The organism is Ramlibacter humi, from assembly GCF_004681975.1.
Classification (GTDB): Bacteria; Pseudomonadota; Gammaproteobacteria; order Burkholderiales; family Burkholderiaceae_C; genus Ramlibacter; species Ramlibacter humi.
This window is the reverse complement of the sequence record NZ_SMLK01000001.1, coordinates 1346052-1399860: the sequence shown is the minus strand read 5'-3', so window position 1 is coordinate 1399860 and position 53809 is coordinate 1346052. Positions and strand designations below refer to the sequence as shown.

Here is a 53809-nt window from a genome sequence, read left to right as displayed (position 1 = left end):
CTGCGCCGCGGCGATGTCCATCACGGCCAGGGGCGCGCCGGGCGCGCCGACGTTGCCCGCGGCGTGGACCGGTGCCAGCTTCAGGCCCACTTGCAGTCGAAGGCCGGTCTGACCGAGTTGCTCGCGCGCGGCGGCGTTGAGGAACACCGTGGCGGGCGAGAACAGGGCGAAGCGGTCCGCATCTCGCGCGGGCTGTGGCACGAGCGAGGGCGTGACCGCGGCAGCGGCGAGAGCATCGAGGCCGACCACGCGCAGCGCCACGCGGCGGCCGTCGGCCGTCAAGGCGTTCGTGCCCAGTTCCAGGACCGGGACGGCGAGGGCGACGCCGGGATCGTTCGCCACCCTGCCGAACAGCGCTTCGTCGAAGCCGCCTCGGGTGGCGCGCAGTTCGACGTCCGGCTGGCCGCTGGCAGCGCGCACCGCGAGCGAGAACTCGCTGAGGGCCGAAGCGTTGATCAGGTGCACGGCCAGCGCGAGCGCGACACCGAGCATGACGGCCAGCACCGCCACCGCGTTGCGCCACGGGTGGTGGCGCAGCTCCGGCCAGGAATACGCGCGCAGCAGCGGCAACAGCATGCCGCGATTGTGCGGGCGCGCGCAAGCCGTGCGCTAGGATGAGCCATGACCGTGGACGTGCGCTCACTGGAACTCTCCACTCTCGCGGCGGTGCCGCCGGAAGAACTGCTGGAGCGCGACGGCTGGCTGCTGGCCATCGACGGCGGGACGGTGGGCCGGGCGCACAGCGCGGTGCCGACGAGGCATGACGGCGCGGGCATCGGCGCGGCGGAGATCGAGCGCGAATACGCGTCGCGCGGCCGCCGCGCGGTGTTCCGTGTGCCGATGCTGCCGGCGTTCGACGCTTTGCGAAGCGATCTGGCTTCGCTCGGCTACCGGGCCGAGCAGCCGACGCTCACCATGGCCGGCACACCAGCCGGGTTGCAGTCGCTGCCGTCGCCAGCCGAAGTGGAACTGGGCTCATCGCCCGGCGAAGACTGGGCGCAGGTGTTCCTGGGCGAAGGCTTCGACCCGGTGGACGGCGCCAGCCGGCTGGGCATCCTGAAGCGGGGCAGGCAAAGCGTGTTCGCGGCCGTGCGCGACCAAGGCCGCGTGGTGGCGGTCGGCTCGGCGGGGCTGGCTCACGGCTGGTGCGGCATCCACGGGATGCGCACCTTGCCCGCGTGGCGCGGGCGTGGGTTCGCGGCAGCGATCCTCTCGCGATTGGGCGATGAAGCGCAGGCGCGCGGAATCGACCGCGCTTTCCTGCAGGTCGAAATGAGGAACACGGCACAGCGCCTGTACGGCCGCGCGGGCTTCCAGCCCGTGTGGGTTTACGAGTATTGGCGCCGGGCCTGAGCGCGCGGGCCTCAGGCCATCGCGCCGTGTTCGGCTATCAGCTCCTCCTTGCGCGCTTCCAGCTCGTCGCGCATGGCGACGAGATCCAGCTTGCGGTTGCTGCGGGCCTTGGTGAACATCTCCGAACGCTCTTCCTTGACGTGGTGGTCGATGTATTCGCCCAGCACCTTGACCTTGGCGTCGAACTTCTCGTCCGGCTCGGACTCCGCCTCGATCTGGGCGACGAGGTCCTTGGCGCTCTGGTGCTCGACCTCGGCCTCGTCCAGCATGTCGGTGTCCTTCAGCACCTGGCGCAGCGCGGGGTAGAAGATTTCTTCCTCGATCTGCGCATGCACGGTGAGTTCCAGGCAGATCTGGCGCGCGAGGTCGATCTTCTTTTGCGCGGCGCCGCGGGCGCGCGATTGCGCCAGTTCCTCGTATTCCTTGAACATCTTCTTGACGGCGCGGTGGTCTGCGTCGAGCAGATCGCAGGCGTCCTTCTCGCGATTCGTGGTCATGGGGGCGGCTCCTGTGTGTTGACGCCCCATCTTGAAATCCGCCGGCACGGCAGCCTGTAGGAGAAATGCGCTTGGCTTGCGCCGACCGCGCAGCACGCGCGGCGTCGCCGGATTCGTTGCCGGGGGTGTGCCAGGACTACAGACGGTTCAGCGGCGCACACACGCCGGATGGGGATTCGAACCTGCCTCGTCGGGCGATGCGCGCCTTCGCTCCAGGACGCGTCAAAGGTGCATAGTATTATCATGTTATTCACCTGTTGGAACGAATGGAAGACAAGTCCTCCCGCTTCACGATCCTGATCGACGCCGACAAGAAGAAGGCGTTCGACGAACTGTGCGCTACGCAGGATGTGACGGCTTCCCAGATGATCCGGCAACTGATCCGCGAATACCTGGACCGCCATGGCGTCGACTACGCGCCGGGTCCCCTGCGCACGAAAAAACAACGGAAGAACGCGCGCTGACGGACGGCGCCGCGCGGCTCATCCGTGCGGCTGCCGCGTCCGCATTCGCAAGGCGCGCGTAGCAGGCTTTTCAGATTGAATCCGCACGCCTTCGTGGCAATGCGCGCGCGGCCGGGGTCAATTACAATCTGGTTAACATCCCAGCCGTTGTCCCCATGGAGAACAAGACCGCCCGGCTCACGGTTCTCATCGACCCGGCCAAGAAAGCCGCGTTCGAGAAATTGTGCTATTCGCAGGACATGACGCCCTCGCAGGTGATGCGTCGGCTGATCCGCGATTTCATGGAGCAGCACGCTCCTTCGCCGCAGCCTGCCGCGCGCAAGACACCGGCCCGCAAGCGCAGCTAGCCCAAGCCGGAATTCAAGCGGGCGCGATGCCGTCCGCCGACAGGCGCAGCACGCGGTCCGCGCGCGCGGCCGCCGCGTCGGAGTGCGTCACCAGCACCAGTGCCGCCTGCTGCGAGCGCGTGCGTTCCAGCAGCACATCCATCACCTGACGCGCCGTCGAAGGATCGAGATTGCCCGTGGGCTCGTCCGCCAGCAGCAGTGGAGGCGAGTGCACCAGGGCGCGCGCGATCGCCACGCGCTGCAGCTGCCCGCCGCTCAGTTGCGCGGGCAGGCGATGCCCGAGTCCTTGCAGCCCCACCGCCTGCAACATGGCCTGCACGCGCGCTTCATCCGGCTTGCCCAGAAGCAGCAGCGGGATGGCCACGTTCTGCGCAACGTCCAAATGGGGCAGCACGTGGAAGGCCTGGAACACGAAACCCACGTGCGTGCGGCGCAGCAGCGCGCGGCCGGGTTCGTCCAGCGCCGCGAGGTCATGCCCATCCAGCACGACGCGGCCTTCGTCCCACTCGTCCAGTCCCGCCAGGCAATTGAGCAGCGTGGACTTTCCCACGCCCGATTCGCCGACGATGGCGACGAACTCGCCGCGTTGGACCTGCAGCGACACGTTGCGGAACACGGCCGCGTCGCCGTAGCGCTTGCCCAGGCCCTGGATGTCGAGCAGTGCGCTCATGCGAGCGCCGCCTTCGCGGCTTGCAGCACGCGATCCACGGCGCCGGGTCGATCGCACGCGATCACCGTGCGCTGCATGCCCCGCAGCCACGTGATTTGCCGCTTGGCCAGCTGCCGCGTCGCGAAGATGCCGCGGTCGCGCAATTCGCGCGCGCCCCAGCCTTCGTCCATGGCCTGCCAAGCCTGCCGGTAGCCCACGCTGCGCAAGCTGGGCAGGCCCGGATCGAGATCCCCACGCGCGCGCAACGCCCGCACTTCGTCGAGGAAGCCTTCCGCCAGCATCGCGTCGAACCGCTGCGCGATGCGCTCGTGCAGCCACGCGCGGCCGTCCGGTTCCAGCGACAGCAGCGCCAGCGGCTTCAGGCCTTCCGTGCGGGACGCGCCATGGAATTCGCTCAGCGGCTTGCCCGTCGAGCGGAACACCTCCAGCGCCCGCTGGATGCGCTGCGAATCGTTGGGCGCCAGGCGCGCGGCAGTCACGGGGTCGGCTTTCGCCAGCTCCGCATGCATCGCCGGCCAGCCTTGGGTGCGCGCTTCATCCTCGATGGCCGCGCGCACCGCCGCATCCGCCGCGGGCATCTCGTCCAGTCCCTCGAACAGCGCCTTGAAGTACAGCATCGTGCCGCCCACCAGCAGAGCGACGCGGCCGCGCGCATTGATCTCCGTGACCAGCCGCGCCGCGTCGCGCGCGAACTCCGCCGCGCTGTACGGCTGCGACGGATCGCGGATGTCGATCAGATGGTGGGGCACCGCCGCGCGCTGCGCCGCCGTGGGTTTCGCCGTGCCGATGTCCATGCCGCGGTACACCAGCGCCGAATCCACGCTGACGATCTCGCTGGGGAATGCCCCGGCCAGCGCCATGGCGGCGTCGGTCTTGCCCGAGGCGGTGGGGCCGGCCAGGGCGAGCAGGCGGGGGGCGTTCGGCATCGGCGCCGAGGCTAGCAGAAGGAGAACGTGCTCAGCGCAAGCTGAACAGCTGCCGCACCGCTTCGCGGTAGCGCGCCTGGCCGACGTACATGGTGCTGTGATGCGAGCCGCCATCCACCAGCAGGAACTGCTTCTTGCCGGTAGCGGCATCGAAGAGCCGCTGCGCCAGCTCGCTCTTGATCAGCGTGTCGTTGGCGCCGTGCACCACCAGCAGCGGCGAGCCGATCTTCGCCACCTTGTCGACGGAATCGAAGCGCTGCGTGATCAGCGGGCCGATCGGCAGCCAGCCCCATTTGAACGTGGCCGCCACGTCGGCGATGGAAGTGAAAGTGCCTTCGACGATGGTGCCCTGCTCGTCGTCGACGCTGGCCGCCAGGTCGATGGCGATGGCGCCGCCCACCGAGTGGCCGAACACGTAGCGCGGGTTCTTCGGGTAGTGCTGCGCCAGCCAGGCCCACGCCTGCCGTGCGTCTTCGTAAGCGGTGGCTTCCGAAGGCAGGCCGGGGCTGCTTTTGCCGAAGCCGCGGTAGTCGATGGCCAGCACCGAGAAGCCCATGTCCTGCAGCCGCCGCATGCGGCCGGCCGAGCCCGCCACGTTCCAGCGCGCGCCGTGCAGGTACAGCAGCACCGGCGTGTCGGGCCGCGGCTCGTCGGCGGGCAGCCACAGCGCGTTCAGGCGCGCGTGTTCGCCGGTGACCTTGGAGTCGAAGTCGATCCAGACTTCGTCCATGCCTTCGGCCAGGTCGGCGCTGCTGCCCCAGGCCTGGTCGCTGGGCTGGAAGATCCAGGTGCGCTGCTTCTCGTCGAGCGTGGCGCAGCCCAGGGTGAGGGCGAGGGAGAGGAGGGCGGCGAAGGCGAAAGCGAGACGGCGGGCCATGGGCAGGACTGTGAGTTGCGGCGCGGCGGCCGAGTTCCCCGGCTCAGCGCCCGCGCAGGAACAGCGCGTCCAGCTCGCGCACCGACAGCTGGCGCCACGTGGGCCGGCCATGGTTGCACTGGTCGGAGCGCTCGGTCTCTTCCATCTGCCGCAGCAGCGCGTCCATCTCGGGCAGCGTCAGCTTGCGATTGGCACGCACCGCGCCGTGGCAGGCCATGGTGGCCAGCAGCTCGTTGCGGGCGCGCTGCACCACAGTGCTGGCATCGTGGTGCGACAGCTCATGCAGCACGCTGCGCGCCAGTTCCACCGCATCGCCTTGCGCCAGCGTGGTGGGCACCGCGCGCACGGCCAGCGTCTTGGCCGAGAACGGCTCGATCTCCAGGCCCAGCAGACGCAGCGTGTCGGCGCAGGCTTCGGCGGTGGCCACTTCCTGCGGCGTGGCGGCGAAGGTGGCGGGGATCAGCAGCGGCTGGCTGGCCAGGGCCTGGCCTTCGCCGGTGTCCAGTTGCGACTTCAGGCGCTCGTAGACGATGCGCTCGTGCGCCGCGTGCATGTCGACGATGACCAGGCCGTGCCTGTTCTCGGCGAGGATGAAGATGCCGTGGATCTGGGCGACGGCGCGGCCGAGCGGCCAGTCGTCGTCGGATGCCCCCCCATCCGTTCGGCCTGAGCTTGTCGAAGGTGCTACCCCCGCTTCGACAGGCTCAGCCCGAACGGTTTGGAGCGTACGGAGAGGTGCGGCTGTGTCGAAGCTTGAGGCGGCACCCCACGCTCGCGGCGCATCCTGCGTGCCGACCGCGGGCGAGGGCGCCGCCGACGGCTGCCAAAGTGCCGCCAGATCCGACACCCGATTCCCCGCCGGCTGCGAGAAATCCATCCGCGGCTGCTGCCACGTCGGCATGCGCGGCGCGGCGGGCGCTTCGGCTTCGGGCGCCCCCGCCTCCGCCGCTTGCCCCGCGCGCGGCGCCGCCAGCGCCGCTTCCAGCGCGCGCCGCACCGCCTGGTGCACTTCGCGGCTGTCGCGGAAGCGCACCTCGATCTTGGTCGGGTGCACGTTGACGTCCACGCGCGTGGGGTCGATGTCCACGTACAGCGCGTACACCGGCTGGCGCTGGCCGTGCAGCACGTCTTCGTAGGCGCTGCGCGCGGCGTGCGTCAGCACCTTGTCGCGCACGTAGCGGCCATTGACGTAGGCGAACTGCTGGTCGGCGCGCGAGCGGGCCACGTCGGGCACGCCGGCGCGGCCGCGCACCTGCAGCGGGCCGTGGACATGTTCCACGGCCACGCTCTGTTCGAGGAAGTCGTCACCCAGCACATCGGCCAGGCGCTGGTCCGGCGTGGCCGCGCGCCACTGCTCCGCCAGCTTGCCTTCGTGCCAGATGGCGAAGCCCACGTCGGGCCGCGCCAGCGCGTGGCGGCGCACCGCCTCGATGCAGTGGGCCAGCTCGGTGGCGTCGGTCTTCAGGAATTTGCGGCGGGCGGGCGTGCTGAAGAAGAGTTCTTTCACTTCCACCGTCGTGCCGGTGGCGCGCGCGGCGGGGCGCAGCTCGCCGCTGCGGGCATCGAGCAGGAAAGCGCTGGACTGGCCTTCGGTGCGCGACGCGATGCTGAGTTCGGAGACGGAAGCGATGGCGGCCAGCGCCTCGCCGCGGAAACCCATCGTGGCCACCGATTCCAGGTCGGACAGGCTGCCGATCTTGCTGGTGGCGTGGCGGCGCAGGGCGATGGGCAGTTCCTCGCGCGGGATGCCTTGCCCGTCGTCTTCCACCGACACCAGGCGCACGCCGCCGGCCAGCAACCGCACGGTGACCTGGCGCGCGCCGGCGTCCAGCGCGTTGTCCACCAGCTCGCGCACCACGGAAGCGGGGCGCTCCACCACCTCGCCGGCCGCGATCTGGCTGACCAGCTCGTCGGGCAGTTCCCGGATGGGCCGGCGGTGGTCCGGATGGAGCACTGCGTTCACCCCATCGATTCTAGGGGGCCGGAGATAATCGGCCGCCATATGGAATACCTCGCCTTCCTGGTCGATTTCATCCTGCACGTCGACAAGCACCTCGAAGCTTTCGTCGCCGCCTACGGCACCTGGGTGTACGCACTGCTGTTCCTGATCATCTTCATCGAGACCGGCGTGGTGGTCATGCCGTTCCTGCCCGGCGACTCGCTGCTGTTCGTGGTGGGCGCGATGTGCGGCGTGGGACTGATGGACTACCCGACGTCGGTGGCGCTGCTGTGGGGCGCGGCGGTGCTGGGCAACCAGAGCAACTACACCATCGGCCACTACATCGGGCCGCGCGTGTTCCAGTGGGAGCAGTCGCGCTTCTTCAACCGGCGCGCCTTCGACCAGGCGCACGCGTTCTACGAGAAGTACGGCGGCTTCACCATCGTGGCGGCGCGCTTCATGCCGTTCCTGCGCACCTTCGCGCCCTTCGTGGCCGGCGTGGCGCGCATGACCCGCGCCAAGTTCACCTTCTTCGACGTGGCGGGCGGCGGCCTTTGGGTGGGCGGCATCGTCACGGCCGGCTATTTCTTCGGCGGCATCCCGTGGGTGAAACAGCACCTGGACAAGATCATCTGGGCGATGATCCTGGTCCCCGGCCTCATCGTCATCGCGGGGGCGCTGAAGGCCCGCTTCAAGGGGCAGGCCACGGTCGCCTGACTGGATCCCCGCCTTCGCGGGGATTGACCGCCCCGTGCCGGCTGCGCCCTCACTGGCCGGCGGTCAACTTGTGCACCAGGTCGGCCGTCGTGTTGGCCTTGTACTTGCGCATCAGACGCGCCCGGTAGATCTCCACCGTGCGGTGGCTGATCTGCAGCGCCTTGCCGATCTCCTTGGACGTCATGCCATCCAGCAGGCGCGCGGCCACTTCACGCTCGCGCGCGGTGAGTTCGGCCTTCACGGGCCGCTGCGCGCTCAGGTCCTCGAACGACCAGATGCCGGACTCGTGCGGCGCCTCACGGTTGAGCGCGCGGCCCGTCACGTGGCACCAGAACACCTCGCCGTTGGCGCGCTTCATGATGCGGTCGTCGGCGTAGTGGCCCTTGGCGTTCAGGATGGGCACCATGCGCGCGCCCAGTCTTTCGTATTCCTCCGCGCTGGGATACAGGGTCAGGAACGATTGGCCGATGAGCACTTCGCGCGAGAAGCCGAACATCTCGCACAACTGCCGGTTGCAGTCCACGATGGAACGATTGCGCGAAAGGCACAGCCCGATGGGCGCCAGGTCGAAAGCCAGGCGGTAATCAACGTCCACCGGGCTAACCTTTACGAGAAACTACGTAGCACATTAAGTAGTATCGTAACCGTGTTCCCGGCGGTTCCCGCCGGCGCGTCCTTGCTCGAGGAGACTTCTGGTGAACAAGCTTTATCCCAACGCCGCCGCCGCCCTCGATGGCGTTGTGCGCAACGGCCAGCTGATGGCCGTCGGCGGCTTCGGCCTTTGCGGCATCCCCGAGGCGCTGATCGACGCGCTGCGCGACAGCGGCACGAAGGACCTCACGGTCATTTCGAACAACGCGGGTGTCGACGACTTCGGCCTGGGCAAGCTGCTGGCCACGCGGCAGATCAGGAAGATGATCTCGTCGTACGTCGGCGAGAACAAGGAGTTCGAGCGCCAGTACCTGGCGGGCGAACTGGAGCTTGAATTCACGCCCCAGGGCACGCTGGCCGAGAAGCTGCGCGCCGGCGGCGCGGGCATCCCGGCCTTCTTCACCAAGACCGGCGTCGGCACCGTCGTGGCCGAAGGCAAGGAACTGCGCGAGTTCGACGGCGAAACCTACGTGATGGAACGCTCGCTGGTGCCCGACGTGGCGCTGGTCAAGGCCGCGGTGGCCGACAAGAGCGGCAACCTGCGCTTCAACCTCACCGCGCGCAACTTCAACCCCGCGTGCGCGATGGCCGGCAAGGTCTGCATCGTGGAAGTGGAGAAGATCGTCGAAGTGGGCGAGCTGGCCCCGGACGACATCCACCTGCCCGGCATCTACGTGCACCGCATCGTGCACAACGCCAGGCCCGAAAAGCGCATCGAGAAGCGCACCACCCGCACCGCGTAAGTCCTGCGACAAGCTCAGGACGATCGGAATACAGGAGAAAACCATGCCCTGGACCCAAGACCAGATGGCCGCGCGCGCGGCGCAGGAACTCGAGGACGGCTTCTACGTGAACCTCGGCATCGGCATCCCGACGCTGGTGGCCAACCACACCGGCAGCAAGGAAGTGTGGCTGCAGTCCGAGAACGGCATGCTGGGCATCGGCCCGTTCCCGACGGAAGCCGAAGTCGACGCCGACCTCATCAACGCCGGCAAGCAGACCGTCACCACCATCAAGGGCTCGTCCATCTTCGGCAGCCACGACAGTTTCGCGATGATCCGCGGCGGCAAGATCAACCTCTCCATCCTGGGCGCCATGCAGGTCAGCGAGAAGGGCGACCTGGCCAACTGGATGATCCCCGGCAAGATGGTCAAGGGCATGGGCGGCGCCATGGACCTGGTCGCGGGCGTCAAGCGCGTGATCGTGCTGATGGAACACGTCGCCAAGAAGAAGGACGGCACCGAGGACATGAAGATCCTGCCCTCGTGCACGCTGCCCCTCACCGGCGTGGGCGTGGTCGACCGCATCATCACCGACCTGGGCGTGATGGACGTCACCCCGCAGGGCCTGAAGGTCGTCGAGCTCGCGCCCGGCGTCACCTTCGAGCAGATCCAGTCGAAGTCCGCCGCCAAGCTGCTGCAGTGATGCGCGCGCGAGTGTCCGGGCGCATGCCGCCCCGACACTCGCCGCCACACCGGTAACGTCCCGTCACCCGCCACCGAAAGTGGCTGACACGCGCTGGCTGCTTCGGCCTGCGCTGAGCCAGTCGCTGGCTCTTCACCATCGTCTGCATCGAGGCCGAAATTGCCGCCGGCCGTGGAGTGATGCGATGAAGATCCAACTGGCCATCGTGGCCGCCGCCTGCTGCTGGGCCACCCAGGCCCTGGCTTGCTACACCGTCTACGACCGCAACGATCAGGTCGTCTACAACGCCCAGCTGCCGCCGGTGGACATGAGCCGCCCGCTGCACGAGACGCTGCCGCAGTCTTATCCCGGCGGGCACATGGTGTTCGGCTCCGGCGACGATTGCCCCGTGGTCAATGCGGAACGGCGGCTGCGCACCGCTTCGAAGACGGGCCGCTCGCCGCTGCTGACCGACGCCGCCACCGCCGAGCGCATGGGCCTGCCGCACACGATGATGGCCAACGGCGTGGCCGTGGTGCCGGACCGTCCCGACGACATGCGGCCCGGCGTGGTGCTGGCCGAATCGGGCCTGCCGCCCGCGCAAGCGCCCAATACCACCATGATGGGCGCGGGCCCGGCACGCAACCCGGCGCAGGCGATGGGCGCGGGTCCCGCGCGGCCCGGGCAGGTGATCACCGAGATGCACAACCCGCCGATGACGGCGGTGCAGCCGGCGCAGCGCCAGCAGCAGCCGGTCAACCGCTCGCGCTGAGCGCCGCCGGCCTCGCCGGCCGGAACACCAGCACCAGGCCGCCCGCGATGGCGGCCATGCCTGCCATCGCCAGCGGCGCCAGCCGGTGGCCGAACACCAGCCAGTCCAGCACCGCGGTGCCCGCGGGCACCAGGTAGAACAGGCTGGTGACGTTCACCAGGTCGCCCGACCGGATCAGGCGATAGAGCAGCAGCGTCGCCCCCACCGAGATCACCAGGCCCAGCCACAGCACGCACACCACCAGATTCGTGTCCCAGGCGACATGCACCGGCTGCCACGGCAGGAACGCGGCGCACATCGACAGGCTCACGGCGTACTGCACCGGCAGCACGTCCAGCGGTGCTTGCTGCAGCCGCTTCTGCAGGATGGAACCCGCAGTCACGCACGCCAGCGCGGCGAGCGCGAACGCGATGCCCGCGGCCGGCATGCGCGACAGCACCAGGCTGTCGTACACCACCAGCACCAGGCCGCCGAGCGAAAGCGCCAGCCCCGCGAGCCTGCGCAGCGGAAAGCCGCGCTCCACCCACAGCAGCGTCAGCACCGGCTGCACGCCCAGCGTGGTGGCCAGCACGCCGGGCGTGAGGCCCGCGTCCAGCGCCAGCAGGTAGGCGATGGAGTAGCCACCGATCATCAGTGCGCCGGCGCCGGCCGCGAGCGGTGCCGTGCCCGGGGCGGGTCGCAAGCGGCCGCGCGCCAGGCCCAGCGCGACGAGCACGGCGAAAGCGAGGGCGAAACGAAGCGAGAGAAAGGCGAAGGGGCTGGCGGAAGCCAGCCCAGCCTTGGCGAAGAGAGCGCCGCTGCTCCACAGCAGGACGAACCACGCCGTGGGACCGAAAGCGGTCCGGGCCATCGAGGCCAGTTTCATGGAGACACCTGTCGAAATCGGGAATGAACGCGGTGCTCCCGCGCGTGCACGCCGCCGGCGTGGCCGGGTCAGGCGGGAGCTACGGGTTGCCGACGAGAGTCAGCGCAGCGCGGCCGCCGGGGGAGGCGGGGCGCCGGCACCGCGCGAAGGAGGCGCGATGGACAGGTGACGGGCGTTCATGCGTCAAATGATACGCGGCTAGAACTTGCGGCTCACGAACTTCGACCCTGCTTCCCCGAACCGCCACGGCACGTCGATCGCCTTCGTGATGCCGATGCGCGGTCCCTCCACCACGTGCACCGCATGCGCCGCGGCCAGCACCTTGAACGGCTTGCGGTCCAGCCGGTGGCCGTTCAGGTCGTGCGTGATGCCCAGCGCCTGGCCCACGCGCCCCGGCCCCGAGCACAGCAGCCGCGCGTCGTGCACGCCGCGCCTCTCGCGCATGGTGTCCAGCCCGTGCGTGGGTTCGATGGCGCGGATCAGCACCCCGGCACCGTGGCCTTCCTCGCGGCAGACGAAATTCAGGCACCAGTGGATGCCGTACGAGCGGTACACGTACGCGCGTCCCGGCGGGCCGAACATCGACGCGTTGCGCGGCGTCAGCCCCGAGAAGGTGTGCGAAGCAGGGTCGTAGCGGTCGTACGCCTCCGTCTCCACGATGCGGCCGCCCACGCCATCCACCAGCAGCGTGCAGCCGATGAGCGCGTGCGCGACCACGTGCGAATCGCCTTCGAAGTCGGCGGGAACCAGCGGCCGGGTCATCCGAACGTTTTCTCCAGCCGGCGGATGCGTTGCCACAGCTGCGCGGGGGTGACCGTGGCGATCTGCATGGCGCGCATGCATTCGTCCAGGCGGTGCGTCCGATCGCGCAGCATCGCGATGGCTTTGGTGACCGAGGCGGCGGCATCGGTGTAGCCATACGCCCGCTCGGCCTTCGCGCGCGCCTGGCGCAGCAGCGCCGCAGGGGCCTGCATCATCGCGAGGTCGATCAGGTCGCGGCTGAACACCGCGTCGTCGCGCCAGCGGTCGGCGTTGGCCAGCAGCTTCTCGGCGGCCAGGTCCAGCGGCGTGAGGGTGGCGATGCCGCAGACCGCGTCGGCAGTTCCCGGTGCGTCGAGTTCGATGCGGCCTTCGTGGACGATCTCGAACTTGATCGTGCTGGCGCCGCCGCGCACCAGCGTGCGGATGCCGTAGCGATCGGCCACGACGTCGCGCGCGAGTTCCAGCGACAAGCCTTCGCGCACCAGCGGCGCCAGGCCCGCGGGGCTGTCCAGCAACTTGCGCAGCTGCCCGTAAGAAGGCCCGTCCGCCACCAGGAAGTCGATGTCCACCGACTCGCGGTACTCGCCGTAGCGCAGCGCCATCGCCGTGCCGCCGCCGAACCAGCAGCGGTGCTGCGCCAGCACCTGCGGCGACAGCGCCTGCAGCACGAGCGCCACGTCGCGGTGGTGCGCGCGCTCAAACAAGCGGGCGTCCCCCGCCGATGGTGGTGGCCAGCGCGTTGACCAGCGCGATCTCTTTCATCGTGAGCGACTGGCCATCCACGTGGCGCCAGTTGCGCTCGTACAGCGACAGCGCTTCCTGCGGCGTGAGTTCCTCCACGCCGGGCAACTGCCACGCCAGCTGCTTCAGCTGCGGGTAGTCGGCCAGCCTGATCCTGTCGGGCAGCGGCTGCGCGGCGGGCTGCGCCGGGTCGGCCAGCGAAAGCTCCAGGCCCAGTGCCTGCGCGGCGGCGAGCCAGGCGCCGACCGTGACGCTGGTCTCGCCTTTTTCGATGCGGTGCAGGGTGACGCGCGACATGCCCGCCGCTTCTGCCGCCGCGGCGGCGGTCACCTGCTGCCGCTTGCGGGCCTGGCGCAGCTGTTCACCCAGCTGCGCCAGGTGCTGGGCAGCCGGTTCAGGCAGAGGTGGGGCGGCGGCTGGCATTGCTTCTCATTTTGTTCATTTTCATTGAAATGTCAATAATGAGAAACTCTTTTGTGCCAACCCAGGACGGGCATGCGCAAGGCCAAAAAAGAATGCCACACGCACCGGCTGCGTGCCGGGGCGCGTGGCGAAGTGGAAATGGCAAAGCCCGGACGCGGTTTTTTGCCTCGTGCGGAGAAAGCAGTTTACTGTATAAATGATCAGTATTTCGCCGCTTCCCCCAATCCTCCTTCCTCCACCTCCATGCAGCCCGCTGCAGAGCTTTGCGTCCCCCACGTCTGGCGCGTCACCGACCTCGCCGGCGAGGAAGCGGCGCGGCCCAGCGGCCATGCGGCGCTGGACGAGCAGTTGCCCGGCGGCGGCTGGCCGCACGGCAGCCTGATCGAGCTGCTGCAGGTGCGGCCCGAAGCGCATGTGTGGCAGCTGGTGTTGCCCGCGCTGTCCTCCGCTTGCGCGGACAAGCCCGGCCCCATCGCGCTGGTGGGTGCGCCGCATCCGCCGTTCGGTCCCGCGCTGGCCGCGCAAGGCCTGGCCGCCGACCGCCTGCTGTGGATCCGCACCGACGTTGCCGCCGCGCGCCTGTGGGCGGCCGAGCAGGCGCTGCGCTGTGCCGACGTGGTGGGCGTGCTGGCCTGGCTGCCGCAGGTGCGCTCGCAGGAACTGCGCCGCCTGCACCTGGCGGCACGCAAGCACGGCAAGCTGCTGTTCGTGGTGCGCGGCACTGCGGCCGCGCGACAGGCCAGCCCCGCGCCGCTGCGCCTGCTGGTGGAAGGCGTCGAGGAGATGCAGGTGCGCATCGTCAAGCGCAAGGGGCCGCCGGTGGACCACGCCATCGTGCTGCCCGCCGCGCCCGAGCGCCTTCGCGCGCTGCTGGAAGCGCGCCGCCGTTCGCCGCAGGCGCAGCCCGCGGCCGTTCCCGCCACCCCCGAAAGGAGATCGCATGTACTGGATCGCCTTGTCACCGAAACTTGAAACCGATTCCCTCGCCTGGACCTGGTGGGCCCTGCGCTTCACGCCCCGCGTGGCGTGGGTGGAAGGCGCGCTGCTGCTGGAGGTGTCCGCCAGCCTGCGCCTCTTCGGCGGCAAGCGCGGCCTGCTGCAGCTGCTGCTGAAGTCCCGCGAAGACCTGCCCTTCGCCGCTTGGGCCGTGGGGCCCACTTCGCTCGTCGCCTTGGCGCTTCTTCGCTGCAAGCAGCAGTCGCTGCCCGTGCCGAAAGACTTGCCCGACGCGCTGCCGCTGGAACTGCTCACCGCCGCGCAGCCGCACGTGCCCTTGCTGGAGCGCACCGGCATCCGCACCTGGGGCCAGCTGCGCGCGCTGCCGCGGGGCGGTGTCGCGCGCCGATTCGGCGCGCCGTTGGTGGCAGCGCTCGATGCGGCCTGGGGCCAGCGCCCCGAGCAGTACCGCTGGGAAACGTTGCCCGACGGATTCGACTTGAACGTCGAACTGGTGTCGCTGGCCACGGCCGCGCCCGAGCTGATGCTGGCCGCCGGCCACCTGCTGCGCCTGCTGCAGCACTGGCTGCAGGCGCGCAACCGCGGCGTGCTGGCGCTGGAACTGGAATGGACGCTGGACCTGCGCCGGCTGAACGGCGTGATGCTTCCATCGAAAGAGCAATTGCCGGTGCGCACCGCGCAGCCCACGCAGGACATGGCGCACCTGCGGCGCTTGGTCAGCGAGCACCTGGACCGCGCCACGCTGGCCGCGCCCGCCAACCACCTGCGCCTGCGCTCGCTGGACACCGTGCCCTGGGGCGGCGCCACCACCAGCCTGCTGCCGCAGGACCGAGTGGAAGGCGAGAGGCTGCATGAATTCGTGGAGCGCCTGTCGGTGCGGCTGGGCGAAGACAGCATCGTGGTGCCGTGCGCGCACGAGGACCACCGCCCCGAATGCCGGCAGCACTGGGCGCCCGCGCGCGGCCATGAAGCCACGCCCGCCGCCGGCAGCGACGCGCTCTATCCCACCTGGCTGCTGCCCGCACCGCTGAAGCTGCGCATGCAGGGCGAGACGCCGTGCTTCGGCGGCCCGCTGCGCCGCCTGGCGCGCATGTACCGCGTGGAAACCTCATGGTGGGAAGAGGCCGGCCCCAGCCTGCGCGACTACTTCATCGCGCGCAGCCCGCAGGCGGGGCTGGTGTGGATCTACCGCGAGCGGCCGCCCTCCATGGCGCAGGAGCTGGAGAAGAACCAGTTCGACTGGTACCTGCAGGGCCTGTATGCCTGAGCAATCCCTCAAGTCCAAGCCGTTCCTGGACGAAGAGCAGCTGCCGCCCATCCTCGGGAAAGGCCCCGACCTGCTGCCCCGGTATGCGGAACTGCATTGCCTGTCGAACTTCAGCTTCCAGCGCGGCGCTTCCCACCCGCAGGAACTGGTGCGGCGGGCCTACGACCTGGGCTACGAAGTGCTGGCGATCACCGACGAATGCTCGGTGGCCGGCGTGGTGCGGGCCTGGTCGGGGTGGAACGACTACCGCGCTTTCATCGACAAGCTGGAAGAGTACTTCCCCGGCCAGCCGCGCAAGCGCGACTTCAGGCTGCTGTACGGCGCCGAGTTCGATTTCGGCGACGCGCGGCTGGTGGCGCTGGCGCGCGACCTGGAAGGGTGGGGCGGCCTGTGCGAATTCATCAGCGCCGCCCGCATGACCACGGTGAAGGGCAGCTACGACGTCGGCTGGGACCGCAGCGACCTGCGCCTGCTGCAAGGCTGCGAGGTGCTGTACGTCCCGCCGCGCGAAGAGGGCCGGCGCATCGGCCTCGAAGCCACCGTGCAGCGGCTGGCGCAACTGCGCCGCCTGTACCGGGAAGGCTTGTGGATCGCCGTCCACCTGCCGCACCTGATGGACGACGACCTGTGGCTGGCCGACCTTCGCGAAGCCGGCCGGCGCGCCGATGTGCCGCTGGTGGCCGCCGGCAACGTGCACATGCACGCGCGCTCGCGCAAGCGGTTGCAGGACGTGGTCACCGCGGTGAGCCTGGGCAAGCGAGTGGACGACTGCGGCCTGGCCTTGCAGGCCAATTCGGAGAAGCACCTGCGCCACCGCAAGCGCCTGGCCGAGATCCACCCGCGCGAGCTGCTGGACAACACCCTGGAAGTGGCGCGGCGCTGCACGTTCAGGCTGGAGGAAGTGCGCTACCACTACCCGCTGGACGTCCTGGAACGCGGCATGACGCCCACCCAGCAGCTGCGCCAGCTCACCTACGAAGGCGCGGCCCGACGCTGGCCGAAGGGCATCCCGGAGAAGGTGCACGAGCTGCTGGAAAAGGAGCTGCCCCTCATCGAGGAGTGCGAATACGAGATGTTCTTCCTCACCGTGTACGACATCGTGAAGTTCGCGCGATCGAAGGACATCCTCTGCCAGGGTCGCGGCTCGGCGGCCAACTCGGTCGTGTGCTATTGCCTGGGCATCACCGCGATGGACCCGACGATCTGCGAGCCGCTGCTGGAGCGCTTCATCAGCAAGGACCGCCGCAACGAGCCGCCCGACATCGACGTGGATTTCGAGCACGAGCGGCGCGAGGCCGTGATCCAGTACGTCTACGGCAAGTACGGCCGGCACCGCGCCGCCATCGCGGCCGTGGTCATCACCTACCGCACGCGCAGCGCCATCCGCGACGTGGGCAAGGCATTGGGCATCGACGAAAAACTGGTGGACGCCTTCGCCAAGGACCACTACTGGTTCGACGACGAGCTGGCCGCGGACAAGCTCGGCGAGATGGCCGCGCAACTGGGGGTGCCGCTGGCCGCGCACCGCGCGCGCCTGTGGCTGGAACTGACGCAGCAGCTTCGCGGCTTCCCGCGCCACCTGTCGCAGCACGTGGGCGGCTTCGTCCTCACCCAGACGCGGCTGACCCGGCTGGTGCCGGTGGAAAACGCGAGCATGAAGGACCGCTCGGTCATCCAGTGGGACAAGGACGACCTGGAAGACCTGGGCCTGATGAAGGTGGACGTGCTGGCGCTGGGCATGCTCACCGTCATCCGGCGGTGCATCGACCTGGTGTCGCTGCGGCGGGGGACGCCGTTCACTCGCTACGACGTTTCCAAGGAAGACCCGGCCACCTACGACATGGTCTGCCGGGCCGACACCGTGGGCGTGTTCCAGATCGAGAGCCGGGCGCAGATGTCGATGCTGCCGCGGCTGCGGCCGCGCAAGTTCTACGACCTGGTCGTGGAAGTCGCCATCGTGCGGCCCGGGCCCATCACCGGCGGCATGGTGCATCCCTACCTCAAGGCGCGGGAGCGCGAGAGAAAGGAACTGGAGATCGTCTACGAGCGCTCGAAATACGAGAAGACCGGTACGCCGCGGCTGCAGAAGGCGCTGGAGCGCACCTTGGGCATCCCGATCTTCCAGGAGCAGGTGATGGCGATCTCCATGCTGTGCGCGGGGTTCTCGGGAGAAGAGGCCGATGGCTTGCGCCGCGCGATGGCGGCCTGGAAACGCAAAGGCGATGTGGGCCGTTACGAAGATCGCCTGAAAGGCGGCATGCGCGTCAATGGCTACAGCGACGAATTCGCCAACCGCATCTTCGAGCAGATCAAGGGTTTCGGCGACTACGGCTTCCCCGAAAGCCACGCCTACAGCTTCGCGCTGCTGGCGTACGAAAGCAGCTGGCTCAAGTGCCACGAGCCCGCGTGTTTCCTGGCCGCGATGCTGAACTCTCAGCCCATGGGCTTCTACGGACCTTCGCAGCTGATCCAGGACGCCAAGCGGCACGGCGTGCGCGTGCTGCCGCCCGACGTGTCGTTCAGCGACTGGGACAGCACGCTGGAAGGCGACATGGCCGAACCGGCGGTGCGGCTGGGCTTGCGGCTGGTGGGCGGATTGAAAGAGGTGGCCGCGCGCCGCATCTCCGAAGCCCGCTCGGGGCGTGGCCCCTTCGCCGACACCGAAGACCTGGCGCTGCGCGCGAGCCTGGACGTGCAGGACCAGTCCGCGCTGGCGGCGGGCGATGCCTTGCTGTCGCTGGCCGGCCACCGCCGCCAGCAGGTGTGGGAAGCCGCGGGCCGGCACCGCGCGCCGGAGCTGATGGCGCAGGCGCCCATCCAGGAAGCGCCGATCGAACTGGCGCCCGCGCACGAAAGCGAAGAGGTCGTGTTCGACTATGAGTCACTGGGGCTGACGCTGCGCCGTCACCCGCTGGAGCTGCTGCGGCCGAAGCTGTCGAAGCGCGCTTTCCTCAATGCACGCCAGCTGGGCGAGCTGCCCGCCGGCCGCGAAGTGTCGGCCTGCGGCATGGTCACCGTGCGGCAGCAGCCCGGCACGGCCAAGGGCACCGTCTTCGTCACGCTGGAAGACGAGACCGGGCCGGTGAACGTCATCGTGTGGCGCGGCGTGCGGGAAGAGCAGCGCGAGCAGTTGCTGCACGCGCGCCTGCTGGCCGTGCACGGCACCTGGCAGCGCGACGACAGCGGCCAGGTGTGTCACCTGATCGCCAGGCAGCTGGAAGACCTGACGCCGCTGCTGGGGCGTTTGGGGCGCGACAACCGCAGCCGGGACTTCCATTGAGACGCCCCGCGCTGTCGCGCAAGCTGCTCATCGCACTGCGCCCCGGCCGGGCGAGCCGCGATGCCATCCAGGCTTGCCAGGACCAATGGACCTGGCCGGAAGGAACCTGGGTCACGCCGCCGTACTGCCTGCACTTGACCCTGGCTTGCTGCCACGCGACCCGCGAAGCGGAAGAGGTGCTGCATGCCGCGCTGGCGGGCGTGCCCTTCCAGCCTTTCCGGTTGCGCCTGCACGAGGTGGCGGCCTGGCGCGGCAAGCGCTGGCCCGCGGTGTTCCTTGCGCAACCGAACCACGGCCTCGACCAGCTGCGCCACGACGTCCGCCATGCGTTGCTGCTGGCCGGCTTCCCGGTGTGGCGCGAAAAGGCTTCGTGGCGGCCCCACGTCACGCTGGGCTACGACGCGCGCGGCGCGCGTTGCAGCGCTGCGCCGCCAACGGTCGACTGGCCGGTGCGCGAGTTCTTCCTGATCCATTCCCACGATGGCCTGCACGACGTGCTGCACCGGTATGCCACCGCGCCCGGCGGCCTCATCCTGCCCAGCCAGGCGCCGCACCGGACGGAGTCGTTCATCAGCGCTTCCGCGTTGCAGCGCCTGCAGGGCGCCCGATGGGCCCAGCCCGATCTCTTCCGCTGACCTCTGCGCTCGCGCTCCTGTCCGACACCGCGCGACCGCGACCTTGCCCACCATCGTCGGCAAGGACACATCCATGCTCGAACACCTGCCCGAAGCGCTGGGCCACGCGCTGCGCGACCGTCGCGCCGGCCTGGACAAGCTCGTCTTCAACCGCTGCGGCATGCGCGCGGGGCTGGGCATGGTGCAGGTCAGCAGCCTGGCTTTCGCCGACCACGCACCCATCCCCGAGCGCTACACGGCCGATGGCGAAGGCCTGTCGCCGCCGCTGGAATGGCACGGCCTGCCTTCGGGCGCGGCCAGCCTGCTGCTCATCGTCGAGGACGCCGACGCGCCCACGGCCGAGCCGCTGGTGCACGCCATCGTGGTGGACCTCCCGCCGCGGGACGGCTCGCTGCACGAAGGCGCGCTGGCCAGCCCCGGCCACGAAGGCGACGACGTGCACGCCGGCCGCAACTCGTACTTCCGCGCCGGCTGGATTCCGCCTGACCCGCCGCGCGGGCACGGGCAGCACCGCTACGCGTTCCAGCTGTTCGCGCTGGGCGAAGGCGAGGCGTTCAGCGGGAAGCCCACGCGCGGCGAAGTGCTGAAGGCCATCCAGGAAAGGGGCATGGCGGGTGGCCTGCTCGTCGGCACCTACGAGCGGCCGGATGGCAGCATCAAGGACGAGCAGAGGCAGGCCGCCGCGGCGCGCGTAGTGCAGTAACGCCATCGCCACCGCGCGGCTGCGCGGCGACAATCACTCGCGGCCGCGCAGCGCGGGCCGGGAGACGAGCATGGACATGGAACTGGCGGGCCGGCATGTGCTGGTCACCGGCGGCGGTCGCGGCATCGGCCTGGCGTGCGTGCGCGCCTTCCTGCGCGAAGGCGCGAAAGTCAGCCTGGTGGCGCGCCGCGCCGACAGCGTGGCCACCGCGCTGGCCGCGTTGCGCGGCGAAAGCCTGGAAGCGGCCGGCTACGACGCCGAACTGACCGACCCGCAGACGGCCGTGGCGATGCTGGACATGGCCGAGCGCAAGGGCGGCCCGGTCGACGTGCTGGTGAACAGCGCGGGCGCGGCGCGCCGCACGCCGTTCACCGAGCTGCAGCCGCAGGACTGGCACGACGCGATGCGCGCCAAGTTCTTCACCTACGTGCACGTGATGGACCCGATGGCGAAGCGCATGGGTGCGCGTGGCGCGGGCGCCATCGTCAACGTCATCGGCATGGGCGGCAAGACCGCGCGCACCACGCACCTGCCCGGCGGCGCGGCCAACGCGGCGCTGATGCTGGCCACCGCCGGCCTGGCCGCCGCGTGGGGATCGAAAGGCGTGCGCGTGAACGCGGTGAACCCCGGCGCCACGCAGACCGAGCGTCTGCTGGAAGGCGTGGCCGCGGAGGCGCGGCAGAAAGGCGTGTCGCGCGAAGAGGCGCTGCGCGGCGCGGGCGACGGCATCCCGCTGGGACGCGTGGCGCTGCCCGAGGAGATCGCGGATGCGGTGGTGTACCTGGCTTCGGCGCGCGCCAGTTACGTGAACGGGGCGATCCTGTCGATGGATGGGGGGATGGCGGCCATCGTGGTGTGAGCCGAGAGCGCGCCGCTCACTTCACTCGGCCTTGCCACTGTTGTCAGTTGAAGCCGCGATGGCTTCGACTTCCAGCATCAGGTCCGGCCTCACCAGGCCAGAGATCAGCTGGGTCGTCCAGCACGGAACGTGGGTGCCGAACACCTCGTCGAGCACCGCAGCCCCTCGGCTGCGAGCGTCTTCCCCGGACGGGCGGTGCGCGGCGACGGCCAGCAAGTTGCACTTGACGATATCGCGCACCGTCATGCCCGCGGCCTCGACGTTCAACACCACATTGCGCAAGGCGTGGTGAAGCTGCTCGAAATAGTCGTTGGGCACCGTCCCGTCCGGCGTGCAACCGATTTGTCCCGAAACCAGGACCGTCCGCGCGTTCGCCGGAATCTCCACGGAATGGGAATACCGCCCGATGGGGCTGGCGACGGAGGCCGGGTTGCGGAAAGTATTCATCCGTGCATTCCAGGAGCGGGACTGGCCGAAGCCGCTTCTCGGTTTCAGTCCTGACTGCCATTGCGGCAGATGGAGCGGGCGATGGGAATCGAACCCACGTCTTGAGCTTGGGAAGCTCAGGTCCTGCCATTGAACGACGCCCGCGGGTGAGTGGCGGATTCTACGTGGGATTGACCGGCCAGTCGCCGTGAGCTTCCGTAGAATCGCGCCCGCGCATCGCAGCCACTTGGCTGCCGCGCGCAATCCGCTGGGGGTGTTGGCGCGACCGCAAGGCGCGCGCCGGCTGAGAGAGTCCCTTTGAACCTGATTGAGGTAATCCTCGCGCAGGGAAGCACGTTCCAGGCTGTGCCGGCTTTCTCGCTCGTGCCGGCGCGAGTGCCTCGAACGTTCGCCGACCTGCCATCTGCATGAGTTGCACATGGCACATCCATCGTTCTCGCGTTTGCGTCGTTTCCGCCGGTCGTTCCTGGCGCTGTCGCTTCTGGCCTGCGGCACGGCCTGGGCGCAGCAGGCGCCGCCCGCCGCCGGCAGCCCGGCTGGCCGCCACATGATCGCGGAGATCCAGGTCATCCCGCGGCCGGCCGGCACGGCCGGCGACCGCTACAAGCATGTCGACGCCGCCATCGCCGTCATCCAGGCGTCCGGCCTTCACTACGAGGTGCACGGCATGGGGACGGTCGTGGAAGGCCCACCCGAGAAGGTCTGGCCGCTGCTGCAAGCCGTGCACCATGCCACCCTGGAATCGGGAGCCGAGCGCACGCTGAGCATCATCAAGGTGTCCAGCGCGGCCGAGCCCGGCGGGCCGCGCATCGACGACCTCACCCGAAAGTTCCGGAAGTGAGATGACCACGGGCGTCCACTGCCGCTGCGCCAGCGGCGCACCGGCAGTGGACGCACATTGCGCCTAGTGCGCGCGCAGTGGAGCCGCGTTCCGCCGGCCAGACATGCGCTCCGCCCGCACCGCCAACCCAAACACCCCGAACCCCGCGATTGCCAGTAACGCGCCCACCCACCCGGTGGACGTCCAGCCCAGCCCCGCACTGATCGCCACACCCCCCAGCCACGCCCCCAGCGCATTCGCCAGGTTGAACGCCGAGTGATTCAACGCCGCCGCCAGCGTCTGCGCCTCCCCCGCGACATCCATCAACCGGATCTGCAGTGCCGGCCCGATCGCGACGATGGTCCCGATCAGGAACGTGCCCGCCGCCGCAGTGGCCACGTGCTGCGCCGCGAGCGAGAACCCGCCCAGCACCACCACCGCCCACAGCAGCAACCCGCCGATGGTGCGCATCAGCGAGCGGTCGGCCAGGCGCGCGCCGACCAGGTTGCCTGCGACCATGCCGCTGCCGAAGAGGGCCAGCACGAGAGGCACTTGCGCCAGCGGCAGGCCGGCCACTTCGGTCAGCGTCGGCTTGATGTAGCTGAACACGCAGAACATGCCGCCGAAGCCGATGGCGCCGATGCCCAGCGTCAGCCACACGTGCTTGTTGCGCAGCGCCTGCAGTTCGCGCCAGGGGCTGGCGCCCGGCGCGGCGGGGATGTGCGGCGCGGCGCGCAGGAACCGCGTGTCGCGGGACGAAGGGGAAGCGGGCAGGCAGCCGCCAACGGCAAGGCCTTGCTCCGGCTGGAGCCTGGGAGTGGTCATTCGCGGATGGATGCGCCGCAGGAGGGCGGCGAAGGCAGGGGACCCGTCAGTCCCGGAAGAGGGTGAACCTTATCACCGCGTGTGCTTTCCTGCGGGCGTGGGGGCTCTCCGCCGCCCATACGCAATCCATCGTATTGGTGCGTGCCGACTCCCCGCCCCACGATGCGCCTTCGGCCCAGCCACGGGCCGCCAACTCAAGGAGTAATGCCATGGCCCTGGACGAGTCGAAACTCAATGCTTTCATGGACAACTTCGTGCACGACGTGGGCGCGATGATGCACGCGGCCACCGTCGTGGTGGGCGACCAGCTCGGCCTGTACAAGGCGATGGCGGAAGGCCCCGCCACGCCGCGCGAACTGGCGCAGAAGACCGAGACGGACGAGCGCTACCTGCGCGAATGGCTGTCGGCGCAGGCGGCCAGCGGGTACGTCAGCTACGAAGCCGCCAGCGGCCGCTTCTTCCTCACCGAGGAGCAGGCTTTCGCGCTGGCGGAGGAGGGCAGCCCGGCGTTCATCCCGGGCGCCTTCCAGATCGGCGTGGCGCAGTTCAAGGCCATTCCCAAGATGGTGCAGGCGCTGCGCACGGGCCTGGGCGTCGGCTGGCATGAGCACGATCCTTCGCTGTTCAACGGCACGGAGCGGTTCTTTCGGCCCGGCTACGCGGCCCACCTGGTCGGCGAATGGCTGCCGGCGCTGAGCGGCGTGGTCGACAAGCTGAAGGCCGGCGGCAAGGTGGCCGACGTCGGCTGCGGCCACGGCGCTTCGACGACGCTGATGGCCAAGGCTTTCCCGAAAGCCACGTTCACCGGCTTCGACTACCACTCGCCTTCCATCGACCGCGCCGCCAAGGTGGCCGAGGGTGAAGGGCTGTCCACGGACCGCATCAACTTCCAGGTGGCCACCGCGCAGGACTACCCGGGCCGCGACTACGACCTGGTGGCGTTCTTCGACTGCCTGCACGACATGGGCGACCCCGTGGGCGCCGCGCGCCACGTGAAGGAAACGCTCAAGCCCGGCGGCAGCTGGATGATCGTGGAGCCGTTCGCCAACGACAACCTCGAAGACAACATCAATCCGGTGGGCCGCGTGTACTACTCGGCATCCACCTTCATCTGCACGCCGGCTTCGCGCTCGCAGGCGGTGGGCCTGTGCCTGGGCGCGCAGGCGGGCGAGAAGAAGCTGCGCGAAGTGGTGCAGCAGGGCGGGTTCAGCGACCTGCGCCGCGCGGCGCAGACGCCGTTCAACCTGATCTTCGAAGCGCGCGCCTGAGCAGGGCGGTCAGGCCGCCTGTTGCTGCTTGGGCGCTTCGACAGGCGGCGTGCCTTCGTGGATGCACGTGGCCAGCATCTTGCGCAGCTCGGGCGTGTCTTCGTGCCCATGCACCGTCTTCGCGTGCTGCGCGGCGGCTTCCACCAGCTCGCTCTCGCTGTCGGCGGCGATGGCGATGCTGCAGTTCATGTCGCTCGGGACTTCCCGGCAGTCGATGTATTGGCGTGCCATGTGGACTCCTTGTGCCCCGCGAGCGGGGCGTTGGCACCAGCGAAAACGGAAGCGGGCGCTGCGTGCACGGCCGCACGTGCGCGGCCGTGCAGCCGGTTGCAAATCACCGGTCGCCCCGCAGGGCGGATGCGGCACCGCTTCCTATACTGGCGCGGCCATCGTGGCGCGGCGCGGTGCCGGGCTCCATACGATGGATTGCGTATGGAGCACCTCACCTGCGGCGACTACCTCGCGATGCTCGGCCTGCTCGAGAGGCTGGAGCGCATGGAGGAGGGCCAGTGCACGGCGGCTGCCTTCGCGCGGGCGGTGCGCTGGTCGCTGCGCGAGAGCCTTCCCTGCGACGATGCCGGCCTGCTGGCGTGTGAAGCCGGCCAGGAAGGCCTGATGAGGGCCCAGGGCGCGAAAGGCGTGCTGCTCGCCGCGCTGGCGAACGGCAGCTCGACGCAGGTCATGCTTCGGCTGCGGCGCGCGCAGCCCTTCAGCGCGCGCGAAAGGGAGCAGCTGGCGCTTCTGCAGCCGCACCTGGCATACGTGTACCGCCACACGTTCGCGCGCGGCGGGCCGCCGGTGGTCGCGCTGCCGCCAGCGGGGCCGCTGACGCCGCGCGAGGGCGACGTGATGCGCTGGCTGTCCTGCGGGAAGACCGACGCCGACATCGCCGCGCTGCTGGCCATCAGCCCGCGCACGGTCCACAAGCACCTGGAGCACATCTACGAGAAGCTGGGCGTGGAGACGCGCACCGCGGCGGTGATGGCATTGCAGCGGTCGCAGCGGCCCGCGACGGCCGGCAGGACGACCCGCTCACGGTGGCCTGCCCAGCCGATGCCGGCGAACTGGCGCTCCGGGAATCCTTAATAGGTCAGCGTGATCGTGACCGTGTCCGTATAGATTCCGCTGCCGGGCGACGGCTGGGCCGGAACCCTGCCATAGACGATCAGCGTGGTGAGCGCGGCGCTGCTGCCGGGACTGTTGAGGAGCTCGGTGCCATTGTTGCCCCAGCGCTGATTTCGCTTGTCGTCCTTGTACAGCTCGTACGTCACGTACTTGGCGGCGGCGCCGACCCCCTTGCGCATCCGGCGCGTCGACCCCACGGCGTTGGTACCGTTGCTCAAGGCCATGGACCATGAGCGTCCCACCGGGCACCGGATGGTGATGCTCGAGGTGTTGTCCACGGCAACGCTCAGATCCGTCTTGCTGCCGAAGTTCAGGTCGTTGGCGGCCTTGATCGCGCAGCTGTTGTCGACGTTGGCCGTGATCTGGACGATCGGGCTGTTGGAGCCGGTGTAGTCCCCCGTGACGCAGTTGGGCGGCGTCCCCGAAGCCTGGTAGGCCCACGGCAATGTGCCGTCCTGGTAGAGCGTGGACTGGAACGGCACGGCCGGCAGGGTCTGGCCTGCGAAGACGCGTCCATTGATCGGGATGCTGATCGTGACAGGGATGTTGTTCCCCGGCAGCGACATGACGCCGCTGTAGACCGGGAACCCGCCTCCCGTGGGCGGCGGGCCGATGACGTTCGTGTAGCCCGGAGGAGCGTAGAGATCGTAGAGCATGAAATCGCTCGGCGCCGACCAGCTGAACATCTTCCGGGGAGCCACGCCGGGGCGGCTGCCTTCGGGAAGGTACAGGCAATACTTCAACGTGCCCGGCTGGTTTGCGCTGCAGGTGAAGCTGATGCTGCCGCTCTTGTCGGTCGCGGCCGCGGGACTGATGATGCCGAAATCGATGTTGGTGGTGCCGCCGGAGTAGCAGAAGACCTGCGCGTTGGCCGCAGGGCTGAAACAGCCCAAGGCGGCGGCGAACGCGAGCCAAGCCAGGACGCGCCTGGAAATCTGCAGGGGTTCGGTCATGGTTTGCACTCCAAGGGGGTGGGCTCGCCGCCAGCCGGCGGCAGTGGATCTGGCAATCGCGCGGTGCACCGGCCGGCTTCGCCCCTGACGAACAAGGCCGCACCGGGGGGCGGGTCCTCGAGGTAGACAAGGCCGTCGTAGCCCACCCGGGTGGAAGCTCCCGTTTTCGAGTCGCCCATGCGCAGCTCCACCACGCCGCCGGGGTCCAATGGCTGGCCCTGCTGGTTTCGCAGGCTCACGTGCACCGGCACGATCCGCCGCAACGGCAATCTCACGCGGGAAGCGCGTCGGCGCTCGGGCACGACGTCGGCCTGGACCTTGTCGGCGACGATGTCCATCGGCAGATCGAGAGTGTCCATGCTGATCTGGTTGCGCTGGTAGGCGTTGAGCTGCGGCACGAAGATCTGTCCCCGCGCATCCGTACGGCCCAGAAGCCGGTTTTCCAGGCGCACCGGCACGTCCGGCACGCCGTCCGTGGTCACCACGGCGATCGCGTCTTCCACGTGGCGCAAGGCATGCAGGTCACCCGCCAGCCAGGCCAGGGCGCCGTTGCGGCTCGCATAGACGGATGTCCCCGCCGAACCGCCGTTGGCCGTGGTGCCCACCCACCATTGCCCCGCTTCGGTGAGTCGCCCGACCTGGAATTGGGCGGAAGGATCGCGGCCGTTGGTGGTCGCGGTCTGGGCCCACCATGACCAGCCGGTTTCATCGCGGGGCGACTGCGAAGCCGATGCTGAGAGCTGGGTCGATCCGCGCCGCTGCTGCACCGACGCGCTGGTCATCACGCGGGAGTCCAGGGGCATCGAGAAGGTCAGGCTCGTGCTGTATGACTTTTTCTCGTCATTCACCCGCTGCACGTTGAGGCTCAGCGTCGCTCCCCGGCCGAGGTCCGCGGCCCACCCGAGGTTCAGGTAGTGCGCCGGTTTCGACTGCGCCAGCAGCTGGCGCACGACGCCCAGGGACCATTGGCCCACCGGGGTGCCGAAGTTCACGAAGGCCGAGTCCGATCCGCGCGACAGGGCCGGCTCCAGCCGGGAAGCCGCGTCGCGGTATCCCGCGCTGCTTCGGGCGCTGTTCACCGCGAAGCCGAAGTCGATGCCGGCCCACTGGTAGCCGACGGCCCTTTGATTTCCGGACGTTCCGTCCCCGCGGCTCGCCGCCAGCGAGGTCGTGAGCACACCGGCCCGGTCCCCCAGCTTCCACACGCTCCCCACGCCCGCCTCGAACAAGTCCGTGGTGGCTTCCGCGTGGCTCTCCAACGTCAAGGTGTTGCTCCATCCCCAGCGGTAGGAGCCGCTGGCCAGCGGCCTGTGGTCGTAGGCGAAGGAACGCAGCCCGTAGTCCTTGCGCAGGAATCCCACATCCACCGACCAATCGGACAGGCCGGCCTGCAGCAAGGTGGGCGCTCCATACAGGTCGAAGTGGACATTGCGCTGCTGTCCGTTGATGTCGGTGATCAACAGGTTGGCCACCGCGGCACCGGTTCCCGGCGGCACCGCATCCAGCTGGAAGCGCCCCGGCTGGACCTGCTGGGTGGACTGGCGCAGGCCGTTGACGTACAGCTCCAGCGTCGAAGGCAGCACGGCTTCGCCGACGAACGCCGCCAGCGGCGTGGTCGTGCGATAGGGCTGCAGGCCGAAGTCGCGGCCGTAGTGAAAGCCCCCGATGCGCTTGGTGCGGGTCCAACCCTGGCCACCGGTGAGCCCGTCGCCCAGCCTGAGCACCGTCATGCTCTCGGCGTCGTCGACCTGCCACTGGGTGTCGAGCCGGACCAGCGCTGGCGCTCCGGTGCGGCTTGCCGCATGGGCGACGGCCGACTGGCTCCAGACTGCCGCGCCTTCCCCGAAGAAGCGCAGATCGCCGAACGCGCTGGCCGAGACACCGCCGGCGCGGGATTCCGAATACAGGTCGTAGTTCAGGACCGCGCCTGCGACGCGCGTCGACGGATCGGCGGGAGTGGCCGACGCGAGGCCGGACGACAGGCGCAAGACCGGGCGGTCCAGCAGGTCGACGGGAGCGACAAGGGATAGCCGCAAGCCCGCGCTGTCGTAGTTCACCTCCAGCCCCGGCAGCCCGGCCAGCGCGATCTCGCCTTCGGCCTGTTCGCTTCCCGGCCAGCGGAGACCGAGTTGCCGCAACAGCACGGCGTCCGCACGCAGGCCATCGGCCGCCTGGGCAAACGGATGCAAGCCGGCTTTGCGGACGCCGTTGACCGAAACGGCCAGAAAGAGCTGCTGCGTGGTTTCCTCCGTGATCGGCGGCGGATCGGGTACGCCGGCTTTCGCGAGTCCGGGCAGGCCGGCTATGAAACAGGACGCGACGATCTCAAGGCCGGCCGCGGGCCATCGGGAGCGTCTGCTCGTTCTCATCGTCATCGAGCAGCGCCTTGAGCTGGCCCGCGCCCAATCCAGGGCCGGCCTTCAGCGGCCACTGCATGGTCTTGCCCGCCAGCACGTAGCCCAGCAAGCCGGGAGCCAGCAGCGTGCGTTTGCCACCCGCGTCCTCGTGCACCAGGCGACTGATGCGGACCCGCCGATTCCCCGAATTGGCGATCGACAGCACCGTTGGCGTGCCGGCTTGCCAGGACGCCTGGAGGGCCGGACTTGCCGGGGCAGCGGACGGCGATGGGCTGGCTTGAGTGGGCGCCACGAAAACCGGGACCGAATAGCGCAGCAGAAAACGCAATCCCACCTGCTGCTGCGCCTGTTCCTCCGCGTCACTTCCAGCCGTCCCGGCCGCACTTGACGCGCGGGTGACGGGCAGTTCGTCGATCAGCAGGCGATAGGTCAGTTCAGCCTCGGGCGCCTGGGGCCGCACCCGGACGATCCTCACCAGCTGCTGCCCGCCCGGCTCGATGCGGATGAACGACGGCGTGGGCAGCAGCTCACGCGTGGGCTCGAGCGTTTCCTGCCCGTCGTTCTGGGACCAGCGCAGCACGCGCACCTGGGCGTCGACCGGCCCACCGCCGCTGTTGCGAAGCCAGACGCCTTGACCCTGTTGGGTCGGGCCGAATTCCAGGGTGATCGGTGAAATCTGAAGGTCGGCCGCCGTCGCGACACCCGCCAGGAGAACTGCAGCACTTGCAACAACCCTGTGCCTGACCCTCCAGCGGAGTCGCGCGTCCTTCATGTTCAGAAGGTGACGGTCGCCGTGATCGTGTCTTCGTACTTCCCTTTGGGGAAGTCCAGGCTGGGCACCTTGCCGTAAACCGTGAACGACATCTCCTTGTCGTCAGGGGCTACCGGGGGATCGAACGTGGAGGTGCCGACCGTATTGCCCCAGAAAGTGGTGGCCGCATCGGAATAGAGCTCGTAGGGGATGTACACCGTCTTGCCCGCATTCGTCATCGCGCGGCCGCCAGCCACGGGATCGGTCTTGCTGCCCGCCACGGTCGCGGCCATTCCATAGTTGAGGCCGCCATTCAGGCCGATGTGGAACGAGGCGCCCTTGTTGCACTTGACGTAGATCTTGCCGTTGTTCGCGGTCGCGGAACCGGTGCTGCGAACCTGCTTGCCGAAGTCCACGTCGCTCGGCTTGGTCGTCGTCGAGATGCTGCAGCTGTCCGCGATCTCCAGCAGGACCTTGAAGTCCTGGGTGTCGGTGTCGGCGTGGGCTGCCCCGAAGGCCGCTAGCGCAAGGATGCCGGCCAGTGCATGGAAAGCGTGTTTCATCGGTTACCTTCGTTTCAGAATGTGAGAATTGAAGATAAACCGGCTCAGCCGTGAAACAAATACTACTTGTGCATGAAAGGACCCCCGTTTGGGACTTGGGGGCCACAGCGATGCAGCCTTCCGTGGTTCGCGAGCAGGCGGCCTGACGGCCGGTCCCGGCCGAGTCCCACAAACCCGGCGCGCACCTGCGCGGTCGAACTCCCGTCTCGGCATTCGACAGGAGAACTTCCATGCAACGCACCCTCATCGCATTCGGCTGCGCACTCGCCCTGGCCACCGGCGGCGCGCTGGCTCAGCAGCAAAGCTCCGGCAGCTCCGGCAGCAGCTCAGGCGGCAGTTTCACCGAGAAGGCGAAGGAGGCCGTCCAAGCCATCGGCGAGAAGACCAAGGAAACGTACGAGAAGGCGAAGGACAAGGTCGAGAACACCGCCCAGTCTTCCGGCAAGGGCAGCTCGTCGCCGTCGGACACCAAGGCGATGGGCTCGTCCGACCCGCAGCAGATGCAGAGGCAGGCGGACGCCGACTACAAGTCGGCCAGGGCCCAGTGCGAGCCGATGCAGGACAAGGGGCAGCAGACCTTGTGCCAGAAGAAGGCCACGGCCGCGCACGCGAACGCCGAAGTGAAGATCGAGGAAGCGAAGCTGGCCAAGGGCGACGGCAGCACGTCGTCGATGGGCGCCGGCAAGTCCACGCAGTAGTGCGGCGGATCAGGCTTGCTGGAAACCGCCCGGCAGGCGCACCACGAACCGCGCGCCGTGCGGCTCCACGGCTTCTGCTTGCACGGTGCCACCCTGCAGGCTGACCAGCGCCTGCACGATCGACAGCCCCAGTCCCGAGCTGCCCCCCGTCGTGCCGCTGCCCTGGAAGCGGTCGAAGGGATGGCGGCGCACGCGCTCGGGCAGCCCCGCGCCGTCGTCCGCCACGGACAGCACGGCGTGCCCGCCGTCGCGCGCCACTTCCACCTGCACGGTGGTGGCGCCGCGCGCATGCCGCAGCGCGTTGTCCAGCAGGTTGGACAGCACCTGGCGCAACCGGTCGCGGTCGCCGTGCGCGATGACGGCGTCGTGCACCAGCAGCTTCAGTTCGATGCCGAAGGCCTGCGCCCGCTCCTCGAACGTGTCCAGCACCTCGCGCGCGAGGTCCGCCAGCGCCACGTCAGCGGGCTTGATCGAAAGCTTGCGCGATTCGGCCAGCGCCAGCGTGTGCATGTCCTCCACCAGCCGCGACAGGTGGTTCACCTCGCCGATGAGGCGCGTGAATTCCGCCGGGCCGGGATCGATGACGCCGTCGCGCAGCGCGTGCAGGCGCGCCGTCAGCACCGACAGGGGCGTGCGCAGCTCGTGCGACAGCGCGGCCGCGGTGTGGCGGCGCTCGCCTTCCAGGGCCTGCAGCGCGTCGGTCATGCGGTTGAAGTCGCGCACCATCTCGGCCAGCTCGCCGCGTTCGCTGCCCGCCTTCGCGCGCACCGACAGGTCGCCCAGCGCGATGCTGTTGGCGGCTTCGGCGATGGATGCGAGCGGCCGCGTCACGGCTCTGGAGATGCGAAAGCCCATGAGCAGCCCCACCGGCAGGCAGATCACCAGGCCGATGACCAGCGACCAGCGCTCACCGAACAGCGGGTCGCTGCGCCAGTACTGGCTGTAGATGGTGGCCAGGCGCCCCGCCTCTTCGGTGGGGTCGGCCTCGCCCTGGCGCATGGCGTCCACGTCGCGCTTCACCTGCTGGGGCAGGCTGCGGTAGAAGTCGCGGTACTGCCACTCGGCCAGCAGCAGCACCGACGCGGACAGCATGCCGATGGTCACCAGCACCGCCGCGGCGATGGCGAACCCGAAGCGGACCCAGATGCGGTCTACGAAGCGGGCCACAGCCGGTATCCCACGCCGCGCACGGTCTCGATGAGTTCCGGCAGGCCGGCCAGGGCCAGCTTGCGGCGCAGCTTCGACAGGTGCGAGTCGATCACGCGGTCCAGCGCCTCGCTCTCCGGCAGGCAGGCTTCCACCAGCTGGCCGCGGGTGAAGCACCTTTGCGGCTGCGACGCCAGGCACGCGAGCAGGCGGTATTCGGTCAGCGTCAGCGGCAGTTCCTGCGCGGGCGCGCCGGCTTCGGTGACGCGTGCGCTGTGCGCCTGCAGGTCGATCTCCAGCCGCCCGGCGCGAATGAGCTCCTGCGCCGGGACGGGGGCGCGCCCGGTGCGACGCAGCACGGCGCGCACGCGCGCCACCACCTCGGGCGGGCTGAACGGCTTGACCACGTAGTCGTCGGCGCCCAGCCGCAGCGCCAGCAGCTTGTCGAGGTCCTCGGCGCGGGCGGTGACCATCATCACCGGCGCGTCGCTCTCGGCGCGGATTTCGCGAAGCACCTCGACGCCGTCGATGCCGGGCAGCTGGATGTCCAGCAGCACGAAGTCCGGCCGCAGCCGCCGGAACATCTCCAGCGCCTGCGGGCCGTCGCGCGCCACTTGCGCGTCCAGCCCGTCGCGCCGCAGGTAGGCGACCAGCACGTCGGCGATGCCGGCCTCGTCTTCCACGACGAGGACGAGCGGGCGATTGGGAAGGACGGCGGCGCTGGCGGACATCGGCTGCGGATTATGGGCATGGCGGCCCCATCCACGGTTTCTCCACACAAGCTGCACGGCTCGGCAAGACCGCCAAGTTGCAATGCGGGCCGGCCGCCTCGGCCTTGCCATGCACCAGCGTCCGCTCCGCTTGCCCCGCCGCCTCGTCCGTTTCGCCACCGCGCCCGTCGCCTTGTCCGCCGCCCTGCTGGCGGGCTGCAGCGTCGCGCCCGTGCCGCAGGTGCCGCAGGACGCGCCGGCAAGCTGGGCTGCCCCGGTGCCGGCGGCGCCGCAGGCCGCGCCCGTCGACCTGCAGGGCTGGTGGAAGGTTTTCGGCGACGAGCGCCTCGACGCGCTCGTGGCCCGTGCGCTGCAGGCCAACCTGGACGTTCGAGTGGCCGCCAGCCGGCTGCGCCAGGCGCGGCTGCTGGCCAGCGCCGAAGGCACGCGCTTCCTGCCGCTCGCCAGCGCCGGCCTGCATCCGGTGCGCGACCCGCGCGCCACCGATTCCTTCCTGCACCTGAGCCTGGACGTCACCTGGGAGCTGGGCCTGTTCGGCGCCGGCGAGTCGGGTGACCGCGTGGCCCAGGGACAGATCGCGGCCGCCGAGTGGCAGGTGCAAGGCGCGCGTGTCGCGGTGGTGGCGGAAGTGGTGCGCCGCTGGCTGGAACTGCACGCCGCCCGCGACCAGCAGGCGCTGTGGACGGCCATCGCCCAGGCGGACGACCAGTCCGCCGGGACGGCCCGCGCGCGCTGGGACAACCGCCTGGGCACGGCCGCCGACGTGGCGCAGGCGCAGGCCCGCGCCGCCCAGGCGCGTGCCACTGCCGCCGGCTATGCGGGTGCGGTGCAGACCGCCGGCGTGGCGCTGGCCCAGCTGCTGGGCGAGTCGGCTGCGGGTGACTGGGCCACGCAGCCGGCCGCCGCGGGCCTGCCGCCGGTGTCGGTGCGCGAGCTGCCGGCCAACCTGCTGCGCAGCCGCCCGGACGTGCGCCAGGCCGAAGCCGGCGTGCTGCGCGCCGCGGGCGAGGCCGGGCTGGCGCAGGCGGAACTGTCGCCGCGCCTGGCGTTGACGGGCGGCGTGCTGCGCTCGTTCAACGTCACGGAGCGGCGCGCCACGGCCACGCATTCCACTTTCAGCATCGCGCCCTCCATTGACGTGCCGCTGTTCGACTGGGGCCGCCGGCAGGACCGCGCCCGCGCCGCGGACGAAGCGGTGCAGGAAGCGCTGCTGGCGCATCGCAAGGCGGTGCTGGACGGCGTCGCCGAAGCCGAGACGGCGCTCGGCCTGCTGGCCACCCAGCGCGAACGCGAAAGGCTGCTGGCCGCCGCGGCGCAGGCCGCGCAGGCGCAGGAAACGCAGCTGCAGGCGCGCACCCGCGCCGGCCTGGCCGGTGCGTCGGACGCGCCGGCGCTGGCCCGCGTGCGGCTGCTGGCGCAATCCGAGCTGCGCGATGCGCAGTCCGGCGCCGCGCTGGCTTTCGTGGCCCTGTACAAGGCCCTGGGCGGCGCGCCGCTGCCCGAACCGGAAACGCCGCAGGCGTCGCGCCCATGATCCCGCTCGCCCGCCGCACGCTGCTGCACGACTGGCCGCGTTTCCTGCCGTCGATCCTCGCGGTCGGCTTTTCCGGCGTGCTGCTGGCGGTGCAGGTCGCCCTGGTGCTGGGCATCTTCGGCAGTGCCGCCATCCCGGTGACCGCGTCCACCGCCGACCTGTGGGCCGGCTACCCCGGCACGCAGAGCGTCAACTTCGGCCGCACCGTCGGCCCCGACGTGGAGATGCGCCTGCGCGCGCATCCGCAGGTGCAGGACGTGGAGCCCTACCTCTGGCTGGAAGCCGACTGGCAGGCGCGCGAAGGCGCGGCCGGCAGCGTTCCCGTGTTCGTTTCCGGCATCCGCACCTCGCCGGGCGCGATGCTGTTCGCGCACGCCCTGGTGCCCGGGCTGCGCGCCGCGCTGGACGAGCCCGGCGCGGTGGTCGTCGACCGCTCCGACCTGCGCCAGCTCGGCACGCCGCTGGGCGGCTGGGCGTGGGTGAACGGGCGGCGCGTGCACCTCATCGCCGCCATCGACGGCCTGCGCGCGCTGGGCGGCGTCAACGTGCTGGCGTCGCTGGAGACGGCGCGCACGCTGGGCGCGCCTTCGCGTGCCGACGGCGCGACCTACTACGTGGCCCGGCTCGTTGCCGGTGCCGATGCCAAAAGCGTCCGGCGCGATTTTTCCCCGCTGCCCGCCATCGGCGCGCACGAAGTCTGGACCGCCGCGCAGTTCGCGCGCCGTTCGCAGCTGTACTGGATGTTCGACACCGGCGCGGGTGTCGCGGTGCTCTTCATGGCGCTGATCGTGTGCGTGGTCGGTGTCGTCATCACCAGCCAGTCGCTGACCGTGGTGGTGGCCTCGTCTTCGCGCGAATACGCCACGCTGAATGCGCTGGGCGCCAGCATGTCCGCCCTGGGCCGGGTGGTCGTGGAACAGGCGTGCTGGATCGGCGGCATCGGGCTGGTGCTGGCCGTGCTGGGCAGCACCGTGCTGCTGGCCGCGGCCAGCAGTTACAGCGTGCCCGTCGCCATGACGCCCGAAGCGGCGCTGGCCTGCGCTGCGGCCGTGCTGGTGCTGGCGCTGCTGTCGGGCGCGGCGGCGCTGCGGGGCCTGCTGAGCGCCGATCCTGCGAGCCTGCTGCGATGAACCGCATCCCCGTCCGCTCCCAGGACCACGGCGCCAGCCTGCGCGGCGAAGGCCTGGTCAAGAATTTCGCCAGCGGCGCCGTGCAGGTGCAGGTGCTGCGCGGGCTGTCGCTGACCATCGACCCCGGCGAACTGACGCTGGTGTCGGGGCCTTCGGGCTGCGGCAAGAGCACCTTGCTCGCGCTGTTGTCCGGGCTGCTGCGCCCCGACGCCGGCGAAGTGCATGCGCTGGGAGAAAAGCTCAGCGGCAGCAGCAAGCAGGCGCTGGACCGCTTCCGGCTGCAGCACACCGGCTTCGTGTTCCAGGGCTTCAACCTGTTCCCCGCGCTCACCGCCAGCGAGCAGGTGGAGCTGCCCCTGGGCTACCTCGGCCTGCGCCGCGAAGAAGCGCGCGACAGGGCGCGCGAAGCGCTGGAGGAAGTGGGCCTGGGGCAGCGCGCCGCGATGCGCCCCGAGCAGCTTTCGGGCGGCGAGAAGCAGCGCGTGGCCATCGCCCGCGCGCTGGCCAAGTCGCCGCAGCTGCTGTTCGCGGACGAACCCACCAGCGCGCTGGACGCCGAGAACGGCCAGCGCGTCATCGACCTGCTGCATCGCATTGCTCGCAACCGCGGTACCACCGTGCTGTGCGTCAGCCACGACCCGCGCCTGGTGCGGCACGCCGACCGCGTGCTGACGATGCAGGACGGGCGGATCGAAGCCGATTGGCGGCAGAGGAACGGAAGCCCGATCGAGGAGGCGCACGCATGAGAACGAGAACGACCGTCCTGCTGGCGGCCCTGGCCGCGGCACTGGTGGGCTGCAGCGATTCGCGCCACCCGGTGGCCACGGCGCACGCGCAGCCGCTGACGCAACCCCGCGCCGCGGCCGTGGCGCGCGGCAAGGTGGAGATGCCCGGCGGCATGCTGGAGGTGGCGCCGCCGGTCGACGGCGTGGTCGCCAGCGTGGCCGTCGCCGAAGGCGCGGGCGTGCGCCGCGGCGACCTGCTGCTCACGCTGGACAGCCCCGCAGTGCGGCAGGACCTGGCGACGGCGCAGGCCGAACTGGCCCTGGCGCAGGCGCGCCAGCGCGCGCAGGCAGGCCGCGCCGCGCCCGCGCGGGACCTGCTCGCGCGCTGGCAGGAAGCCGCGCGCGCCGGCGCGGCCGATCCGGCGCGCGAGGAAGAGGCGCGGCAGTCGCTGCGCGAAGCCGAGTCGGGCGTGGCCGTGGCCGATGCCGAGGTGCAACTCGCGCGCGTGCGCGTGCAGGCCGCGCAATCGCAGGTGGACCGGTTGCGTGTCACCGCGCCGCAGGACGGCAGCGTGCTGGCCTTGCCCGCGCAGCCGGGCAGCCGCGTGGCCGCGCAAGGCGGCCGCGCGCTCGCGGTGCTGCTGCCCGCGCGGCCCGCGCTGGTGCGCGCCGAAGTCAACGAGAGCTTCGCGCCGGCCGTGAAAGCCGGCATGAAGGTGGCCGTGGTGCCCGATGGCGCCGCCGGCGACGGCGCGCGCGCGCTGGCCGGCCAGGTGATGAGGATCAGTCCGGTGTGGGGTCCCAGCCGGCTGGACGAGGACGCGCCGGTCCGCTCGGGCCAGCGCGTGCTGGAATGCTGGATCGCCCTGCAGCAGCCCGATGCGCTGCGCGTGGGGCAGACTGTCAGGGTGACTTTCCATGAATGAGATCGTGATGCGGGCCGCCCGGCCCACCGGATGGACCGTGCTGTGCGACTTCGACGGCACCATCAGCATCGAGGACGTGACCGACAGCCTGCTGCGCCGCTTCGGCCGCCCCGGCTGGCAGGCGCTGGAGGAAGCGTGGGAGCGCGGCGAGATCGGCTCGCGCGCCTGCATGACGGGCCAGGTGGCCCTGCTGGACATGAGTGCCGACGAACTGTCCGCGCACCTGGACACCATCGCGATCGACCCGCACTTCCCCGCGTTCGTCGACGGCGCGCGCGCGCTCGGCATCACGGTGCAGGTGGTGAGCGACGGGCTGGACCTGGCCATCCGCCGCGTGCTGGCGCGCCACGGCCTGTCGCGGCTGCCGGTCGCGGCCAACCGGCTGGTGCAGGACGGCGAGCGCCGCTGGCGCATGGAATCGCCGTACGCCAGCGCGTCCTGCGCCCGTGCCAGCGGCAACTGCAAGTGCGAGAAGCTGTCGAAGGAACGCGCCGTGCACGGCCAGGTGCTGTACGTCGGCGACGGCAGCTCCGACTTCTGCGTCAGCGGCAAGGCCGACGCGGTGCTGGCCAAGGACCGCCTGCTGGTGCATTGCGGGCAGGCCGGCATCGCCCACCTGCCGTACGAACACTTCGGCGACGCGCTGCGCCGCCTGGCGGAACTGGCGACGGGCGTGGAGGCGCGGGTCGAATGAGCCTGGCGCGGATCTGCGTCACGCCGCACGAGTTCGTGCTGGAAGGGCATGGCCCGCGTGCGCGCACCGGCGTGCTGCTGGTGCATGGCATGACCGGCACGCCCAACGAGATGCGGCTGGTCGCGCGCGGCCTGCAGCGCGAAGGATTCACCGTCTACGCGGTGCAGCTGGCCGGCCACTGCGGCACGGTGGACGACCTGCTGGCCACGCGCTGGACCGACTGGTCCGCCAGCGTCACGGCCGGCGCGGAGCGGCTGCGCCCGCACGTCGATCGCCTGGTGGTGGCCGGACTCTCGGTCGGCTCGGTGCTGGCGCTCGCGCTGGCGCAGGAAAGGCCGGACCTGGTCCATGGCGTGTGCGCGCTGTCCACCATCTTCCGCTACGACGGCTGGACTATCCCGTTCTACACGCGCTTCGCCTTCCTGCTGCCGCTGCTGCGGGTGCTGGGCATCGGCCGCCGGCGCATGTTCATGGAGGCGCCGCCGTATGGCATCAAGGACGACCAGCTGCGCGGCCACATCGTGGCGCGCATGCATGCGGGCGCCAGCGCCGAAGCGGGGCTGCCCGGCAACCCGTGGTGGACCATCCAGGAGATGCGGCGCCTGTCGGCGCGCGTGCGGCGCCGGCTGGAACAGGTGCGCGCGCCTTGCCTGGTCATCCACGCGCGGCACGACGACGTGGCCGCGGTGTCCAACGCGCACGAGATCGTGCGCGGCGTGGTGCACGCGCCCGTCGAACTGCTGCTGCTGGACGACAGTTACCACATGATCACCGTGGACCGCGAGCGGCGCACGGTCGTCGCCCGCATGGTGGACTTCGCCGGCCGGGTGGCGGAAGGCCGTCTGGCCGGCGCGCATGGCTGATCCCCTGGTCGCCGGCCTCTGGCTGGCCAACGTGGTGGTTGACACCGCGGGACAGCTCGCGTTCAAGGCGGCGGCCGTCCATCCCGAGAGCACAGGCACTGCCGGCGTGGGCGCCCGTTGGCGCGCGCTGGCTTCGCGCGGCTGGCTGTGGCTGGGCGTCGCCTGCTACGTGATCGAGTTCGTGGTGTGGCTCGCCTTTCTTTCGCTGGTGCCGCTGTCCGACGGCGTGCTGCTCGGCTGCGTCAACATCGTCGCGGTGATGGTGGCCGGCCGCGTGCTGTTCCGCGAACACCTGGCGCCGCTGCGCGTGCTGGGCATCCTGCTGGTGGCGGGCGGCGTCGCATTGGTGGGGCTCGCATGACGGCCGCCGTGTCCGGCGTGCGCAAGCAGCGGCTCTACCTGCTGGGCTTCGGCGCGCTGGTGGTGTTCGACACGCTGGCGCAGGTCTGCTTCAAGCTGGCGGGCGAGCACGCGCTGCCGCTGCAGGCCGACCTGGCGTGGCTGGGCCGCGTGGCCGCCCATCCCTGGATCTACGGCGCGCTGGTGGGCTACCTCGGCGCTTTCGTCACCTGGATGACGTTGCTGGAGCATGCGCCCATCGGACCGGCCTTCGCGGCGTCGCACCTGGAGATCGTGGCCGTGCTCGCGGTGTCGGCGGTGCTGTTCGGCGAGCGGCTGGCGCCGCTGCAGATCGCGGGAGCGGTGTTCATCGCGCTGGGTATCGTCGTGCTGGGCATCAGCGAAGTGCGCGAGGCGCCCGCGGCCGGGCACACCGGGATTCCGCCGGGGCCTTCACGGTGATGCGGGAGGTCCCGCCCACCGCCGGATTGCCGCTGCATGCGGCCGACCTGGCGCCGTGGGGCGACGATGGACTGGAGACGTTGCTCGCGGCATTCCTCGGCGTGGAGCGCACGCTGCTCACCTGTTCCGGCACGGCCGCGCTGGTGGTGGCACTCACCGCGCTGCGCAGGTTGTCGCCGCAGCGAAGCGAGGTGGTGCTGCCCGGCTACACCTGTGCGCTGGTGCTGCAGGCGGTACTGCACTGCGGGCTGCGCCCGCGTGTGTGCGACCTGGCACCCGGTGGCACCGACTTCGATCCGGACCATCTGGCCGCGCTGTGCGGCGGGCAGACGCTGGCGGTGGTGCCCACGCACCTGTGCGGCCGTGTGGCCGACGTGGAAGGTGCGGCGCGCATCGCGCGTGCCCACGGCGCGTGGGTGATCGAGGACGCGGCGCAGGCGCTGGGCGCGCGGGTGCAGGGCCGCAGCGTCGGCCTGGCGGGCGACGTGGCGCTGTTCAGCCTGGCGGCGGGCAAGGGCCTGACGCTGTTCGAAGGCGGCCTGCTGGTCGCGCGCGATGCGCATCTCTGGCCGGCGCTGGAGCAGGCCGCGGCGCGGTTGCTGCCGGCGCGGTGGGGTTGGGAGTTGCGCCGCTCCGCCGAACTGCTGGCCTACGCCGCGTTCTACCGGCCGCTTCCGCTGGCGTGGGTGTACGGCGCGCCGCTGCGCCGCGCGCTGGCGCGTGGCGACCATGCCGCCGCCGCGGGCGACGTGTTCGACGAGACTTTGCCGTTGCATGCCGTGGGCCGCTGGCGCCGCCGCGTCGGCGCGCGGGCCTTGCCGCGGCTGGGTGCCTTTCTCGATGAGGGCCGCGTGCGCTGGGCGCAGCGACGCGACCGGCTCGCGCAGGCGGGCCTGGGGGTGCTGGGCGACAGCCCCGCCATGGAGGACGCCGACGGCGTGCGGCCGGTGCTGCTGGTGAGGATGGAAAGCGCCGCCGCGCGCGATCGCGCGCTGGCTTCGCTGTGGCCGGCGGGCCTGGGCGTCAGCGTGCCTTTCGCCCGCACGCTGGCGCACGATGCGCGTTTCAGCGTTGCGTTGACGGCCGAAGATCGCGCGTCGCTGCATCGAGCCGAGGCGCTGGCTCGAAGCGTGCTGACCGTCAGCAACAGCCCATGGCTGGACGACGGGCGCTTCGGGCGGGTGCTGGCCGCGCTGAAAGCGGCGGCGCGGGCCGGCTGAACACGCGCCTTGCTCAGGCGGTCTCGGGAACTTCGGCGGCCACTTCCAGCGCTGCTTCGCGCAGGCGCAACGCCTTCTCGCGCACGGCGACGTAGTCCCGCGTCAGCGGCACGTTCTCCTGCCGCACCGCCAACTGGATCTGGAAGATGGCGATCTCCTGGAAGCGGAAGGCGGCTTCCGACATCGACAGGTAGAACTCCCACATGCGGCAGAAGCGCTCGTCGTACAGCGCGGCCGCTTCGGCGCGGCGCGCCATGAAGCGCTCGCGCCACAGGCGCAGCGTGCGCGCGTAGTGCAGCCGCAGCACCTCGATGTCGGTGACCACCAGGCCCGACCGCTCGATGGCCGGCGTGCATTCCGACAGCGACGGGATGTGGCCGCCCGGGAAGATGTACTTCTCGATCCACGGGTTGTTGAAGTCCGGCACGTCGCTGTTGCCGATGAAGTGCAGCAGCATCACGCCGTCGTCGGTCAGCAGCTGGCGGCAGCGCTGGAAGAAGGTGTCGTAGAAGCCCACGCCGACGTGCTCGAACATGCCGACCGAGACGATGCGCTCGAATCGGCCCGGCGTGTGGCGGTAGTCCTCCAGGCGGTAATCAAGACGATCCGCGAAGGCGGTGTCTTCGCCCAGGCGCCGCGCATGCGCCAGTTGCTCCTGCGACAGCGTGATGCCCGTGACGTGCGCCGCGCCGGCCACGCCCGCGAGGTAGCGCGCCATGCCGCCCCAGCCGCAGCCGATGTCCAGCACGCGGTGGTGCGGCTCCACCAGCAGCTTGGCGGCGATGTGGCGCTGCTTGGCGCGCTGCGCCGTCTCCAGGTCTTCGTCGCCGCGCTCGAAATAGGCGCACGAATACTGCCGGCCCGCGTCGAGGAACAACTCGTACAGCCGGTCGTCCAGGTCGTAGTGGTGCGCCACGTTGGCGCGCGACTTGCCCGGCAGGTTGTGCTGCAGCACCGGCCGCAGCCGCATGCGCCAGGCATCGAGCATGCGCACGAAGGCGTTCGGTGGCACGTCGCGGTCGTCGCGCAGCAGCAGTTCCAGCACGTCGTACACCGTGCCTTCCTCGACGCGCAGGCGCTGGTCCATGAACAGCTCGCCGAACTGCAGGTCGGGGTCGCGCAGCATCGCCACCACGGCGGTGCGGTCGGTGAAGCGGATGTGCGCGCGTGGCGCGGTGCCGTCGCCGAACACCAGCTTCTCGCCGCCGGGCAGCGCGATCGCCAGTTCGCCGCGTTGCACGAGCGGGCCGATGAAGCGTCGCAGCAGGGCGGGGATGGCGGCGTCGAGCATGGATCTCTTTCTAGTTTTCGGCGTGGGCGGCGGCGATCCAGTCGAGCAGCGACAGGTTCAGCCGGCGCTGCCCGTCCTGCCATTCGGGCAGGCGCGGGTCGGCGCAGGCCGTATCTTGCCCGTCGTGGGCACTGAGCCAACGCTTCCACCAGGTGCGGTACCGCCACGACGACACTTCGCCGGTGATGTCGCTGGCGATCACCTGCCCGCGCAGCGCCTGCAGCACGGCCTGCGCATGCGCCCGGCCGAACCGGCCCTGGTCCCAGTTGGTGGTGACCACGCCGGGCGCGAAGACGTCCTTGTCGACGGAGAAGTAGGTGGGCATCGGGTCGCGCTGGAAAGCTTCCGCGGCGGCCGCGGCCAATTCGTCGACGCCGGCGAAAGCGCGGAACGCCGCGCCCAGCCCGAACCGGCGGGCCCAGGTGACGTCGACACCGGTGGACCAGTAGACGAGGCGGCCGCTGCGCAGCGGCGACCAGTGGTTCTCCCACGCATGCGCCGCGCCGATGTCGCTCGACGTGATGCCCAGCACGTGCACCTGCGCGACTTGCGGCAGCCGCGCCACGCGCAGCACCCACGAGCCGCAATGCACGCCGAACGGGAAGCGCATGTTGTCCGGATGGTTGTCGAGCACCACCACGCGCACGCTGCGCGGCGGCCGGCGGCGCACGGCGCGTTCCACCAGCGGCCAGCTGAGGTGGTGGAAGTCGCCGCTGCCCATCAGCACGGTGCCGTGCGCGGCGGGCAGGCTTTCATCCAGCTGCGCCGCGAAGCGCCGCATGGTGCCCATGCCGCAGCCGAAACGCAGCGCTTCGTGCCACGCGGCCAGCGGCAGCCGGTGCTCGCCGGGCAATGGGCCCACCGCGCCGTCGATGTCCAGAACGACCGGGGCGCCGCTCACGCGGACGCCTCCGCCCAGGCGCGGTCGCCTTCGAAGCGCGACGCGAAGCGGCGGCCCAGCGCGCGCAGCAGCGGATTGCGGATGTGAACCGCGTGGCGCGTGAAGGTGAAGCGCGCGCCCAGCTGCTTCTTCACCTGCGGGTCGGTCCAGCCCGCCACGTAGTGCGTCAGCCCGCGCTCGATGGCGTATTCCAGGTTGACCATCCAGCTGACGAAGTAGAGGTCCAGCTCGCGGGCCGCGGGGTAGCGCAGGCCGATCCACTTGTCGACCAGCCGCCCCTGGTGTTCGAAGCACAGGTTCCAGCCGACCAATTCGCCGCCGTCCGCGCGCCTGTACTCGAAGACGATGCCATGCGCGTGGGCATCGCGCAGCACGCCGGCGAAGAAGGCCGGCGTGAGCTTGTCGAAGTGGATCTCGCTCTGCGCGTGCACCGCCTCGTACAGCGCGTAGTACTCGGCGACGAGCGCATCGACCGCGAACGCCGCGCCGGTGGGCAGACGTTCCACCCGCAGCGAGGCGCGGCTGCGCAGCTTGCGGCGCAGGTCCTGGCGGCGCGACTTCGACAGGCGCGCGAGGTAATCGTCCAGGCTGGCGAAATCGATGGGCACGTAGGCGAGGGCCTGGCCTTCCACGGCGATGAAGCCCGCGGCCAGGCAGGCCTGCATGAAAGCTTCGGCGGCCTCATTGTCTTCGGCACCGAGCAGCGGCGATCGCTGCGGCAGGTCCTTGACGATCAGCAGCGCGAAACGCCGGCGCCAGTCGCGCAGCAGCCGCGCGACCAGGCCTCGCGGGTCCTGGCCGGCGGGCAGCAACGCGTATTCGCTGACGGTGGTGCCGACGAACCCGGTGCGGATGCGCAGCCAGCGAGACCACCAGCGGTAACCCGGCCAGCGCGAGACGGCGCGCTTGAAGTCGTCGTCGGCCGTGGTCAGCAGGTCGAAGCCGGCGGCGAACGCCGGCGGGTCGCGCTGCAGCAGCGCGAAGTCCTGCGGCGGGTGGCTTTCGAACCACCCGACGAGCGCATCCGGCTCGAGCTGGTTGCGCAGGGCCACCGCCGCTTCAGCCGCGCTTGGCGCGGCGCAGCAACTGGTCGAGCAGCACCATGGCCTCGTCGATCTCGGGCCGGGTGATCTCCAGCGACGGCGCGAACGTGATGACGTTCTTGTAGTAGCCGCCGACGTCCAGCACCAGGCCGCGGGCCTGGCCCTTGTATTCCAGCGTGCCCGACAGGCCGATGTCGACCATCTTGTCCAGCAGCTCGCGGTTGGGCGTGAAGCCGTCGGCGGTGCAGATTTCCGCCCGCAGCGCCAGGCCCAGGCCGTCGACGTCGCCGATCTCGGGATGGCGCTTCTGCAGGTCCTTCAGGCCTTCCAGGAAGTAGGCGCCGCTGTCGCGCACCTTGGCGCCGTAGTCGATCTCGGCGGTCATCTTCAGCACTTCCAGTCCCAGCGCGGTGCCCAGCGGGTTGGAAGCGAAGGTGGAGTGGGTGGACCCGGGCGGGAACACCTTGGGGTTGATCAGCTCTTCGCGCGCCCACAGGCCGGACAGCGCATTCAGCCCGTTGGTCAGCGCCTTGGCGAAGACCAGCACGTCCGGCGTGACGCCGAAGTTCTCGACCGACCAGAGCTTGCCGGTGCGCCAGAAGCCCATCTGGATCTCGTCGACCACCAGCAGCACGCCATGGTCGTCCAGCACTTTCTTCAGGCCCTTGAAGAAGTTGGCCGGCGGCACGACGTAGCCGCCAGTGCCCTGGATCGGCTCGACGTAGAAGGCCGCGTATTCGCATTGGCCGGTCTTGGGGTCCCACACCGCGTGGTACTCGTTCTCGAACTTGCGGCGGAAGTCGGCGACGATGTTCTCGGCGTATTCCTCGGCCGTCATGCCCTTGGGCCGGCGGAACGGGTAGGGGAACGGGATGAATTGCGCGCGGTCGCCGAAGTGGCCGAAGCGGCGGCGGTAGCGGTAGCTGGACGTGATGCTGGAAGCGCCCAGCGTGCGGCCGTGGTAGCCGCCCTCGAACGCGAACATCAGGCTCTTGCCGTTGCTGGCGTTGCGCACGACCTTGAGCGAATCCTCGATGGCCTGGGCGCCGCCCACGTTGAAGTGGCAGCGGCCGTCCAGGCCCCATTTGGCCTTGGCGTCCTGCGCGATCCACTTGGCCAGCTCGATCTTGGTGGGGTGCAGGTACTGGCTGGCCACCTGCGGCAGTTCGCGCAGCTGGCGGATCATCACTTCCTCCAGCCGCTTGTTCTTGTAGCCGAAGTTGACGGCCGAATACCACATCTGCAGGTCGAGGTACGGCGTGCCCGCGGCGTCGAACATGTAGCTGCCGTCGCAGCCGGAAAAGATCTTCGGCGGATTCACGTAGTGCACCGTGTCGCCGAAAGAGCAGTACCTGGCCTCGTCGGCCAGCAATTGGTCGTGGTTCATGCGCTGGGGGTCTTCCTCAATGCCCAGTATCCGCATGCCACGTTGTGGCACGGTCAACGCCGTGTGTGCGTTCTGTGGAGGCCGCCGGCCGCGCGGCGATACTGCGGCGCGTGAGCACGCCCCGCCGCATCCTCCCGGTCATCGTCCTCAGCCAGTTCGCCGGCACCTCGCTCTGGTTCGCGGCGAACGCGGTGCTGCCCGACCTGCAGCGGGCGTGGGGCCTGCCGGCGTCTTCCCTCGCCACCGTGACCAGCGCCGTCCAGCTCGGCTTCGTCGCCGGCACGCTGGTCTTCGCGCTGCTCATGCTGGCGGACCGCTTCCGCCCGACGCGCGTCTTCCTGGCCTGCTCGCTGCTGGGTGCGGCCTGCAACGCGGGCGTCGTGCTGCTCGACGGGCAGTTCGCCGCGCTCGTCGCGCTCCGCTTCGCGGTGGGCTTCCTGCTGGCGGGCATCTACCCGGTGGGCATGAGGATCGCGGCGGCGTGGTACCGCGAAGGCCTGGGCGCGGCGCTGGGCGTGCTGGTGGGCGCGCTGGTGCTGGGGACCGCGCTGCCGCACGGCCTGCGTGCGCTGACGGGCGATGCGGCCGGGCTGGCCGCGGGCGGCGAAGCGTGGAAGACGGTGATGCTGGCCGTCTCGGCGCTGGCCGCCATGGGCGGCATCGCGACGGCGCTGCTGGTGCCCGACCGCCCGGCCGCGGCCGCCGCGCAGCGCATCAGCCCGCGTGCACTGGGCGCGCTCTGGACGGAGCCGCGCCTGCGCGCCTCGGTGTTCGGCTACTTCGGCCACATGTGGGAGCTGTACACGCTGTACACGCTCGTGCCGGTGATCCTGGCGACGCGCTGGGAGGGAACCCGGGCCAGCGCGCTGGCGTTCTGGGCCATCGCGGCGGGCGCGGCCGGCTGTGCCGCCGGCGGGCTGGTGGCGCGGCGGGTGGGCAGCGCCCGGGTGGCGCAGTGGCAGCTGTCGGCCAGTGGCCTGTGTTGCCTGGCCGCGCCGCTGATGCTGCAGGCGCCGGCGCCCGTCCTGGCCGCGTGGATGCTGGTGTGGGGCACGACGGTGGTCGGCGACTCGCCGCAGTTCTCGGCACTGACCGCGCGCAACGCGCCGCCCGGGGTGGTGGGGAGCGTGCTCACCTTCACCAACTGCATAGGCTTCGCCGTGTCGGTGCTCAGCATCGAGCTGTTCGTGCGCGCGGCGGCGCACTGGCCGCTGGCGGCCGTGCTGCCTGGCCTGGCGATCGGCCCGGCATTGGGCCTGTGGGCGTTGCGGCCGTTGACGAGGCCGGGAGCCGGATGAAGGTTTCAGGCGGCCGGCCGGCCGCCGCGTTGCCCGATGGCCGCGTACACCTCGCGGTGCAGGCGGTCGGCCTGTTCGCGCGAGCGGCGCGCGGCGCTTTCCAGTTCCTGGGAGGCGGGTTGCTGACGGGCCGCGCGCTCGCGCTCTCGCGCGTCGGCGTTGGCCGCGCCCCATTCGCGGATTTTCTCGGTCCAGTCCATCGTTGTCCTCCTGCCGTCGCGACTTCGCTGCCAGTCGCCGAGGGTAGCGGCGGCGGGGCGGCGCGCCAGTGCGCGCCGTCGCACGAGTGTGTAGGACGGATCGTCGCGGAGCTGACTGGCGGCTTGCAACCCGGCGGTTGCTAGGCAAGGACGCGCACGGTCACGCCTTCGTCCTTGCGCAGCACTTCCACCCCCACGCTGCGTTCGTGGCGGGTGAGCAGCAGGTCGCAGGAAGCGCCGGGCGAGCCCAGCCGTTCGATGCGCAGCCAGTCGACGATGGCCGGCAGCCGCGGGGTGCGCAGGCAGACCTCGCGCGTGGCGCCGTCGATCTCCAGGCCCAGGCAGGCCTGCAGCACCGCGAACGGCGCGGCCGCCGCCCACGCTTGCGGCGAGCAGGCCACCGGGTACAGCGTGGGCCCGGCGTCGTGCCGGCGCGGGAAGCCGCAGAACAGTTCCGGCAGGCGGTGCAGGTCGAAGTGCAGGCTGGACTCGAACATCGCCGCCAGCAGGTGCATCGCGTCCTCGGTGCGGCCATAGCGGGCCAGGCCCATCGCGGCCAGCGCGTTGTCGTGCGGCCAGATGGACCCGTTGTGGTACGACATCGGGTTGTAGCGCGCCTCGCCTTCGGCGATGGTGCGCACGCCCCAGCCGCTGAAGAAAGCCGATCCCATCAGCAGGTCCGCGACGCGGGCCCCGTGTTCCGGCGAGGCGATGCCGCTCCACAGGCAATGCCCCACGTTGGACGCCAGCACGTCGCAGCGCCGCTTGGCGCCGTCCAGCGCCAGCGCGTAGGTGCCGCGCTCCTCGCTCCAGAAAGCGGACTGGAAACGCACCTGCAGGTCCTGCGCTTGCTGCCGCAGCCGCGCGGCCAGCGCGCCGTCGCCGAAAGCCTGCGCCATCTCGGCCATCGCCTGCTTGGCCTGGTACACGTAGCCCTGCACCTCGCACAGCGCGATGGGCGCGTCGGCCAGGCGGCCGTCGCGGTGGAACACGGAATCCTGCGAATCCTTCCAGCCTTGCTGCGTCAGGCCGTCGGCGCTCTTGCGCGCGTACTCCACGAAGCCGTCGCCGTCGGCGTCGCCGTAGTCGTCGATCCACTTCAGCGCGGCCAGCAGGTTCGGCCACAGCTTGCGCATCAGCGCCTGGTCGCCGGTGCGCCGCCAGTACGCGGCGGCCAGCACCAGGAAGAGGGGCGTGGCGTCCACCGTGCCGTAGTAGCGGCCGAACGGGATCTCGCGCGTGCGCGCCATCTCCGACGGGCGCGCCTCGTGCAGGATCTTGCCGGGCTCGGCGTCGCGCTCGGCATCCACCTGCGTGGCCTGCGTGGAAGCGAGGAAATTGAGCACGCCGCAAGCCATCGACGCATCCACCCACAGGTACTCCAGCGCGGTGAGGATGCCGTCGCGCCCGAACGTCGTGGAATACCAGGGCACGCCCGCGAAAGGGTAGGGGCCGGTAGGCAGTTCGGTGACCAGCATCGCCAGGTCGGACACCGAGCGGTCCAGCCACAGGTTCACCAGCGGATTGGACGAGACGACGTGGCTGGCGGCCTGCGCGGTCTCGCGGCGCGACGCGTTGTTGGCATTGAACGCGTCGAAGTAGTTCGGCAGCACCGGCACGGGCTGGCCTTCGCGCTCGCAGGTGACCGTGAGGTACAGGTGCTTTTCCTCGCCCGGCTTCAGCGTGACGTCGTAGGCCGCGCGGTGCGCCTCCAGCAACTGCGGCGCGGGCTCGAACCGCAGGCCGGTGCGCCGCAGGGTCGCGTCCAGGCCGCGGTAGGGCAGCATCACTCGGTCCGCCGTCACCTCCGCCGGCAGGCGCTCGCCGCGCTTTTGGCGGTGCATGCCGCGGATCTCGAACAGGTCGATGAAGTCGGCGTCGAAGGCCATCTCCAGCCGCACCTGCAGGGGCGCCGTGCCGTGGTGGCTCACCCGCACGTGCTCGTAGCACGCGCCCTGCCACAGCAGCTTGGCGCGGAACAGGTGCAGCTCGCCCTTGGGCAGCACCACCCGGCCTTCCTCGGTCAGGTCGGGGTTCATCAGGTCGATGGCCAGCAGGCTGTTCGCTTCCTGGACCGAGGACCCCAGGTACAGCGGGCGCAGCCCGTTGATGGTGAGCTCCTGGTACGACAGGTAGCGCGTGTCCTCGTGGTACAGGCCTTCCTGCCCCGGCGCCAGCGCGCCGACGTCGCCGGTGCGGTCGAACATCGCGAACGCATGGCCGTTCTTGACGGTCTGCGGCTGCTCCTCGGGCCGCGCGAAAGCCGCCAGCACGTACCAGCGGTCGTCGACGAGGATCTTCTTCTTTTCTGCCATGACTCAGGCCTCCACTCGGGACTCCACCATGCGGCGGTACAGGGCAGCGTACGAAGCGGCCATCACGGGCGCGGCGAAGCGGCGCTCGAACGATTCACGGCAGGCGCGGCGGTCGATCTCGCCGATGCGCATCGCCGCGCCGACGGCCTGGTGCTGGTCGTGCACGATGAAGCCGGTGACGCCGTCTTCCAGCAGCTCGGGCACCGAGCCGTGCCCATAGGCGATGACGGGCGTTCCGCAGGCCAGCGCCTCGGTGATCACCAGGCCGAAAGGCTCGGGCCAGTCGACGGGCGCGAGCAGGGCACGCGCGTTGCCGATGAAGTCGTTCTTGTCCCCGTCGCCGATCTCGCCGACGAAGGTGACCAGCGGATGGTCCAGCATCGGCTCGATCACTTCTTCCCAGTACTGCTTGTCCGCCGCGTCCACCTTGGCGGCGATGCGGATCGGCATGTTGCAGGCCAGGGCGATGTCGATGGCGCGGTCGCAGCGTTTTTCCGGCGAGATGCGGCCGACGAAGGCGAAGTAGTCCTGCGGCTCGGGATGGAAGTCGTACAGGTCCAGCGGCAGCCCGTGGTGCACGGTGGCCAGCCAGTTCGGCTGCGGCAGCGGTGCGCGCTGCGCATCCGAGATGGAGACCAGCGGGTGGCGGTTGAAGTGCCGGAACAGCGGCTGCAGGTCGGGCAGGTCCAGGCGGCCGTGCAGCGTGGTGAGGCTGGGGGTGCGGCACCGCATGGCGACGGGCAGGTGCAGCCAGTCGATGTGGAAATGGATGACGTCGAAGCTGTCGCACAGCTCGCGCACGCGGTCCAGCATCAGCGTGTGCCAGATCACCGGGTCGGGCCTGCCGGGGTGCAGGCGCAGCGCGCGGTCGATCACGGGTACCAGGCGCGCCCGCGTTCGCGAGTCGCCGCTGGCGAACAGGGTGACTTCGTGGCCGAGGTCGATCAGGGCCTCGGTAAGGTAGTGCACGACGCGCTCGGTGCCGCCGTACAGCCGGGGTGGGACGCTCTCGTAGAGCGGAGCGACTTGGGCGATTCTCATGCGATGGAGGAGGTGGTGTTGGTGATGCCGACCAAGCAAGCTAGCGCGCGCGCTCGCCCGGTGGTGTAGGAGCAAAGGCATTCGCCGCCGCAGATCGCGGGCACGCGAAACGGCAACGGCCGGACTCGCGTCCGGCCGTCGTGGGCGGGAACCGGTCCTGCATCAGGCCCCGGTCAGTTACGTCACCGATCGCGTCGCAGCGTGGTGTCGTATCCCTGCGCTTCGCGTTCCTCGCGGGTACGGTCCGATTCCTCGCGCGGGCCGCCGTCGGCGGGGTATTGCGCGCCGCCCGTGCTGTTGCCGTACGCGCTGCCGCCTTGCTGGCCATAGCCCGGATTCATCTGCCCGCCGCCGCCGGTGTAGCCGCCCGACGGGCCACCCTGATAGGCGCCGCCTTGGTACCTCGGGTCTTCATAGCGGGCGCCCTGGCCGGTTGGCTGGCCCTGGTACGGCGCACCGCCCTGCTGGCTGCCCGCCGGCATGCCGCCGCCCTGGTAGCCCTGCGGGTACTGCGCGGCCATGCCGCGTGCCTGTTCGCGCGCGCGGTCGCCCGCCACTTCCGCCGCATGGGCCAGCTGCGGGCCACGGTCGCGGCTGGTCTCGTACCAGCGGCTCAGGATGCGGCCGGCCGTCTCGCGCCCGCCCAGGCCGAAAGCCAGGCCCAGGCCGAGCGCGATGGCGCCGACGAAGGCCATGAACAGCGTGTTGACCAGCGTGGTGGCGATGCCGATCTGGTTGACGGCCACGACGATGGCGAAAGCCCACACCAGCACGGAAGCGATCTTGGCCAGCAGGTTGGATTGCTCGATGCCCGCTTCCGAAGAGGCGCCGCGCACCAGGTTGCTCAGCGCGCGCGCGGCCAGGCCGCCGATGACCAGCACCACCAGCGCCACCACGACGTTGGGCAGCCACAGCAGAAGGTCGCGCAGCACGTCCGACACCGCGGGCAGGCCCAGCGCGTCGAAGGCCACCACCAGCGCGATGAGGCGCACGAACCATTTCGCGATGAGGCCGATCATGCCGGCCGGGTCGGCCGCTTTCGCGACGCCGGCATCGCGCAGCTCCGAGCTGGACGTGTTCACGCGCATGCGCGAGAGGAAGTCCGTGAAGCCGGCGCGGCTGGCCAGGTCGTTGAAGCGCACCGCGCGCAGCAGGGCCGCGACGCCGCGCTCGATCAGCGACGACAGCAGCCACCCGACGATGAGGATGACGGCGAAGCCGATGATCTTGGGGATGGCGCTGAGGAACATCGCCAGGGCCGCGGCCAGCGACGTCATCATCGCGGCGCCCCAATCGGTGATGGCAGTGGGCATGGGGTTCTCCGAAAGTTGTGAAAGGGATGCCGGGGAATGTCGGCTTCAGCAGTTCAGGCCAAGGTCGGAAACCGGAGGGGTGCGGTGTAGGAAGGCGCTTTAGCGGAGCTAGCTCGGGTGTTCGCGGGCGCACGCGCGGTACTCGGCAATCCAGTGTCGAGCCCGTGACCACGCCGCAGCCGCGCTGCCCCTAGACTGCTGCCATGTCCCGCCTCGCCGCCTTGCGCCCCGCGCTGCCGCTCCTCGTCGGTGCTTCGCTGATGCTCAGCCTGGCCATGGGCCTGCGGCAGAGCCTGGGCATCTTCATGCCCAGCCTCACCCGCGACATCGCGATCCCGGTCGCGCAGTTCACCCTTGCCGTGGCTGTGCAGAACCTGGCGTGGGGCGTCCTGCAGCCTTTCGCCGGCGCGCTGGCGGTGCGCGTGGGCTACCGGCCCCTGATGATCGGCGGCTCCATCCTGTACCTGGCGGGCCTGCTGCTGCTCGCTTCCGCGCACGGCCTGGTGCCGGTGATCGTGGGCGCGGGCCTGGCCATCGGGTTCTCGATGGCCTGCACCGGTCCTGCTCTCTCGATGGCCGTCGCCGCTCGCGCGGTGCCCGCGGCAGTTCGCAGCACGGTGCTGGGCATCGTCTCGGCCGCCGGTTCGCTGGGCGCGATGATCGCCGCGCCGGTGGGGCAGATGCTGATGCAGCAGTGGGGCTGGCGCGTGGGGCTGATCGGCTTCGCGGTGATGGCGCTGGCGATGCTGCCCGCGGCGTGGTTCGCCAGCCGCGGTGATTCGCAGCCCGCGCCGGCCGCGGTATCGGGCGGCGTCGAAGGCTCGGCCGGCGACGCCCTGCGCGCGGCCTTCTCCAGCCTGCCTTTCGTCGTGATGGCCGTGGCGTACTTCGTCTGCGGCATGCAGCTGATCTTCCTGACCACGCACCTGCCGGCGTACCTGGAGATCTGCGGCATGGACCCCATGCTCAGCGCGCAGGCGCTGGGCTGCATCGGCGCGTTCAACGTGCTGGGCAGCCTGTTCTTCGGCTGGGCCGGTGGCCGCTGGAACAAGCTGCTGCTGCTCGGGATGATCTATTTCCTGCGCTCGCTCACGCTGGTCTGGTACTTCATGTCGCCGCCCACGCCCAGTGGCACGCTGGTGTTCGCTTCGATCATGGGGTTCCTGTGGCTGGGCGTGGGCCCACTGGTGGCCGGCTGGATCGTCGACCGCTTCGGCCTGAAGTGGCAGGCCATGTTGGGCGGCGTGGCTTTCGTCAGCCACCAGTTCGGCAGCTTCACCGGCGCGTTCGGCGGTGGGCTGCTGTACGACGCGCTGGGCAACTACACGCTCGCCTGGCAGATCGGCGTGGCCGTGGGGCTGGCGGCGGGCATTGCGCAAATGGCTTTCGCCTTCGCGCCCAGCGCCCGGCCGCCTGCGGCCGCTGCCGCGGCCTGACGAATTCGGGCGCGGACTCCCTTACGCAGAGAACGCGGAGGAAGCGCAGAGGACGCGGAGAAGGCAAGGAAAACCATTGAGGTTTCCTCTGCGATCTCTGCGTGACCTCCGCGTTCTCTGCGTAAGGGAGTCCGCGCCCGATCCCGCTTAAAATCCCACGCTTCGCGCGCGCGTGCGTGGGTTCCTTCCGGGCCGGCGCGACGACTGCTGCCAGCCCCAGCCAGACCACATGACCTCCTCCAAGCCGCCCGTCACCGTCGCCGAGATCCGCAAGACCTTCCTCCAGTTCTTCGCCAGCAAGGGGCACACGGTCGTCGAGTCCAGCCCGCTCGTGCCGGGCAACGACCCCACGCTGATGTTCACCAACTCGGGCATGGTGCAGTTCAAGGACGTGTTCCTGGGCACCGACAAGCGCCCGTACGTGCGTGCCGCCTCGGTGCAAGCCTGCCTGCGGGCCGGCGGCAAGCACAACGACCTGGAGAACGTGGGCTACACCGCGCGCCACCACACGTTCTTCGAGATGCTGGGCAACTGGAGCTTCGGCGACTACTTCAAGCGCGAGTCGCTCAAGTGGGGCTGGGAGCTGCTGACCGAGGTCTATAAGCTGCCGAAGGAAAGGCTGCTTGCCACCGTGTACCACGAGGACGACGAGGCCTTCGACATCTGGACCAAGGAGATCGGCCTGCCCGCCGACCGCGTCATCCGCATCGGCGACAACAAGGGCGGCAAGTACAAGAGCGACAACTTCTGGATGATGGCCGACACCGGCCCCTGCGGCCCGTGCTCGGAGATCTTCTACGACCATGGCGAGCACATCCCCGGCGGCCCGCCCGGCAGCCCCGGCGAGGACGGCGACCGCTTCATCGAGATCTGGAACCACGTGTTCATGCAGTTCGAC

General features: G+C 70.1%; 56 protein-coding genes, 1 tRNA gene and 1 pseudogene (2 of these 58 only partly in view). 29 read left to right on the top strand and 29 right to left on the bottom strand.

The annotated features are described in order from the left end of the window. Positions 1 to 576, bottom strand: partial view of an FtsX-like permease family protein gene (locus tag EZ216_RS06570; RefSeq protein ID WP_135248888.1) — the beginning only. It extends 1950 nt beyond the left edge of the window; 576 of the gene's 2526 nt are visible here — the first part of the coding sequence; it begins with the start codon at positions 574 to 576; its stop codon lies beyond the left edge, outside the window. Positions 577 to 621: 45 nt separating this feature from the next. Between EZ216_RS06570 and EZ216_RS06565 the strand changes: the two genes are divergently transcribed. Beyond that, a complete protein-coding gene (locus EZ216_RS06565; RefSeq protein ID WP_135248887.1) occupies positions 622 to 1353 on the top strand; it encodes a GNAT family N-acetyltransferase in 732 nt (243 codons plus the stop codon). An 11-nt stretch (positions 1354 to 1364) separates the two neighbouring features. Here EZ216_RS06565 and EZ216_RS06560 read toward each other — a convergent pair whose 3' ends face one another. Further along, positions 1365 to 1850, bottom strand: a complete 486-nt coding sequence (locus tag EZ216_RS06560; RefSeq protein ID WP_135248886.1) for a hemerythrin domain-containing protein — start codon at positions 1848 to 1850, stop codon at positions 1365 to 1367. Positions 1851 to 2116: 266 nt separating this feature from the next. On the opposite strand from EZ216_RS06560, the gene EZ216_RS06555 reads away from it, so the two are divergent. Continuing rightward, on the top strand, positions 2117 to 2314 hold the full coding sequence (locus EZ216_RS06555) for a ribbon-helix-helix protein (protein ID WP_135248885.1): 198 nt from the start codon (positions 2117 to 2119) through the stop codon (positions 2312 to 2314). A 155-nt stretch (positions 2315 to 2469) separates the two neighbouring features. Then, positions 2470 to 2661: a ribbon-helix-helix protein gene (locus EZ216_RS06550; RefSeq protein ID WP_135248884.1), complete on the top strand. Its 192-nt coding sequence runs from the start codon at positions 2470 to 2472 to the stop codon at positions 2659 to 2661. Between the two features lie 13 nt (positions 2662 to 2674). On the opposite strand, the gene EZ216_RS06545 is transcribed toward EZ216_RS06550, so the two are convergent. Genes EZ216_RS06545 through mutL form a run of 4 tightly spaced genes read right to left on the bottom strand, consistent with a single transcriptional unit; the run spans position 2675 to position 7136 of the window. Next, positions 2675 to 3331 (bottom strand): ABC transporter ATP-binding protein, encoded by a 657-nt coding sequence (locus tag EZ216_RS06545; protein ID WP_135248883.1) that lies wholly within the window; start codon positions 3329 to 3331, stop codon positions 2675 to 2677. Then, a complete protein-coding gene (miaA, locus tag EZ216_RS06540) occupies positions 3328 to 4257 on the bottom strand; it encodes a tRNA (adenosine(37)-N6)-dimethylallyltransferase MiaA (protein WP_135248882.1) in 930 nt (309 codons plus the stop codon). The genes EZ216_RS06545 and miaA overlap by 4 nt, the downstream gene beginning before the upstream one ends. Before the next feature lie 31 nt (positions 4258 to 4288). Then, a complete protein-coding gene (locus EZ216_RS06535) occupies positions 4289 to 5134 on the bottom strand; it encodes an alpha/beta hydrolase (protein ID WP_135248881.1) in 846 nt (281 codons plus the stop codon). Positions 5135 to 5177: 43 nt separating this feature from the next. Beyond that, complete coding sequence (gene mutL / locus EZ216_RS06530) at positions 5178 to 7136, bottom strand: DNA mismatch repair endonuclease MutL (protein WP_135248880.1); 1959 nt, start codon at positions 7134 to 7136, stop codon at positions 5178 to 5180. On the opposite strand from mutL, the gene EZ216_RS06525 reads away from it, so the two are divergent. Then, positions 7137 to 7790: a VTT domain-containing protein gene (locus EZ216_RS06525; protein WP_135248879.1), complete on the top strand. Its 654-nt coding sequence runs from the start codon at positions 7137 to 7139 to the stop codon at positions 7788 to 7790. It begins immediately after the preceding gene. A 49-nt stretch (positions 7791 to 7839) separates the two neighbouring features. Here the strand turns inward: EZ216_RS06525 and EZ216_RS06520 are convergent, their stop codons facing one another. Further along, the gene (locus EZ216_RS06520) at positions 7840 to 8385 is read right to left on the bottom strand and encodes a PAS and helix-turn-helix domain-containing protein (protein ID WP_135248878.1); all 546 of its coding nucleotides are present in this window, start codon (positions 8383 to 8385) and stop codon (positions 7840 to 7842) included. Positions 8386 to 8485: 100 nt separating this feature from the next. On the opposite strand from EZ216_RS06520, the gene EZ216_RS06515 reads away from it, so the two are divergent. The 3 genes from EZ216_RS06515 (at position 8486) to EZ216_RS06505 (ending at position 10617) form a co-directional block, all read left to right on the top strand. Next, the gene (locus tag EZ216_RS06515) at positions 8486 to 9184 is read left to right on the top strand and encodes a CoA transferase subunit A (protein ID WP_135248877.1); all 699 of its coding nucleotides are present in this window, start codon (positions 8486 to 8488) and stop codon (positions 9182 to 9184) included. A gap of 43 nt (positions 9185 to 9227) precedes the next feature. Continuing rightward, on the top strand, positions 9228 to 9866 hold the full coding sequence (locus EZ216_RS06510; RefSeq protein ID WP_135248876.1) for a 3-oxoacid CoA-transferase subunit B: 639 nt from the start codon (positions 9228 to 9230) through the stop codon (positions 9864 to 9866). A 184-nt stretch (positions 9867 to 10050) separates the two neighbouring features. Beyond that, positions 10051 to 10617 carry a hypothetical protein gene (locus EZ216_RS06505; RefSeq protein ID WP_135248875.1) on the top strand — a complete coding sequence of 189 codons (567 nt, stop codon included), beginning with the start codon at positions 10051 to 10053 and terminating at the stop codon, positions 10615 to 10617. On the opposite strand, the gene EZ216_RS06500 is transcribed toward EZ216_RS06505, so the two are convergent. From EZ216_RS06500 to EZ216_RS06485, 4 genes are all read right to left on the bottom strand, one after another. Next, on the bottom strand, positions 10601 to 11482 hold the full coding sequence (locus EZ216_RS06500; protein ID WP_135248874.1) for a DMT family transporter: 882 nt from the start codon (positions 11480 to 11482) through the stop codon (positions 10601 to 10603). The genes EZ216_RS06505 and EZ216_RS06500 overlap by 17 nt on opposite strands. A 198-nt stretch (positions 11483 to 11680) precedes the next feature. Continuing rightward, positions 11681 to 12244 (bottom strand): DNA-3-methyladenine glycosylase, encoded by a 564-nt coding sequence (locus tag EZ216_RS06495; protein WP_135248873.1) that lies wholly within the window; start codon positions 12242 to 12244, stop codon positions 11681 to 11683. Beyond that, the gene (locus EZ216_RS06490) at positions 12241 to 12948 is read right to left on the bottom strand and encodes a nucleotidyl transferase AbiEii/AbiGii toxin family protein (protein WP_135248872.1); all 708 of its coding nucleotides are present in this window, start codon (positions 12946 to 12948) and stop codon (positions 12241 to 12243) included. Before EZ216_RS06490 ends, EZ216_RS06495 begins: the two co-directional genes overlap by 4 nt. Beyond that, positions 12941 to 13408 (bottom strand): helix-turn-helix domain-containing protein, encoded by a 468-nt coding sequence (locus tag EZ216_RS06485; RefSeq protein ID WP_135248871.1) that lies wholly within the window; start codon positions 13406 to 13408, stop codon positions 12941 to 12943. Before EZ216_RS06485 ends, EZ216_RS06490 begins: the two co-directional genes overlap by 8 nt. Before the next feature lie 243 nt (positions 13409 to 13651). Here EZ216_RS06485 and imuA point away from each other — a divergent pair, with 243 nt between their 5' ends. From imuA to EZ216_RS06455, 6 genes are all read left to right on the top strand, one after another. Beyond that, positions 13652 to 14380, top strand: a complete 729-nt coding sequence (gene imuA / locus EZ216_RS06480) for a translesion DNA synthesis-associated protein ImuA (protein WP_135248870.1) — start codon at positions 13652 to 13654, stop codon at positions 14378 to 14380. Then, entirely contained in the window at positions 14349 to 15632 is a 1284-nt protein-coding gene (locus EZ216_RS06475; protein ID WP_135248869.1) for a Y-family DNA polymerase, read from the top strand. Before imuA ends, EZ216_RS06475 begins: the two co-directional genes overlap by 32 nt. Continuing rightward, positions 15625 to 18912: an error-prone DNA polymerase gene (locus EZ216_RS06470; RefSeq protein ID WP_135248868.1), complete on the top strand. Its 3288-nt coding sequence runs from the start codon at positions 15625 to 15627 to the stop codon at positions 18910 to 18912. Before EZ216_RS06475 ends, EZ216_RS06470 begins: the two co-directional genes overlap by 8 nt. Beyond that, positions 18909 to 19547 (top strand): 2'-5' RNA ligase family protein, encoded by a 639-nt coding sequence (locus tag EZ216_RS06465; RefSeq protein WP_167772838.1) that lies wholly within the window; start codon positions 18909 to 18911, stop codon positions 19545 to 19547. The genes EZ216_RS06470 and EZ216_RS06465 overlap by 4 nt, the downstream gene beginning before the upstream one ends. Before the next feature lie 73 nt (positions 19548 to 19620). Beyond that, positions 19621 to 20250, top strand: a complete 630-nt coding sequence (locus EZ216_RS06460) for a YbhB/YbcL family Raf kinase inhibitor-like protein (RefSeq protein ID WP_135248866.1) — start codon at positions 19621 to 19623, stop codon at positions 20248 to 20250. A 70-nt stretch (positions 20251 to 20320) separates the two neighbouring features. Continuing rightward, a complete protein-coding gene (locus tag EZ216_RS06455) occupies positions 20321 to 21109 on the top strand; it encodes an SDR family NAD(P)-dependent oxidoreductase (protein WP_135248865.1) in 789 nt (262 codons plus the stop codon). Between the two features lie 21 nt (positions 21110 to 21130). Here the strand turns inward: EZ216_RS06455 and EZ216_RS06450 are convergent, their stop codons facing one another. Further along, the gene (locus tag EZ216_RS06450) at positions 21131 to 21556 is read right to left on the bottom strand and encodes a RidA family protein (protein WP_135248864.1); all 426 of its coding nucleotides are present in this window, start codon (positions 21554 to 21556) and stop codon (positions 21131 to 21133) included. 70 nt (positions 21557 to 21626) lie between these two features. Next, positions 21627 to 21700 (bottom strand) — tRNA-Gly (locus EZ216_RS06445). Between the two features lie 274 nt (positions 21701 to 21974). On the opposite strand from EZ216_RS06445, the gene EZ216_RS06440 reads away from it, so the two are divergent. Beyond that, entirely contained in the window at positions 21975 to 22397 is a 423-nt protein-coding gene (locus tag EZ216_RS06440) for a thiamine-binding protein (protein ID WP_205959622.1), read from the top strand. Positions 22398 to 22460: 63 nt separating this feature from the next. On the opposite strand, the pseudogene EZ216_RS06435 reads toward EZ216_RS06440, so the two are convergent. Further along, positions 22461 to 23087, bottom strand: a pseudogene (locus tag EZ216_RS06435) (MFS transporter); the annotation flags it as partial. Positions 23088 to 23410: 323 nt separating this feature from the next. Here EZ216_RS06435 and EZ216_RS06430 point away from each other — a divergent pair. Then, positions 23411 to 24469: a class I SAM-dependent methyltransferase gene (locus EZ216_RS06430; protein ID WP_135248863.1), complete on the top strand. Its 1059-nt coding sequence runs from the start codon at positions 23411 to 23413 to the stop codon at positions 24467 to 24469. Positions 24470 to 24478: 9 nt separating this feature from the next. Here the strand turns inward: EZ216_RS06430 and EZ216_RS06425 are convergent, their stop codons facing one another. Continuing rightward, the gene (locus EZ216_RS06425; RefSeq protein ID WP_135248862.1) at positions 24479 to 24700 is read right to left on the bottom strand and encodes a DUF1059 domain-containing protein; all 222 of its coding nucleotides are present in this window, start codon (positions 24698 to 24700) and stop codon (positions 24479 to 24481) included. Between the two features lie 201 nt (positions 24701 to 24901). Between EZ216_RS06425 and EZ216_RS22100 the strand changes: the two genes are divergently transcribed. Next, entirely contained in the window at positions 24902 to 25555 is a 654-nt protein-coding gene (locus EZ216_RS22100; protein ID WP_439126716.1) for a helix-turn-helix transcriptional regulator, read from the top strand. Here the strand turns inward: EZ216_RS22100 and EZ216_RS06415 are convergent. Genes EZ216_RS06415 through EZ216_RS06400 form a run of 4 tightly spaced genes read right to left on the bottom strand, consistent with a single transcriptional unit; the run spans position 25552 to position 30218 of the window. Continuing rightward, a complete protein-coding gene (locus EZ216_RS06415) occupies positions 25552 to 26547 on the bottom strand; it encodes a Csu type fimbrial protein (RefSeq protein WP_135248861.1) in 996 nt (331 codons plus the stop codon). The two genes, EZ216_RS22100 and EZ216_RS06415, sit on opposite strands and share 4 nt — an antisense overlap. Then, positions 26544 to 28922, bottom strand: a complete 2379-nt coding sequence (locus tag EZ216_RS06410; protein ID WP_135248860.1) for a fimbria/pilus outer membrane usher protein — start codon at positions 28920 to 28922, stop codon at positions 26544 to 26546. The genes EZ216_RS06415 and EZ216_RS06410 overlap by 4 nt, the downstream gene beginning before the upstream one ends. Continuing rightward, positions 28873 to 29676, bottom strand: coding sequence for a fimbrial biogenesis chaperone (locus tag EZ216_RS06405; RefSeq protein WP_135248859.1), 804 nt, complete (start codon positions 29674 to 29676; stop codon positions 28873 to 28875). The genes EZ216_RS06410 and EZ216_RS06405 overlap by 50 nt, the downstream gene beginning before the upstream one ends. A 2-nt stretch (positions 29677 to 29678) precedes the next feature. Beyond that, entirely contained in the window at positions 29679 to 30218 is a 540-nt protein-coding gene (locus EZ216_RS06400; protein WP_135248858.1) for a Csu type fimbrial protein, read from the bottom strand. A gap of 230 nt (positions 30219 to 30448) precedes the next feature. Between EZ216_RS06400 and EZ216_RS06395 the strand changes: the two genes are divergently transcribed. Beyond that, entirely contained in the window at positions 30449 to 30916 is a 468-nt protein-coding gene (locus tag EZ216_RS06395; RefSeq protein WP_135248857.1) for a hypothetical protein, read from the top strand. A gap of 9 nt (positions 30917 to 30925) precedes the next feature. Here the strand turns inward: EZ216_RS06395 and EZ216_RS06390 are convergent, their stop codons facing one another. Next, positions 30926 to 32083: a sensor histidine kinase gene (locus tag EZ216_RS06390; protein ID WP_239024282.1), complete on the bottom strand. Its 1158-nt coding sequence runs from the start codon at positions 32081 to 32083 to the stop codon at positions 30926 to 30928. Further along, entirely contained in the window at positions 32068 to 32793 is a 726-nt protein-coding gene (locus tag EZ216_RS06385; protein ID WP_135248856.1) for a response regulator, read from the bottom strand. Before EZ216_RS06385 ends, EZ216_RS06390 begins: the two co-directional genes overlap by 16 nt. Positions 32794 to 32923: 130 nt before the next feature. Here EZ216_RS06385 and EZ216_RS06380 point away from each other — a divergent pair, with 130 nt between their 5' ends. From EZ216_RS06380 to EZ216_RS06340, 9 genes are read left to right on the top strand one after another with little or no spacing between them, the layout of a single operon-like run. Then, a complete protein-coding gene (locus EZ216_RS06380; protein WP_167772837.1) occupies positions 32924 to 34327 on the top strand; it encodes a TolC family protein in 1404 nt (467 codons plus the stop codon). Further along, the gene (locus EZ216_RS06375) at positions 34324 to 35457 is read left to right on the top strand and encodes an FtsX-like permease family protein (RefSeq protein ID WP_135248854.1); all 1134 of its coding nucleotides are present in this window, start codon (positions 34324 to 34326) and stop codon (positions 35455 to 35457) included. Before EZ216_RS06380 ends, EZ216_RS06375 begins: the two co-directional genes overlap by 4 nt. Further along, entirely contained in the window at positions 35454 to 36203 is a 750-nt protein-coding gene (locus tag EZ216_RS06370; protein ID WP_135248853.1) for an ABC transporter ATP-binding protein, read from the top strand. Before EZ216_RS06375 ends, EZ216_RS06370 begins: the two co-directional genes overlap by 4 nt. Next, entirely contained in the window at positions 36200 to 37108 is a 909-nt protein-coding gene (locus tag EZ216_RS06365; protein WP_135248852.1) for an efflux RND transporter periplasmic adaptor subunit, read from the top strand. Before EZ216_RS06370 ends, EZ216_RS06365 begins: the two co-directional genes overlap by 4 nt. Then, positions 37101 to 37802, top strand: a complete 702-nt coding sequence (locus EZ216_RS06360; RefSeq protein ID WP_135248851.1) for an MtnX-like HAD-IB family phosphatase — start codon at positions 37101 to 37103, stop codon at positions 37800 to 37802. Before EZ216_RS06365 ends, EZ216_RS06360 begins: the two co-directional genes overlap by 8 nt. Continuing rightward, positions 37799 to 38665 (top strand): alpha/beta hydrolase, encoded by an 867-nt coding sequence (locus tag EZ216_RS06355; RefSeq protein ID WP_135248849.1) that lies wholly within the window; start codon positions 37799 to 37801, stop codon positions 38663 to 38665. The genes EZ216_RS06360 and EZ216_RS06355 overlap by 4 nt, the downstream gene beginning before the upstream one ends. Further along, the gene (locus tag EZ216_RS06350) at positions 38658 to 39026 is read left to right on the top strand and encodes an EamA family transporter (RefSeq protein WP_135248847.1); all 369 of its coding nucleotides are present in this window, start codon (positions 38658 to 38660) and stop codon (positions 39024 to 39026) included. Before EZ216_RS06355 ends, EZ216_RS06350 begins: the two co-directional genes overlap by 8 nt. Beyond that, complete coding sequence (locus EZ216_RS06345; RefSeq protein WP_135248845.1) at positions 39023 to 39466, top strand: DMT family transporter; 444 nt, start codon at positions 39023 to 39025, stop codon at positions 39464 to 39466. The genes EZ216_RS06350 and EZ216_RS06345 overlap by 4 nt, the downstream gene beginning before the upstream one ends. After that, positions 39466 to 40686, top strand: a complete 1221-nt coding sequence (locus EZ216_RS06340) for a DegT/DnrJ/EryC1/StrS family aminotransferase (RefSeq protein WP_135248843.1) — start codon at positions 39466 to 39468, stop codon at positions 40684 to 40686. The genes EZ216_RS06345 and EZ216_RS06340 overlap by 1 nt, the downstream gene beginning before the upstream one ends. Positions 40687 to 40699: 13 nt before the next feature. On the opposite strand, the gene EZ216_RS06335 is transcribed toward EZ216_RS06340, so the two are convergent. From EZ216_RS06335 to EZ216_RS06320, 4 genes are read right to left on the bottom strand one after another with little or no spacing between them, the layout of a single operon-like run. Further along, positions 40700 to 41977, bottom strand: a complete 1278-nt coding sequence (locus tag EZ216_RS06335; protein ID WP_135248841.1) for an SAM-dependent methyltransferase — start codon at positions 41975 to 41977, stop codon at positions 40700 to 40702. A gap of 10 nt (positions 41978 to 41987) precedes the next feature. Continuing rightward, positions 41988 to 42878, bottom strand: a complete 891-nt coding sequence (locus tag EZ216_RS06330) for an arginase family protein (RefSeq protein WP_205959621.1) — start codon at positions 42876 to 42878, stop codon at positions 41988 to 41990. Continuing rightward, the gene (locus tag EZ216_RS06325; protein ID WP_135248839.1) at positions 42875 to 43930 is read right to left on the bottom strand and encodes a GNAT family N-acetyltransferase; all 1056 of its coding nucleotides are present in this window, start codon (positions 43928 to 43930) and stop codon (positions 42875 to 42877) included. The genes EZ216_RS06330 and EZ216_RS06325 overlap by 4 nt, the downstream gene beginning before the upstream one ends. 7 nt (positions 43931 to 43937) lie before the next feature. Beyond that, positions 43938 to 45308, bottom strand: coding sequence for an aspartate aminotransferase family protein (locus tag EZ216_RS06320; RefSeq protein ID WP_135248837.1), 1371 nt, complete (start codon positions 45306 to 45308; stop codon positions 43938 to 43940). 101 nt (positions 45309 to 45409) lie between these two features. Here EZ216_RS06320 and EZ216_RS06315 point away from each other — a divergent pair, with 101 nt between their 5' ends. Further along, positions 45410 to 46606: an MFS transporter gene (locus tag EZ216_RS06315; protein WP_135249135.1), complete on the top strand. Its 1197-nt coding sequence runs from the start codon at positions 45410 to 45412 to the stop codon at positions 46604 to 46606. A gap of 5 nt (positions 46607 to 46611) precedes the next feature. Here the strand turns inward: EZ216_RS06315 and EZ216_RS06310 are convergent, their stop codons facing one another. The 4 genes from EZ216_RS06310 to EZ216_RS06295 form a co-directional block, all read right to left on the bottom strand. Then, entirely contained in the window at positions 46612 to 46806 is a 195-nt protein-coding gene (locus EZ216_RS06310; RefSeq protein ID WP_135248835.1) for a hypothetical protein, read from the bottom strand. Between the two features lie 140 nt (positions 46807 to 46946). After that, complete coding sequence (locus EZ216_RS06305) at positions 46947 to 49121, bottom strand: amylo-alpha-1,6-glucosidase (protein WP_135248833.1); 2175 nt, start codon at positions 49119 to 49121, stop codon at positions 46947 to 46949. A 3-nt stretch (positions 49122 to 49124) separates the two neighbouring features. Next, complete coding sequence (locus tag EZ216_RS06300) at positions 49125 to 50162, bottom strand: glycosyltransferase family 4 protein (RefSeq protein ID WP_135248831.1); 1038 nt, start codon at positions 50160 to 50162, stop codon at positions 49125 to 49127. A 182-nt stretch (positions 50163 to 50344) separates the two neighbouring features. Further along, positions 50345 to 51475, bottom strand: a complete 1131-nt coding sequence (locus tag EZ216_RS06295) for a mechanosensitive ion channel family protein (RefSeq protein ID WP_135248829.1) — start codon at positions 51473 to 51475, stop codon at positions 50345 to 50347. Positions 51476 to 51678: 203 nt separating this feature from the next. Here EZ216_RS06295 and EZ216_RS06290 point away from each other — a divergent pair, with 203 nt between their 5' ends. Together EZ216_RS06290 and alaS are read left to right on the top strand one after the other, a co-directional pair. Then, positions 51679 to 52911 (top strand): MFS transporter, encoded by a 1233-nt coding sequence (locus EZ216_RS06290; RefSeq protein ID WP_239024281.1) that lies wholly within the window; start codon positions 51679 to 51681, stop codon positions 52909 to 52911. A gap of 229 nt (positions 52912 to 53140) precedes the next feature. Beyond that, positions 53141 to 53809, top strand: partial view of an alanine--tRNA ligase gene (alaS, locus tag EZ216_RS06285; protein WP_135248827.1) — the start only. The gene runs 2043 nt beyond the window's last position; only the first 669 of its 2712 coding nucleotides appear in the window; the start codon lies at positions 53141 to 53143; its stop codon lies beyond the right edge, outside the window.

What these genes read in the sequence shown, in the direction of transcription:
- EZ216_RS06565 (WP_135248887.1), top strand. Translation starts at nt 622, where the DNA reads ATGACCGTGGACGTGCGCTCACTGGAACTCTCCACTCTCGCGGCGGTG.
- EZ216_RS06560 (WP_135248886.1), bottom strand. Translation starts at nt 1,850, where the DNA reads ATGACCACGAATCGCGAGAAGGACGCCTGCGATCTGCTCGACGCAGAC.
- EZ216_RS06555 (WP_135248885.1), top strand. Translation starts at nt 2,117, where the DNA reads ATGGAAGACAAGTCCTCCCGCTTCACGATCCTGATCGACGCCGACAAG.
- EZ216_RS06550 (WP_135248884.1), top strand. Translation starts at nt 2,470, where the DNA reads ATGGAGAACAAGACCGCCCGGCTCACGGTTCTCATCGACCCGGCCAAG.
- EZ216_RS06545 (WP_135248883.1), bottom strand. Translation starts at nt 3,331, where the DNA reads ATGAGCGCACTGCTCGACATCCAGGGCCTGGGCAAGCGCTACGGCGAC.
- miaA (WP_135248882.1), bottom strand. Translation starts at nt 4,257, where the DNA reads ATGCCGAACGCCCCCCGCCTGCTCGCCCTGGCCGGCCCCACCGCCTCG.
- EZ216_RS06535 (WP_135248881.1), bottom strand. Translation starts at nt 5,134, where the DNA reads ATGGCCCGCCGTCTCGCTTTCGCCTTCGCCGCCCTCCTCTCCCTCGCC.
- mutL (WP_135248880.1), bottom strand. Translation starts at nt 7,136, where the DNA reads ATGGCGGCCGATTATCTCCGGCCCCCTAGAATCGATGGGGTGAACGCA.
- EZ216_RS06525 (WP_135248879.1), top strand. Translation starts at nt 7,137, where the DNA reads ATGGAATACCTCGCCTTCCTGGTCGATTTCATCCTGCACGTCGACAAG.
- EZ216_RS06510 (WP_135248876.1), top strand. Translation starts at nt 9,228, where the DNA reads ATGCCCTGGACCCAAGACCAGATGGCCGCGCGCGCGGCGCAGGAACTC.
- EZ216_RS06505 (WP_135248875.1), top strand. Translation starts at nt 10,051, where the DNA reads ATGAAGATCCAACTGGCCATCGTGGCCGCCGCCTGCTGCTGGGCCACC.
- EZ216_RS06500 (WP_135248874.1), bottom strand. Translation starts at nt 11,482, where the DNA reads ATGAAACTGGCCTCGATGGCCCGGACCGCTTTCGGTCCCACGGCGTGG.
- EZ216_RS06495 (WP_135248873.1), bottom strand. Translation starts at nt 12,244, where the DNA reads ATGACCCGGCCGCTGGTTCCCGCCGACTTCGAAGGCGATTCGCACGTG.
- EZ216_RS06485 (WP_135248871.1), bottom strand. Translation starts at nt 13,408, where the DNA reads ATGCCAGCCGCCGCCCCACCTCTGCCTGAACCGGCTGCCCAGCACCTG.
- imuA (WP_135248870.1), top strand. Translation starts at nt 13,652, where the DNA reads ATGCAGCCCGCTGCAGAGCTTTGCGTCCCCCACGTCTGGCGCGTCACC.
- EZ216_RS06475 (WP_135248869.1), top strand. Translation starts at nt 14,349, where the DNA reads ATGTACTGGATCGCCTTGTCACCGAAACTTGAAACCGATTCCCTCGCC.
- EZ216_RS06470 (WP_135248868.1), top strand. Translation starts at nt 15,625, where the DNA reads ATGCCTGAGCAATCCCTCAAGTCCAAGCCGTTCCTGGACGAAGAGCAG.
- EZ216_RS06460 (WP_135248866.1), top strand. Translation starts at nt 19,621, where the DNA reads ATGCTCGAACACCTGCCCGAAGCGCTGGGCCACGCGCTGCGCGACCGT.
- EZ216_RS06455 (WP_135248865.1), top strand. Translation starts at nt 20,321, where the DNA reads ATGGACATGGAACTGGCGGGCCGGCATGTGCTGGTCACCGGCGGCGGT.
- EZ216_RS06450 (WP_135248864.1), bottom strand. Translation starts at nt 21,556, where the DNA reads ATGAATACTTTCCGCAACCCGGCCTCCGTCGCCAGCCCCATCGGGCGG.
- EZ216_RS06440 (WP_205959622.1), top strand. Translation starts at nt 21,975, where the DNA reads ATGGCACATCCATCGTTCTCGCGTTTGCGTCGTTTCCGCCGGTCGTTC.
- EZ216_RS06430 (WP_135248863.1), top strand. Translation starts at nt 23,411, where the DNA reads ATGGCCCTGGACGAGTCGAAACTCAATGCTTTCATGGACAACTTCGTG.
- EZ216_RS06425 (WP_135248862.1), bottom strand. Translation starts at nt 24,700, where the DNA reads ATGGCACGCCAATACATCGACTGCCGGGAAGTCCCGAGCGACATGAAC.
- EZ216_RS22100 (WP_439126716.1), top strand. Translation starts at nt 24,902, where the DNA reads ATGGAGCACCTCACCTGCGGCGACTACCTCGCGATGCTCGGCCTGCTC.
- EZ216_RS06415 (WP_135248861.1), bottom strand. Translation starts at nt 26,547, where the DNA reads ATGACCGAACCCCTGCAGATTTCCAGGCGCGTCCTGGCTTGGCTCGCG.
- EZ216_RS06410 (WP_135248860.1), bottom strand. Translation starts at nt 28,922, where the DNA reads ATGACGATGAGAACGAGCAGACGCTCCCGATGGCCCGCGGCCGGCCTT.
- EZ216_RS06405 (WP_135248859.1), bottom strand. Translation starts at nt 29,676, where the DNA reads ATGAAGGACGCGCGACTCCGCTGGAGGGTCAGGCACAGGGTTGTTGCA.
- EZ216_RS06400 (WP_135248858.1), bottom strand. Translation starts at nt 30,218, where the DNA reads ATGAAACACGCTTTCCATGCACTGGCCGGCATCCTTGCGCTAGCGGCC.
- EZ216_RS06395 (WP_135248857.1), top strand. Translation starts at nt 30,449, where the DNA reads ATGCAACGCACCCTCATCGCATTCGGCTGCGCACTCGCCCTGGCCACC.
- EZ216_RS06385 (WP_135248856.1), bottom strand. Translation starts at nt 32,793, where the DNA reads ATGTCCGCCAGCGCCGCCGTCCTTCCCAATCGCCCGCTCGTCCTCGTC.
- EZ216_RS06375 (WP_135248854.1), top strand. Translation starts at nt 34,324, where the DNA reads ATGATCCCGCTCGCCCGCCGCACGCTGCTGCACGACTGGCCGCGTTTC.
- EZ216_RS06370 (WP_135248853.1), top strand. Translation starts at nt 35,454, where the DNA reads ATGAACCGCATCCCCGTCCGCTCCCAGGACCACGGCGCCAGCCTGCGC.
- EZ216_RS06365 (WP_135248852.1), top strand. Translation starts at nt 36,200, where the DNA reads ATGAGAACGAGAACGACCGTCCTGCTGGCGGCCCTGGCCGCGGCACTG.
- EZ216_RS06360 (WP_135248851.1), top strand. Translation starts at nt 37,101, where the DNA reads ATGAATGAGATCGTGATGCGGGCCGCCCGGCCCACCGGATGGACCGTG.
- EZ216_RS06355 (WP_135248849.1), top strand. Translation starts at nt 37,799, where the DNA reads ATGAGCCTGGCGCGGATCTGCGTCACGCCGCACGAGTTCGTGCTGGAA.
- EZ216_RS06350 (WP_135248847.1), top strand. Translation starts at nt 38,658, where the DNA reads ATGGCTGATCCCCTGGTCGCCGGCCTCTGGCTGGCCAACGTGGTGGTT.
- EZ216_RS06345 (WP_135248845.1), top strand. Translation starts at nt 39,023, where the DNA reads ATGACGGCCGCCGTGTCCGGCGTGCGCAAGCAGCGGCTCTACCTGCTG.
- EZ216_RS06340 (WP_135248843.1), top strand. Translation starts at nt 39,466, where the DNA reads ATGCGGGAGGTCCCGCCCACCGCCGGATTGCCGCTGCATGCGGCCGAC.
- EZ216_RS06335 (WP_135248841.1), bottom strand. Translation starts at nt 41,977, where the DNA reads ATGCTCGACGCCGCCATCCCCGCCCTGCTGCGACGCTTCATCGGCCCG.
- EZ216_RS06320 (WP_135248837.1), bottom strand. Translation starts at nt 45,308, where the DNA reads ATGAACCACGACCAATTGCTGGCCGACGAGGCCAGGTACTGCTCTTTC.
- EZ216_RS06310 (WP_135248835.1), bottom strand. Translation starts at nt 46,806, where the DNA reads ATGGACTGGACCGAGAAAATCCGCGAATGGGGCGCGGCCAACGCCGAC.
- EZ216_RS06305 (WP_135248833.1), bottom strand. Translation starts at nt 49,121, where the DNA reads ATGGCAGAAAAGAAGAAGATCCTCGTCGACGACCGCTGGTACGTGCTG.
- EZ216_RS06300 (WP_135248831.1), bottom strand. Translation starts at nt 50,162, where the DNA reads ATGAGAATCGCCCAAGTCGCTCCGCTCTACGAGAGCGTCCCACCCCGG.
- EZ216_RS06295 (WP_135248829.1), bottom strand. Translation starts at nt 51,475, where the DNA reads ATGCCCACTGCCATCACCGATTGGGGCGCCGCGATGATGACGTCGCTG.
- EZ216_RS06290 (WP_239024281.1), top strand. Translation starts at nt 51,679, where the DNA reads ATGTCCCGCCTCGCCGCCTTGCGCCCCGCGCTGCCGCTCCTCGTCGGT.